Here is a 57671-nt window from a genome sequence, read left to right as displayed (position 1 = left end):
CTCGCGCAGAACCACCCCTGACAGAAGGAGACTTGCGTGCCTCGCTCCCGAACAGCCCGGTCGCTCGTACTGGCCCTGACCACGCTCGCGGCAGCGGCCCTGACGGTGCCCGCCCAGGCCCAACACCGTGCCTCTCACGGCCCGCTTCCCGTCGTCACCCCGCGTGCCGAGACGCCGGTCCTGCACGACGACGCCGAGGGCGGCAACGCCGACGCCGACGATCCGGCGATCTGGCGCAACGCCGCCGCTCCCGGCCGCAGCCTGGTCATCGCGACCGCCAAGGAGGGGGGCCTGCGCGTCTACGACATGGACGCCCGCCCGGTGCAGTCGCTGGCCGCGCCGCCCGCCGCCGGGCCGGACGACGCCCCGGGCCGGTTCAACAACGTGGACCTCGTCCAGGGCCTGCGCCTGTCCTCGGGACGGGCGGACCTGGCCGTCACCAGCGACCGAGGCCACGACCGGCTGCGCTTCTACCGCATCGACCGCGAGCGCAGCGGAGGCCCGCTCACCGACGTCACCGACCCGGCAGCCCCCGCAGTGTTCTCCCGCGACCAGGCCGAGGTCAACGACCAGCAGACCGCGTACGGTCTCGCCACCTGGACCGACCCGAAGTCCCACCGCTCGTACGCCCTGGTGAGCCGCAGGGAACGCACGAGCATCGCCCTCCTCGAACTCCTCCCGGCCACCGGCGGCAAGGTCACGTACCGCAAGATCCGCACCCTGGACCTGCCCTCCACGTTCCGGCTGCCCAACGGCACCTCGTGGACGCCCTGCGGGGAACCCGGTGAACTGCCGCAGGTCGAGGGCATGGTCGTCGACCCGGCCGACGGAACCCTCTACGCGGGCCAGGAGGACATCGGCATCTGGCGCCTGCGCGCCGACCTCACCGGCACCCCCCAACTGATCGACAAGGTCCGCGAGTACGGCGTCCCGGGCACCTACGACGAGCAGACCGAGGAGTGCACCCAGGGCACCGACCCCGGCTTCGGAGGCAGCAGGCTCACCGCGGACGTCGAGGGCCTCACGCTGGTCACCGAACGCGACGGCGACGGCTACCTCCTCGCCTCCAGCCAGGGCGACAACACCTTCGCCGCCTACGACCGCGAGCAGAAGGACGACAACGCGTACGAGGGCGGATTCCGCGTCGCGCCCGCGAGCAGCACCCTGGACGGCTCCGAGGAGTGCGACGGCGCCGCCGCACTCAACGCCCCCCTCGGCTCCAGGTACCCGCACGGCCTCCTCGTCGTACAGGACGGTCACGACGCCCCCGGCGGCGGCGACCGCCCCGCGACCAACTTCAAGTTCGTCGACCTCGGCAAGGTCCTGAACGCCCTCGACGACTGACCCGCCCCCGGCTCCGGTGACCGGCGGGCGGTTGACTCTCCCCCCGTGGGAGACCCGAGAGTGAAGCGCATGGACGACGACAACGCCGATCTCTGGAGCATCGGGGAGGTGGCGCGGAAGACCGGACTGACGGTGAAGCTCATCCGGCACTGGTCCGACACCGGAGTGGTGCCGCCCGCCGGAAGGACCCCGGCCGGTTACCGGGTCTACGACTCCGACGCCGTGGCCCGCCTGGAGCTGGCACGGACCCTGCGGGACCTCGGCCTGGGCCTGGCGGCGATGCGCGCTGTCCTGAGCCGCGAACACACCTGGACCGAGGTGGCCGAGGCTCACGTCGACGCACTGGAAGTACAGATCCGCGCGCTGCGCTCGCAGCAAGCGGTCCTGCGCTCGGCCACCCGCCGCACCACCACCCCCGAGGAACTCACCGCCATGACCCGACGGGCACGCATGTCCGCCGCCGAACGCCGCACGCTCCTCCAGGACTTCCTCACGGACCTCCTCGGAGACCTGGACGTTCCCACCTACCGCCACGGCCTGCTGGCGGCCACCCCGGACCTGCCCGCCGACCCCACGGACGAACAGGTCGACGCCTGGATCGAACTGAGCGAACTCGTCACGAACCCGGCCCTGCGCAACGGGATGCGCCGCATGGCGCGGTACGCCGCCGAGCACGCTCCCGGCGAGCACGACGAAGGCACGCTGCGGGAGGCGGAACGCGTGACCGACGGCTGGCTCAGCCGTGTCAACGCGGCGATCGACAGCGGGCTCGCCCCGGACTCACCGGCAGCCGATGCCGTCGTCGCCGCGGTCGTGGCCGCCTGGATTCCCACGCAGGCATCTCTGCCTCGCGGGCCGCGCACGGACGACGCGCACGCTCGCCGCGTGCTGTTGGAACAGCTTGAGGTCGCCTCCGACGTACACGTCGAGCGCTACTGGCACCTGCTGTGCCTCGTCAACGCCAGACCGGTACGGCCCAGCATGGCGGCAGCCGGGGAGTGGCTGACGACCGCGCTGCGGACCAACCCCGAACCCGGCGCACGCGCCGCGGAACTCGGCGCGATGTACGACACGGGCGCCGACGCGTGGGAGCCGACGGGCGTGCTGAACGCCTGCCGCGAAGTCCTGGCAGCCGTGACCGGCCTCGTGTCCGCCGTGGACCCGGGCCGCTTCGACCGGCCGACACCCTGCGCCGACTGGGACGTCCGCGCCCTGCTCGACCACCTGGTCTGGGAGAACCTGTTGTGGGCGGGCCTGGCCGACGGAGCCCCCCGTACCGACGTGGCCGCCGATCACCTCGGCGACCATCACGTCGAGGCGTTCCGGTCCGCCTCCGAAGCGGCCCTGGCGGCCTTCGAGCGGCCCGGCATGCTCGACCAGCGGTACGGTCCGGCACCGGGACGGCGGTTGGTCGAGCAACTGGTGATCGAGATGCTCGTCCACGGATGGGACCTCGCCAGGGCCACCGGGCAGCCGCACGACCTGCTGCCCGGCCTCGCCGCATCGGCCCTGCCCGTCGTACGGGAGATCTACGGCGGCCTGCCGCGCACCGCTGCGGGCTCGTTCGCCGAACCGCAGCCGCTCCCCGCCGACGCGTGTGCGCTCGACCGCCTGGCCGCCTACCTCGGCCGCACCGTCACCTGACGGACCCCCGGTCAGCGGCGACCGGCGGTCAGGACGAGGAGGAACTGGCCGCCGCCCGCCTCGATGCCGGCGGTCACCGGCAGCCCCGGCACCAGCCGGGAGAACCGGTCCACCAGCCAGTCCGCAGCTTCCCGGGCGTCCCGCTCGGTCGGGCAACGGCCCACCATCTCGCGGCCCCCCTTGCGCTCCAGCCGCCCGGCAACGGTGATCAGCGGCGCCGGTTCGACCACGTACAGATGCTCCGGCCAGGCGATGACCACCTTGACCGCACCCTTGCGGGTGTTGCACCCGCGGTGCGCGAGCCGCTCGGCGACCTTGGCCTTCCGGTCGGCGGTCCGGCTGTCGACGCTCGGCCCCCGAGGGTCGTTCACCGACTCGTCGGGGTCGACCGGCTCGTCACAGACCCAGCACCGCCAGCCGTCGCGCTCGGCCACATCATCAAGAAGACTCATCCGAGCAAACTAGCCTGCCCAGCCGCCACACCCCACACCAGGGCCCCGGCCACGTCCCCACGTCGGGGGGCACCTTCGTGGCACCTCCGGCGCAGGGCCCCGACCCGGTCGAGTACGGTGCGCCCGTACGTCTGCCGGAGTGTGGTGGGGGAGCGAGCGATGGGTGCGGTGCCGGAGCCCGCGGGCACGGGCGAGTTGAAGCGGCGGCTGGGGGTCTTCGACGCCGTGGTGATCGGCCTGGGGTCGATGATCGGGGCGGGGATCTTCGCCGCCCTGGCTCCGGCGGCCGGTGCGGCCGGGTCGGGGCTGCTGCTCGGCCTGGCACTGGCAGGGGTGGTGGCGTACTGCAACGCCACGTCCTCGGCGCGCCTGGCCGCCCGGTACCCCGCCTCTGGAGGCACCTACGTCTACGGGCGGGAGCGGCTGGGCGAGTTCTGGGGCTACCTCGCCGGGTGGGCGTTCGTGGTCGGCAAGACCGCCTCCTGCGCGGCCATGGCGCTGACCGTCGGCTCCTACGCGTGGCCCGGCCAGGCTCATGCCGTCGCGGTCGCCGCCGTGGTGGCGCTGACCGCCGTCAACTACGCCGGGGTGCAGAAGTCCGCCTGGCTCACCCGCGTCATCGTCGCCGTGGTCCTGGCCGTGCTGGCCGCGGTGGTCGTCGCGGCGGCCACCTCCGGCGACACGGACACCACCCGGCTCGGCATCGGTGACGACGCGACCTTCGGCGGGGTGCTCCAGGCGGCGGGCCTGCTGTTCTTCGCCTTCGCGGGCTACGCCCGCATCGCCACCCTCGGCGAGGAGGTCCGCGATCCCGCCCGCACCATCCCCCGGGCGATCCCGATCGCTCTCGGCATCGCCTTCGTCGTCTACGTCGCCGTCGCCCTGGCCGTCCTGGTCGTGCTGGGCCCGCAACGCCTCGCGGACTCCACCGCTCCGCTGTCGGACGCGGCCCGAGCCGCAGGGGCGGACTGGCTGGCGCCGGTCGTCCGGACGGGTGCCGCGGTGGCCGCGCTCGGCTCGCTCCTCGCGCTGATCCTCGGAGTCTCCCGTACGACCTTCGCGATGGCCCGCGACCGGCACTTCCCGTACGTCCTGGCCGCCGTCCACCCGAAGTTCCAGGTCCCGCACCGCGCCGAACTCGTGGTCGGCGCCGTCGTGGCCGTGCTCGCCGCGACCTCCGACGTGCGCGGGGCGATCGGCTTCTCCTCCTTCGGGGTGCTGGCCTACTACGCCGTGGCCAACGCCTCCGCCTGGACGCTCACACCGGACGAGGGCCGACCTGCGCGGATCGTCCCGGTCGTCGGGCTGGCCGGGTGCCTCGTTCTGGCCTTCGCCCTCCCGGTCTCCTCAGTGATCGCCGGAGCGGCGGTCCTGACGGCCGGTGCCGCCGCCTACGCGGTGCGTCGCGCGGTGACCGCCCGCAGGGCCTGACCGGCTCACCGGCCGCCACCGCCGTAATTTCAGCGGGCGACCCCGACGCCCGCGACCGACCAGTGACTCACGTCACAACTGGTTCCTGTCAGAAATCGGGCTCCTGTCCCGCTCACGTCACCGAGAGGGTCCAGCGGATCGAACCGACAGGAGCATCACATGAAGCACCGCATCGTCGTCCTCGGCGCCGGATACGCCGGGACCTACGTGGCGGGCAACCTGGCCCGCCGACTGTCCCCGGCCGACACGGAGATCACCGTGGTCAACGCCGTACCGGACTTCGTCGAGCGGCTGCGGCTCCACCAGGTCGCGGCCGGCCAGGAGATCGGAACCCAGAAGCTCGCCGACATCTTCGCGGGCACGGCGATACGGCTGTGCCTGGCCCGGGTCACCGCCGTCGACCCCGGACGCCAGGTCGTCGCCGTGGCCGGTGCCGAAGGCGACGGGGAACTCGGCTACGACACGCTTCTCTACGCGCTCGGCAGCCACGGTGACGACCGGAGCGTCCCCGGCGCGGCCGAGCACGCCTTCGACGTCGCCGCCCGGCCTTCGGCGCTGCGCCTGCGCGAACGTCTGGACGGCCTGCCGGAAGGCGGGCGCGTGGTGGCCGTCGGCGACGGGCTGACCGGCATCGAGACCGCCACCGAGATCGCCGAATCCCGTCCCGGCCTGTCGGTGACGCTGGCCGCCCGAGGCGAGCTGGGGGCCCAGCTCTCCGCCGGAGCCCAGGGCCACCTGCGTCTGTCCTGCGACCGGCTGGGGATCACCGTCCTGGAGCACACCAACGTCGAAGCCGTCGAGGCGACACGGGTCCTGTGCGCCGACGGCACCGCCCTGGCGTCCGACGCCACCGTGTGGACGGCCGGGTTCGCGGTCACCCCGATCGCCGCCGCCGCCGGGCTGGAGGTCACGGAGAACGGCCGGATCGTCGTCGACCGCACCATGCGCTCGCTCTCCCACCCGAACGTCTACGCCGCGGGCGACAGCGTCCTGGCCGTCGGCGACAACGGCCGACCGCTGCCGATGTCCTGCGCCACGGCCGGTTACACCGGCATGCAGGCCCTGAAAGCCATCGTGGGACACCTCACCGACAGCAGGATCGGACACGTCAAGCTGGACTACCTGGCCAACCACATCAGCCTCGGGCGCCAGGACGGGATCCTGCAACCGGTCGACCGCGAAGGACGGGCGAGGCCGACGTACCTGGGCGGTCGGAAGGCCGCACGGCTCAAGGCGGCCATCCTCAGGATGTCGTTGTGGACCAACGCGCACCCGACCTTCTGCATGCCCAAGCGCAAGCGCCACCTGGTCGCCGCAACGGACGCCTCCGCCGCGAAAGTACTCCCGCACGGGCCAACTGCGCCCGCCGACAAGGCAGTCGCGTAGCCACCTAGGGTGTTCCGCATGGACAGCACCGCCAGTGACCGCTTCGGCACCGGTCGGTTCGAGGCCAGCCGAAACCGGCTGGCCTCGATCGCCTACCGTCTGCTCGGCTCGGCCTCCGACGCCGAGGACGCCGTCCAGGACGCCTTCCTGCGCTGGCAGGCCGCCGACCGGGAACGGATCGAGATGCCGGAAGCGTGGCTGACCAGGGTCGTCACCAACCTGTGCCTCGACCGGCTCCGCTCGGCACGGGTGCGCCACGAGCGAGCTGCCGGTGCGTGGCTGCCCGAACCGCTCCTGGAGGGCGACCCGATGCTCGGCCCGGCCGACACCTTCGAGCAGCGGGAATCGGTTTCGCTGGCCGTACTGACCCTGATGGAACGCCTCTCGCCGGTCGAGCGAGCCGTCTACGTCCTGCGCGAGGCGTTCTCGTACAGCCACGCCGAGGTGGCCCAGATCCTCGACATCACCGAGTCCGCGAGCCAACAGCACGTCCACCGGGCCCGGATCCGGGTCGCCGCCGAACGCCGCCGGAGCGGTGGGACCGACCCCGCGTCCGCGCGGCGGATCGTGGAAGAGTTCCTCGCCGCCGCCGCGTCGGGACGCACCGAACGGCTGGTGGCCCTGCTCACCGACGACGTGGTGGCACTCTCGGACGGCGCCGGGCTGGCCAAGCGGCTGTTGCGGTTCAAGACCCCCGAACAGGTCGCCTCCCACGTGCGGGCCGGTTTCAAGCCGACGCCGGCGAAGCGGCGGCTGGCGGGCGGCTCACCCACGTTCCATTTCGCGTGGGTCAACGGCTCCCCGGCCGTCGTCGCCGTGCTCGACCACCGGGTCGTGGGCGCCGCGGCTTTCGAAGTCCGTGACGGGAAGGTCGCGTCCCTGCGCGCCATCGCCGCGGCCGGCCGGCTCGCGCGCCTCAACGAGGCGTGGCGGCAGCACGAACCCGACGCACCGGTCATCACCTCGTGGTGACCGGAGCGGCCGACCGTGGTCGTACGTACCCGTCGGCAAGGCGTGACCGCGCGGGAGCCTCCTGTCCGGCGGCGCGGCGCGGCGGGACCGTGACTGACCGCGAAGGCCCAGCAACTCCCTAGTAACGGTCCAGGATGAGCTGCGTCTTGAGGATGTCGCCCCGGTACAGCCAGCCGTTGGACTCGGCGACGGCGATCGAGTTCTTGTGCAGGTCGGCAGCCGCCGTGCGGGAGTCGGTCTTGAACGACAGCTCGACGACGTACTCCGTGCCCGTACCGTCCGCCCCGACCACCGGCAGCACCTCGACGCTCGCGTCGTCGGAGGCCCCCCACGCCCCGCTGTACACCTTCGCCGTCACCGGACCGTGCGCGCGGGACGCACCGAGCGTGGTCGCACCCCAGCCGTTCGGCTTCGCGTCCTTCAGCTTGCCCGGTACGTCGCTGACCAGCCAGCCGCGTCCGGTGTCGCTCGACGGCAGGGACGTGCCGGAGTAACCCGAGGCGCTGCGCTTCTTCTCGTTGCTGAAGCTCAGGGTCTGCTTGCCGTAACCCCAGTCCACCTCGGCCTTGTAGTTGGTGTCGCTGCTGTCGAACCCGGCCGCGTTGGCCGTGTTCAGAGCCGCGTCGAGGTTCCCGTCCGTGACCGGGAAGCGCTTCTTGTACGTCTCCTCGAACGACGAGCCGTCCTTGTGCCGCAGCCGGACGCTCCACCCCTCGGCGTCGAGGGCCCGGTTGTCGGTGTCGTAGTAGCTGTACGAACGTGCCTTCGCGGACCCGGTGATGCCGAACGCCGACCGGAGGGCCGCACTCGGCGCGCGGGACGCGTCGAGCGCCGCCACCGTGAGGTTGATCTTCACCTCGTAGGTGGGGACGGCATTGGCGGCGGCGTGCGCCGGGGAAGCGGGAGAGAGGAGCGCGGCGGACACGGCGAGCGCGAGAACGGAACCGGCTGCGGCCGGGCGCAGGGCCCGGAGAGTGGAGGTCATGCGGCAAATGATCACGGTCGTGCATGAGGAGGGGGTGACCGGCGAGGGTGGGTGTGATGAACCGGAGACGTCCGGCCGGGCGCCGCCGCGCGCTCCCGGCTGTGGCTCGGGCTCTGCCGGGCGGCACCGGCCGGGCGCCCGTTCGCCACGGCGGGCACCCCGTACGCCCCCCCCTTGCGCATCCCTTGACATCTGTGGCCCGACCGGTCAGATTGCTGAGCCTTCGTCACCTTTGCTTCCTTGCGCAGCACTTGGAGACTCCATGTCCAGACCCTCCATGCTCAGACCCTCGGTGCCCAGACCCTCCCGTCCTTCCCGGCGCGCGGTGCTCGGAGCCGCCGGACTCGCGGTCGGCGCCGGTGCGCTGAACGGCACGGGCACGTCGTACGCCGCTGACGCCCCGGTCGTCGGTGAGTACGACGTGGTGGTGGTCGGATCGGGTGCGGCCGGGCTGACCGCCGCGCTCGCCGCGAAGCAGCGGGGCCTGAGCTGTGTCGTGCTGGAGAAGGCCCCGACCTTCGGCGGGTCCGCGGCACGCTCGGGTGCGGGCATCTGGATTCCCAACAACCCGGTGATCCTGGCCGCCGGGGTACCGGACACACCGGCGAAGGCGGCCGGTTATCTGGCGGCCGTCGTCGGCGACGAGGTACCGGTGGAGCGGCAGCGGGCGTTCCTCGCGAACGGTCCGAAGATGATCGACTTCGTGCAGCGCAACAGCCCGCTGCGGTTCCGCTGGATGGAGGGGTACAGCGACTACTACCCCGAGCGGCCCGGCGGCCTGGCGATGGGCCGCTCGATCGAGCCCGACGTCTTCGACGGCAACCTGCTCGGTGCGGAGCTCGCCCGGCTCAACCCCTCGTACCTGCCCGTACCCGCAGGTCTGGTGGTCTTCAGCCAGGACTACCGGTGGCTGAACCTGACCGCCGTGCACCCCCGGGGCGTGGCCGTCGCCGCCGAGGCACTGGCACGCGGCACGGCGGCGGCGCTGCGCGGCGAGAAGCCGCTGACCATGGGGCAGGCCCTGGCAGGGGCGCTGCGCAAGGGCCTGCTGGACGCGGGCGTACCGGTGTGGCTGAACACCCCGCTCGTGGACCTCCACTCGGAGGCCGGTCGCGTCGCCGGAGTGCTGGTGGACCGGGCGGGCGCGCCGGGCCTGGTCCGAGCCCGACACGGCGTGATCGTGGGGTCGGGCGGCTTCGAGCACGACGCGGCCATGCGACGGCAGTACCAGCGAGCGCCCATCGGTACGGAGTGGACCATGGGCGCGAAGGAGAACACCGGCGACGGCATCCGGGCCGGGCAGCGCGCCGGTGCGGCGCTCGCGCTGATGGACGACGCCTGGTGGGGCCCTGCGGTACCGCTGCCGGACGGTCCGTACTTCTGCCTGGCCGAGCGCACGCTGCCGGGGGGACTGTTCGTGGACGCGGCGGGCGGCAGATTCGTCAACGAGGCCGCCCCGTACAGCGATGTGGTGCACCGGATGTACGACCGGAACCCCGCCGACCCCTGCATCCCGGCCTGGCTGGTCGTCGACCAGAACTACCGCAACCGCTACCTGTTCCGCACGGTGGCGCCCACGCTGCCCTTCCCGCACTCCTGGTACACGTCGGGCGCGGTGCACTCGGCGCTGACCCTGGACGGCCTGGCCCGTGAGATCGGGGTGCCGGGGGCGGCGCTGCGCGCCACCGTGAACCGGTTCAACCAACAGGCCCGCACCGGCAAGGACACCGACCAGGGGCGCGGTGACAGCGCGTACGACCACTACTTCGCCGATCCGTCCGTCGGCCCCAACTCCTCGCTGGGGCAGCTGTGGCTGCCGCCGTTCCACGCCCTGAAGATCGTCCCGGGAGATCTGGGGACCAAGGGCGGCATCGTCACCGACGCCTCGGCACGGGCGTTGCGCGAGGACGGTTCGGTGATCGAGGGCCTGTACGCGGCGGGCAACGCGAGCGCCGCGGTGATGGGACACAGCTACGCGGGTGCGGGCTCGACCATCGGCCCCGCGATGACCTTCGGCTACCTCGCGGCACAGCACGTCGCGGACAGCGCCGCCCGTGCCGCTCGTCCCGCTTTCTGACGGTCCGTACGGAGTCGCGGCGGGAGGTGGTGGTGAGGGGGTGTGATTGTTGCGTGCACGTCATCTCTTGTTGTCCGGGGTGTGCCAAGGTCCGCTCAGCGCCTGTTGTGCCGCCGGACCCGGCCCGGTGCCGGGCATCGTGAGAGGACCGTGTCACCATGTCCCGTCGCAGTACCCGTCTCAGCCTCGCGGCGTCAGCCGCAGCGGCCCTGTCGCTCCTGGCGTCGGCCGTCCCCTCCGCCGCCCTCCCCGCCGAGTCCGCCCGAATACCGGCGGCCGGGGGACTGGACTCCTACTACGCCGCAGCGGAGGGCAAGAGCGGCGCGGCGCTGAAGAGCGCGCTCCACTCGATCATCAGCGCGCAGACGAAGCTCTCCTACGACCAGGTGTGGGAGGCGCTGAAGAACACCGACCAGGACCCGGCGAACAGCGCGAACGTGATCGAGCTGTACACGGGGAAGTCCCTGGCCAAAACCCGTAACGGGGGCAACGTCGGCGACTGGAACCGCGAGCACGTCTGGGCCAAGTCCCACGGCGACTTCGGTACGTCCGCCGGGCCCGGCACCGACCTGCACCACCTACGCCCCGAGGACGTCACGGTGAACAGCATCCGGGGCAACAAGGACTTCGACAACGGCGGCAGCCCGGTGTCGGGGGCGAGCGGCAACTTCACCGACGGCGACAGCTTCGAGCCGCGCAGCGCCGTCAAGGGAGACGTGGCGCGGATGATCCTGTACATGGCGGTCCGTTACGACGGCGGGGACGGGTTCGCGGACCTGGAGCCCAACGACCGGGTCAACAACGGCTCCCTGCCCGCGATCGGACGTCTGGCCGTGCTGAAGCAGTGGTCGCTCCAGGACCCGCCCAGCGCCTTCGAGCAGCGCCGCAACGAGGTCATCCACAGCACCTACCAGCACAACCGGAATCCGTTCGTCGACCACCCGGAGTGGGTCGAGAGCATCTGGTGAACCGGTCGGCCCGGTTAGTCCGGTCAGCCCGTCGGACGCGGGTGCTCGCGGCGGCAGTGCAGGAAGAGGTGGGGCTCGGGAGCGGCGTCCGGGTGCGCGGGCGTGAAGAGGAGGCTTTCCACGTGGGTCACGGACAGCCCCGCCTCCCGTACGGCGGCGGTGAAGTCCTCGGCGGCGAAGCTCGTCACCCGTACGTCCTGGCCCATGAAGACGCCCTGGACGTCCTCGACGTCCAGGGGCACCGTCGCCACCACGCACGTTCCGCCGGGGCGCAGGGCGCGCGCGAGCCGGTGCAGCAGTGACGACTGCTCGGCGCGTGACATCTGGAGGAGCGAGAAGTAGACGCAGACCGCGTCGAACGAAGCGTCCGCCAGGGGCATGGCGCGGATGTCCGCCTGCCGGAAGTCCGCCTGCGGCACCCGGCGGCGCGCGAGGTCGACCATGACGGGAGAGACGTCGACGCCCACTACGTCGTGCCCGGCAGCGGTCAGCGTGGCCGCGGTGGGCCTCCCCGTGCCGCTGCCCACGTCCAGAACCCGGCTGCCCGGGGTCAGGTCCGCCAGCAGCCGCCGGAGGGAGCCGTGGTGGGCGGGGGAGGCGCCGAACGCGCTCTCGTACTCCGCCCCCAGAGCGTCGAAGACGGCCGCCGCCCGGGGGGCGCGCTCCTCGTCCATGGCGGTACGTCCTCTCGTCGTGCTTCTCGCGCGTCCGCGCATCACGTCCTGCCTTGGCATGCCCATCCCAGATGAGACGAACCTCGTGTACACAGTGCGGAAGCGCACGCGAGGAAGAAAAGAAGAGAAAGAAGAGAAGGGGACACAGTGAGAACGAAGTCACGGACGTACCGGATGTCGCTCGTGCTGGGCAGTGCCGTCGCGCTGGTCGTCACGGCGACCGGCAGTGCCCACGCCGAGCCGCCGAAGGCGTTGCCCGCGCAGGCGGACGTACAGGAACAGACCTACCAGCCGGCCTTCGACTACGACACGGACGGCTGTTATCCGACCGCCGCCATCGGCCCTGACGGGACGACGAACGGCGGCCTGAAGCCCTCCGGTGCGCTCAACGGGCAGTGCCGTGACGCGGTGGACCTCGACAACACCAACGGGTACGCCCGCCAGAAGTGCAACAACGGCTGGTGCGCCGTGATGTACGGGCTGTACTTCGAGAAGGACCAGGCCGTGCTGGGCAGCGGCCTCGGGGGACACCGCCACGACTGGGAGCACGTCGTCGTGTGGGTGCAGAACGGCGAGGCGCGCTACGTCGCCACCTCCGCGCACGGGAACTTCAACATCCATTCCCGTGACCGCATCCGCTGGGACGGGACGCACCCCAAGATCGTCTACCACAAGGACGGTGCGAGCACGCACTGCTTCCGCCCCGCGACCTCGGGGGACGAACCTCCGGAGAACCACGAGCGCACCTGGCAGTTCCCCGCACTCGTGGGCTGGAACGGCTACCCCGAGGGGATTCGCGACAAGCTCAGCCGGACCGACTTCGGCAGTGCCGTGTTCGGCCTCAAGGACGGCAACTTCGCGGCGCACCTCGCGAAGGCCAAGCCGAGCGGCATCCCCTTCGACCCGTACGCGTAGGACCCCGTACGCGTAGGACCCTGTACGCGGAGGACGCGGGCCGCCCCCTGCGGATCGTCCCGTCAGGGGCGCAGCCCCGCCGCCAGCAGCGACCGCAGTTCCTGCGGCGCCTCGATGAAGCGGTAGTGGCCTCCCTCCAGCAGGGCGAAGCTCGTGTCGCCGCAGGCGGACCAGCCGGTCATGAGGGAGGGGGCGATGCCCGTGTCCTCGGTCCAGCCGATCGCTGTGATCGGCGACGGCAGCCGGACCGGTTCGGGCACGTGGTAGCGCGTGTTCATGTCCACGTCCTTGCGCAGCACGCCCAGGTACAGGGCGAGCAGGCTCGGTTCCAGGCTGCCGCCCAGTTCCGTGACCAGTTCGCGCAGTTCGGCGGCCAGTTCCTCGTCGGTCATGTCGAGGAAGCGGCCGTACGGGCCGTCCTGCGGAGCCACCTCGGAGGAGACGAAGAGCCGGGCCGGGGCCGGGTGGCCCCGCTGGGTGAGCCGTACCACCGTCTCGTACGCCGCCAGTGCGGAGCCGCAGTGGCCGAACAGTGCGTAGGGGCGGTCCAGGTAGGGGTGCAGTGCCTCGGCCAGGTCGTCGGCCAGGGACTCGTACGTGGAGTGGGCCGGTTCGCGCATCCGGTTCTCCCGGCCCGGCAGTTGTACCGGGCAGACCTCGACGCCTTCGATCGTCGTCGGCCACTGGCGGTACATGCTCGCACCGCACCCCGAGTACGGCAGGCAGAAGAGGCGCGCCGCCGCCGTGGGCGACGGTTCGCGCAGGAACCACTTGTTGCGGGGCGGGGGAGTGGTCATCGGCGGGGGCCTTCCGTGCGGCGGGTCTTCGCGGTGATCGGCAGGTGGGCGTATCCCGCGATGATGTTCGAGCGCAGGCGGGTCGGCGGGCCCGCGAGGGTGAAGTCGGTGAACCTGGCCAGCAGTTCCGCGAAGAAGACCCGCAGGGTCACCCGGGCGACGGTGTGCCCGATGCAGTAGTGCGCGCCCACACCGAACGCGAGGTGTTTGTTGGGAGCGCGCCGGATGTCGAAGGTGTCCGGGTCGGCGAACACCCCCTCGTCGCGGTTGGCCGAACCCAGCCACACCACGACCGGTGCCCCCGCCGGGATCAGTACCCCTCGGACCTCCACGTCGCGGGTGGTGTGGCGCATGAAGTGCTGGGTGGGCGACGCCCAGCGCAGCGACTCCTCCACCCCGCTGTTCAGCAGGTCCGGGTGAGCGGCCCAGTCGTCGAAGCCCGGCGTCCCGGCCAGTGTGGCCATCGCCGCGTTCGGGGGCTGGGCCGTGGTGACCGTCGCGCCCAGCAGCAGGCTGTAGCAGTTGGACACGATCTCGCCCGGTGACAGCCTGCGTCCGTCGAGCTCCATGGTCAGCAGCACGCTGATCAGGTCGTCGCCCGGCGTACGCCGCCGCTGGGTGACGAGGTCCTGGAAGTAGGCGAAGAGTTCGCGGTGGGCGGCCCGCAGGGTGGCCTGTGCCCCCGCCGCGAGCTGGAACTCGGGGTCGTCCGCCGCGATGCACATGTGGGTGAGCCGGATCAGGCGCGGCCAGTCCGCCTCCGGCAGTGCCATCATCGCGCCGATCACCCTCATGGGCAGCGCGGCCATGGCGGTGGCGAAGTCGAAGGGGCCCCCGTCGGCGAGGGGTTGGAGGAGGTCGACGACGGTGCGGCGGATCCGTTCCCGGTCGTTCTCCACGTTCTTGATGGACAGGGCCTGTTGCAGGGGGCCGCGCAGCCGGGCGTGGGCCGGTGGGTCGGTCACCGCCATCTGCTGGCCGCCGGCCGGGTCGCCCTTGCCCAGCAGGTTGAGCAACGTGCCCTGTTCGGAGGTGAAGGTGTCGTGGTCGCGCAGGACCCGGGCGGCCTCCGCGTGAGTGACGACCGACCAGTACCCGATGTCGCGGACCGGCTGCCAGCTCACCGGAGCGGATCGGCGCAGCTGCCGCCAGGCCGCGTGCGCGCCGTCTCCCCCGTAGAGGTCGGGGTCGATCAGATCGACCTGCTGCGTCGCGGAGACCGGGCAGCGCCCGCCGGAAGGTGCCGTCGTCATCGGGTCTGTCCCTCCCACAGCTCCACGAGCGCGGCCGCGAACTCCGCCACGGTGGGGGAGAGGAACAGCGTCAGCGCCGGAACGTCCATGTCGAACTCCCTCTGCACGACCGCCAGAAGCTCGGTGGCCAGCAGCGAGTGGCCGCCCAGCTCGAAGAAGTCGTCCTCGATGCCGATCGGTTCGACCCCCAGGACGTCGCCCCACAGCTCGGTCAGCCGCAACTCCACGGTGGTGAGCGGTGTGACGAACGCGTTGGCCACGTTCCTGGGCACCCGGGTCGCCGTCGGCAGGGCCCGGCGGTCGACCTTGCCGTTGCGGTTCAGGGGAAGCTCGGGGCGGATCAGGATCGCCCAGGGAACGAGGTAAGGGGGCAGCTTCTCCCGCAGATCCAGGCGCAGTTGGCGGCCCAGACCGATCGCGTCGCCGAGGTCGGGTTCGGTGGGCACCACGTAGCCGAGGAGTCTGGTGCCCCCGGCCGGGTCCGCCTGCGGCAGCACGACCGCGTGCCGCACCCCCGCCATCTGCTCCAACTCGGCCTCGACGGCCTGCGGTTCGACGCGGTAGCCCTGCACCTTGACCTGTTCGTCCGCACGCCCGACGAACTCCAGCGTGCCGTCCGGGCTCCGGCGCACCAGGTCGCCGGTGCGGTACATCCTGGCCCCCGGCTCGGTGGCGAAGGGGTCGGGCACGAACCGTTCGGCGGTTGCGGCGGGGCGGTGCAGATAGCCGCGCGACAGTCCGGCACCGGCCGCGTACAACTCGCCGCACTCACCCGGGGGCACGGGGAGCAGGTCGTCGTCCAGTACGGCGACCCTGGTGCCGCTGATCGGGCGGCCGATCGGCACGCTCTGCCCGGCCGCGAGGGTGCTGCTGGTCCAGCAGGTGGTGTAGGTGGTGTTCTCGGTCGGTCCGTACCCGTTGGTGAAGAGCAGGTCCGGGTACGTGTCCAGCAGCCGCCCCACATGACGGGGCGATGCGACGTCACCACCCGTGAGGACGTGGCGCACACCGGCGAACGCGTCCGGCCGGGAGCCCGCCATCTGGTGGAAGAGCCCGGTGGTCAGGAGGAGAACGGTCACGCCCTCGGTGCGGACGGTGTCCGCCACCTGCTCCAGGGTGATCGCGACCGGTGGGAAGACGACCAGACGGCAGCCGTTGACCAGGGCGGCCCAGATCTCCAGCGTGGACGCGTCGAACGCGACCGGCGCGATGTGCAGGAAGACGTCGTCGGCCCTGGCTTCCATCCAGTCCGCGCCCCGGACCAGGCGGTCGACCGCCCGGTGCGGCACGGCGACGCCCTTGGGCTCTCCGGTGGACCCCGAGGTGTAGCTGACGTAGGCGAGCCGGTCGGGGTGGCAGGGGGGCGCGGGAGCGGTCGGCCCCTCGGTGGGCTCCGGCGTTCCTGGGTCTGGCGAGATCGCCTCGGGGTCCGGCGAGATCGCGGCGACGCCTTCGGGGACGCGGTCCAGGAGCGGTACGTCGACGATCACCAGCCTCACCCCGGCGTCGGTGAGCAGGGCCTCCCGTCGGCCCGGCGGGTCGTCCGGTTCGAGTCCGAGGTACGCGCCGCCCGCCATGAGCACCGCGAGGAGAGCCACGATCAGCTCGGGGGACCGCCGCATCAGCACGCCCACGACGTCCTCCGCAGCCAGGCCCTCGGCCCGGAGCCGCTCCGCGAGGTCTTGGGCCCGGGTGACGAGCTGCTGATACGTGAGGGTCTGGCCGTCGCAGGTCACGGCGGGTGCGTGCGGTGCGCGCCCGGCCTGCTCGATGACGAGTTCATGGAGGGCCCGTGCGGTGAACGCGGGCTCTCCACTGCCGATGAACCCGGGAACGCCCGTGGTGTCCGTCGTCGGGATCGTGCTGGTCAACTGATTGCCGCCTTCGTGTCCTGAGGTGATGCGGTGGGCGCCAGACGGACCCAGGTCGCCGTCGAGCGGGCCAGTTCGGTTCCGTCACGGCGCACGAGCGCCGTGGTGCAGCTGTGGACCCGGCCGTCGCCGGGCGTACCGCGCCCCACCGCGACGACGGTTTCCCCGACGCGGGGCAGTGCCGTGATCCGGGCCGTCATCCGGCCCAGCACCAGCGGGCTGCGCAGCGGGTCGAGCGTCCAGCCTCCGGGGCAGTCCAGCGCCGCCCACACCAGTTCCTCGGAGACGAGGCCGGTCCCTGTCCCGTCGTCGGTCGAGGCGTCCGGCGTCCAGAGACAGGCGACGTGGTTGCCATGGCCCGCCACCGGGCCGGGTGCCAGCCGCAGGCCGTCCGGGTGCCGGGGACCGCACACGAAGCAGGTGGGGAAGGGGTGGGCGCCGTGCCCTTCGTACCGGAACATGGCCTGCTCGGCGAGGTCGGGGGCGATGGCTTCCACGGTGTCGGTGCCGATGGCCTGGGGTGCTGCGGTCGCGACGAGGACGTCGCCGTGCCAGACGTGGACCCGCCGGCCGGCCGGGGCCAGCCGGAGGTCGGTGTCCAGCGGAGGCGGGGCGTGCAGCTGGACCACGAGGTCGCCTTCGACGTCCAGCATCCGTCGCGCGCGCGGCGCCAGGAGACCGGAGAAGTAGCCGCCGTTGGCGCTGGCGGGCGGGCCGTTGTAGCGGCGGCCGACCCGGATCGTGTCGTCGGGGGTGCCCACGGCTCAGACCGCCGGGACGAAGAAGAACGTGTCCCGGGCCGCGATGAGACCCGGGGGCGTCATGCGGAAGAAGTCCGCGAACCGCAGCTCCACCCGGTCGCCGTTGTGCAGTACGCCACGGAACAGACCGTGGACCGCGATCTCGTCGTCCGTCGCGACCAGCGTGGCCAGGGTGTGCTCGCCCTCGCGGATCACCCGTTGCTCGCGGTAGAACCGCTCCAACTCGGCGTGCCCGACCAGTGGTTCGTACCCGGGTCGGCGGTAGCACGCGTCGGGAGCGAACAGGTCGACCAGCGCGGTGACGTCCGATGCGTCGATGAGTTCGTAGTAGCGGTGTATTCGGGAGACCCCGAGCGTGGCCGTCGTGTGGTCCATTACGCAACACTTCCTGTGGTCTCTGTCTGAGTCGTGGACCGCCGGACGGGACCCGGCAGGGCGGCGCCGGGGCTGTCCTCGACGGCCTCGGCGAGGCGGGCCGGGGTACGTGCCTGGAACAGCGCGCCCAGCGTGAGTTCCCGGCCGGACCTCACCCGCACCCGGTTGACCAGCCTCGTCGCGAGCAGCGAGTTCCCGCCGAGCGCGAAGAAGCTGTCGTGGACGCCCACCTCGGGCAGTCCGAGCACCTCGGCGAACAGGGCGCACATGGCCTGCTCCGCCGGGCTGGCGGTCACCGGCCCCGACGCGCCGGACACCGGCCCCGACGAGAGCGACGGGAAGCGCGGCGCGGGCAGTGCGGACCGGTCGATCTTTCCGCGCGGCGTCAGCGGGAAGGCGTCCACGGCGATGATCTCCGTGGGCACCATGTAGTCGGGCAGCACCGCCGAGGCATGATCCCGCAGCGACGCCACGTCGAGCCCCGGGGCCCCGGCGGCCGGTACCACGTAGCCGATCAGCCGTTTCTCGCCCGAGGGGTCCAGGGCCGCGAGCACCGTCGCCCGGGCGACGCCGGGATGCCCGGCGAGCAGCGCCTCGATCTCGGCCAACTCGATCCGGAATCCGCGGAGTTTGATCTGGTCGTCGACCCGGCCGAGGAACTCCAGGTCGCCGTCGGGGCTCCAGCGGACCACGTCGCCCGTGCCGTACATCCGCTCGCCCGGCTCGCCGAACGGGCACGGCACGAAGTGGCGGGCGGTCCACCGCGGACGGTTCAGGTACCCGCGTGCCACACCCGCCCCGGCGACGTACAGCTCGCCCGCCACACCGGGCGGCACCGGCGAAAGCGACGCGTCCAACACGTACACCCGCCTGTTGTCCATGGGGCGGCCGAGCGGCACCACGTCGGGCACGGGCCGCCCCGGGCGCAGCACGGTGCGGGTGGTGAACGTGGTGCCCTCGGTCGGCCCGTACGCCGCGACGACCACGGTGTCGGGGCACCGGTCGAGCACGCGCCGGACCGCGTCGGCCGGAACGACGTCCCCGCCGGTCCACACCTGGGCGACGCCGGACAGGGCGTCGGGGGACTCGTCCGCGAGCACCCCGAACAGTCCCGCCGTCAGCCACAGCGCGCTGACCCGCTGTTCGACGATGAGCCGCCGGTACGCCGCGAGGTCCAGGTCGCCGGGAGGGGCCATGACCACCTGGCCGCCGTTGAGCAGCGGCACCCACCACTCGTAGGTCGAGGCGTCGAAGGCGTGCGGGGAGTGTGCGAGCACCCGAGGGGGGTTCTGGCCGTGCCAGCAGTGGTCCGACGTCATGCCCAGAACGTTGCGGTGGGTGAGTGCCACGCCCTTCGGCGTGCCGGTGGAACCCGAGGTGTACAGCACGCACGCCAGATGATCCGGATGCAGCGGCACACGGGGGTCGTCAGCCGGTGCGCCGGGAAGGCCAGACGCGCTGGCATCGACCACCAACTCCGTTACCCCGTCGGCGAGTTCGTGTTCCTCGGTGGCCCGATGGGTAAGCAGGACCGTGGCGCCGGTCTCGGCCATGACGTGGCGCAGCCGGGCCGCCGGGGAACGGGTGTCCAGGGGGACGTAGGCGCCCCCGGCCTTGCTGATCGCCAGGACCGACACGACCACGTCGAGGGAGCGTTCCATGAGCACGGCGACCCGGGACTCGCCGCGCACTCCCCGTGCGACGAGCCGGTGCGCCAGCTGATTGGCGCGCTCGTTCAACTCCTCGTACGACAAGGTGAGGTCGCCGAAGGTTACGGCCGACGCGCCGGGTGTGCGAGCGACTTGGGCGGCGAAGGCCCCGGGCACCGTCGTCGAGGGGAACGGGCGGGAGGTGTCGTTCCACTCCACGACCGTCCGGTGCCGTTCCTCGGGGGAGAGAACGTCGTGGCTGCCGAGCGGACGGTGGGGGTCGGCGGCGACGGTCTGAAGGAAGTGCAGGAACCGCCGCTCATGGGAGGCGAGTTCAGCAGCGGAGTAGAGCGCCGGGTTCGCGTCGAGATCGACTCTGGGCCGGGTGCCGTCGGACCGGTCGTAGACGGAGATCGAAAGGTCTTCGACGGGTCCGTTCGACAGGTTGTGCGCCGTGGCGCGGAGCCCGGCGAACTCCAGACGGTAGTAGAAGGACATGATGTTGGCGACGGGGCCGAAGGTGACCTGCTGAGGCTCGTCCTCGCCCAGATCCCTGCGGAGGTCCTCGCCCCGGTAGCGCTGGTGCGGCCGCGACGCGCCCACCTCGTCAGCCACTTGGCGAACGAGGGCGGTGAGGTTCTGCTCGGGGCGCACCTGGAGCCGCAGCGGCACCACGTTCGCCACCATGCCGGGTACGGCCAGCTCGGCGGGGTCCGTACGCCCCGTCACGGGCATGCTGAGGACGACGTCCCCCTTGCCGGTGACGCGGTGGAGATACGCGGCGACCGTGGCGATCACCGCGGTGGGCCAGGTCGTACCGGCGTGCTGGGCGGCACCGCGCAGCGCGGCCATGGTGGGCGCGGACAGGCTGCTCGTACGGCGCAGGAAGCCGCTCGATGCCTCGGCCGACCGGCCGGCGGGGCTGACCGGGGCGTCCCGCCCGGCCAGCCGGGCCGCCCAGAACTCCCGGTCCCGTGCGCGTTGTCCGGATCCGGCGTAGTCCGCGTCGTGGGCCAGGAGGGTGGTCAGCGGGCCGAAGGCGGTTCCCCGGCGGTCGGTGCCCCCGACCAGAGCGGTGTACGTCTTGGCCACCCGCCGCGCGAGGAGCGACATGCTGAAGCCGTCGACCACGATGTGATGGACCCGCTGGTACCACAGGAAGCGGTCCGGCGCGATCCTGAACAGCGCCTGGCGGAACAGCGGACCGCGCAGGAGGTCGACCGGGGTGGCCAGTTCCGCCCTCATCCACGCCACGGCCGCCGCATGCGGATCGGGCGCGGAGCTGAGGTCGGCCCTGTGCATCGACCAGGTGGGGTCCAGGGAGGGTTCGACAGTCTGCCGGGGCCCGTCGGCGCCCACGGTGAACCGCACGCGCAGCGAATCGGTCTCGTCCACCACACTGCGCACCGCGCGCTCGAACAGGTCCTCGTCGACCGGTCCGGGGATGTCGAGGTACTCGCCCGTGTTGTACGCCGCACTGCCCGCACGCAGGTGGTGGGCGAACCAGATTCCGGACTGCGCCGACGTCAGTGGCAAGTCGGCACTCATGTGGCGGCCTTCCTGGAGGGATCGAGGATCGAGGACAGGGTCTCGGTGAAGGCCGCGACGTGCGGCGGCGACAGCATGTCGAAGTGGTTGCCGGGCACGTCGAACACGCTCAGCCCGCCGTCGGTGTGCTGCTCCCACAGCGCGGTGTCCACCTGGGGGGTACGGAGCGTGGGATGGTCGTCGGCGCTCACGAAGAGGTGGATGGGCATACGCAGCCGCCGCGTCGAGCGGTAGCGCGCAACAGCGTCACCGTTCGCGGCGAAGATGCGTTCCATGCGGCGCAGGAGCGCGGTCCCTCCCTGTGCGGGGAGTTGCTCCGGGCCGGAGCCAATCCGGAACGGAGCGTTCCCGTTCTCGGGGCGTTCGCCGCGCGGTGCCCCCGGCGCCCCGACGTCGATGATGCCGAGGAACTCCGGCGCGTTGCCCTCGTCCTCAAGGAGCCGGGCCATCTCGAAGGCGACGAGCCCCCCGTAGGACCACCCCATCAGCAGGTACGGCCCTTCGGGCGCCACCTTCCGCAGCTCGCGGAGGTAGCGGTGTGCCTGCTCCTCGACCGTGGCGAGCGGCTGCTCGTCGGTGTCGTAGCCGACGGCCTCGATGCCGTACACCGGCCGGTCAGTGCCGAGGAGTCCCGTCAGCGAGAGGTACCCGGAGGCGCCACCGCTCTGCGGATGCACCAGGAACAGCGGCGCCCGCCGGGAATCGCTCTCCACCAGAGGCACCACGAGCTGCCGCAGTGCGGCCGGTGCGGCGGGGAGCTCCGCGCACAGGCCCTCGACGGTGGGGTGGCGGAACACCGTGTTGAGCGGTGCGCGCACGCTCAGCTCCCGGCGGATCTCCTCCATGAGCTGCACCGCCCTGAGCGAATGCCCGCCCAGCTCGAAGAAGTTGTCCCGCACGCCGACCTGCGGGCAGCCCAGCACACGCTGCCAGATCCTGGTCATCCTCAGTTCCAGCACGTCCCGAGGGGGCAGTACCGGGGAGTCCTGGTCCCGGCGGGCGGGGGCGGGCAGGGCCCCTCGGTCCACCTTGCCGTTCGTGGTCAGCGGCACCCTCTCCAGCGCGGTCAGGGTCGCGGGGACCATGAACTCGGGGAGGGTCTCGCACAGGGCCCGCCGCAGTGCGGGCAGGTCTCCCGTGCCGTCCTGCCACACCACGTATCCGGCCAGTTCGACGTCCGCTCCGGTGCCGCGCACCGTGACGACGGCCCTGGCGACTTCGGGCCGTGCCAGCAACGCGGCCTCGATCTCGCCGAGTTCGATGCGGTATCCCCGCACCTTCACCTGTTCGTCGGTGCGGCCGAGGAAGACGAGGGTGCCGTCCGGCAGGTACCGGGCGAGGTCCCCGGTCCGGTACAGCCGCCCGCCGCTGCCGTACGGATCGGGTACGAAGCGCTCGGCGGTCAGCGCAGGACGGTTGGCGTATCCCCGGGTGACCCCGACGCCCCCGATGTGGATCTCGCCGGGGACGCCGACCGGCACCGGGGCCCCCGCCCGGTCCAGGAGGTGGACCCGGAGGTTGCCGAGCGGGCGGCCGATCGGGACGGAGGCGCCCGGCCGGTCGAGGTCCCGCGCGGCGTCCACCCGGTGGGTGACGCAGCCGACGGATGCCTCGGTGGGCCCGTAACCGTTCCACAGGGTCGACACCACGCCGAGCAGCCGCCTCGCCAACTGGGGCTGGAGCGCCTCGCCCACGCAGATCGCCTGGAAGCGGCCGCCCCGCCAGCCGCTGTCGAGCAGCAGGAGCCAGGTGGCCGGGGTGGCCATCAGCGTGGTGACGGCGAACCGGCCCATCATCTGTGCGAGCCGTGGCCCGTCGACGGCGACCTCCGGCGGGGCGATCACCACGCTCGCGCCCCACGCCAGGGGCATGAACACCTGGGGGACGAGGACGTCGAAGGAGATCGAGGCGACCGAGGCGACGACGTCGGACCGGCCCAGGTCGAGCTGACGGCCGCGCACCACCAAATAGTTGACGACGCCCTCGTGGGGCACCAGCACGGCCTTGGGGCGGCCCGTCGAGCCGGAGGTGTAGATCGAGTACGCGAGGTTGGCTGGATCCGCGAGGGCGGGCAGCGGTCCGTCGGACCACGCCGCGATCAGGTCCGCCTCGGTGTCCGTCCACACGAGGGCGGCACCGGTCTCCGGGAGCCGGTCGGCCAGCGACCGCCGGGTGACCAGCAGCGGCACCTCGGCGTCGGCGAGCATGAACTGAAGCCGCTGCTGGGGGAGTTCGGGGTCCAGTGGCAGATAGGCGGCACCGGACTTGAGGACGGCGAGCAGGGCCACGACCAGGTCAACCGAGCGGGGCAGGCACACGCCGACGAGACGCTCCGGGCCCGCGCCCCGGTCGCGCAGATGACGCGCCAACCGGTTGGCGCGCCGGTCGAGCTCCCCGTACGTGAGCCGCTCGTCGCCGCAGTGGACCGCCGCCGCTTCGGGGTGCAGCACGGCGTGCTGTGCGATCAGCTCGTGCAGGCACAGGCCCGAGGGGGTGGACTCGGCGGTGTCGTGCGCCGATGCCAGGAGTTCTCGGCGTTCGTCCCCGGTGAGCAGCTCCAGCCGGGAGAGCGGACGTTCGGGGTTGCTCACCGCGCTGTCGAGGAGGCGCAGGTAGTGGCCGACCAGGCGCTCCACGGTCGGGCGGTCGAAGAGGTCGCGGTCGAAGGCGACCGTGCCGGTCGTGCCCGTCGGCCGTTCGGCGACCACCAGGCTGAGATCGACCTTGACGGTGCCGTTGTCGAGGTCGACCGGCTCGGCCTCCACCCCGGGCAGCCGTGGCCCGGCGGCACTGCCCGACAGGCCCGCGAACAGCACCTGGAACAGCGGGTTGCGGTCGAGACCGCGTTCCGGCCGCAGTTCCTGGACGAGTCGTTCGAACGGGATGTCCTGGTGCGCGTACCCGTCGACGGCGGTGCGGCGGACCCGGCCGAGCAGTTCGGCGAAACCGGGGTCGCCCGACAGGTCGGTCCTGACGACCAGAGTGTTGATGAACGCGCCCACCAGATTTTCGAGTTCGGGCCGGGTGCGGCCCGCGACCGGTGTGCCGACCGCCACGTCGCTCTGCCCGCTGTAGCGGGCGAGCAGCGCCTGGAATCCACCGAGCAGCGTCATGAACAATGTGGTGCCGTGCTGCTGCCCCAACAGCCGCAAGCGGTCCACCAGTTCGTCCGGGAAGGCGAAGGTGATCCGCTCGCCGAGACCCGAGCTGACCGGGCCGCGCGGCCGGTCGGTCGGCAGGTCCAGCGTGGCCACGTCCGCGAGCTGCCCCCGCCAGTAGTCGAGTTGGCCCCGCAGCCGCTCGCCGCTGAGCCGGTCCCGCTGCCAGTGGGCGAAGTCCGCGTACTGGATCGACGGCACGGGCAGCTCGTGCTTCCGGCCCTCCAGTCGGCTCCGGTACATCGCGGAGAGGTCGTCCCACAGCAGCGGCATCGACCATCCGTCCACCGCGATGTGATGGACGACGACCACCAGGAGGTGTTCGTTCTCGCCGGTCCGCAGCAGGGTCGCGCGCAGCAACGGGGCGCGAGTCAGGTCGAACGGGCGCCGGATCTCGGCGTGGGCGAGCGCGAGGGCCTGTTCGGTTCGGCTCTCCCCGGCATCATCTCGTACGTCCACGAAGGCCAGTTCAAAGGAATCGGCCGGTGCGACCGAGGGCTCGGGCCGCCCCGACCGCTCGGTGAAGACCGTACGCAACACCTCATGACGGTGTATCAGATCCGCGAAAGCGTGTCCGACGGCGGCCACATCGAGCGGGCCGCGCAGCCGGAAGACCTCGTGGACGTTGTAGCGGGCGGGTCCTTCGGAAAGCTGCTCGACCAGCCACAGGCGTTCCTGGGTGTACGAAGCCGTGTGCGTGCCCTCGGGGCGGGGTGGTACGGCGGACGGTTCGCCACCGGCAGCGGTGTTCTGCCGGGCGGCGCGGATACGTTGCTCCAGCAGCGCCCGTGCGGTGGCAGGAGCGGCTGCGGGAGGTACGTCCGGTGTGGGGCGAGCGGGGTGCTTCGTCACAGGTGTGGGTCCTCTCCGGCGGGGGTGGGCCGGGTGGGAGTTGGCGCTGTCGAGATCTGGGTGCTGTCGAGATCTGGGCGCTGTCGAGATCTACGCGTTTTCGAGGTCTGCCAGCAACGCCGCTTCGATGCCCTGGGCCAGTTCCGCGACGGTGGGGCAGTAGAAGAGCAGGGTGAGCGGCAGTTCGAAGTCGAGTGCCCGGCAGAGCCGGGACATGACCTTCGAGGCGAGCAGCGAGTGTCCGCCCAGGACGAAGAAGTCGTCGTGCACGCTGCTCGGGGCGACGTCGAGGACCTCGGACCAGACCTCCAGGACGAGCAGTTCCGTCTCGGTGGGAGGTGCGTCGTCCGGCGTGCCCCGCCCGGCCTCCGGCGGCACCACGGGAGCGGCCGGGATCGCGCGCGGGGCGAGCTGCGGCCCCCAGGCCGAGATCGGCTGCTCGGGGCTGGTGACGAGCCGGTCGAGCAGTTCCCGGTAGTCCTCGGCGAAGCGTTCCACGGTGCTGCGCTCGAAGAGATCCGCGGCGTAGCGGACCACGCCGGTGAAGCGGTCGCCCCGGTCCGTCAGGGAGACCTCGACGTCGAACTTCACCAGGTCGTACGGCATGTGGTGGGCGCTCGCCTCCAGCTCCGGCAGCCCGGACGGGAGGGCGGGCTCCGCCTCCACCTGGAACATGACCGTGAAGAGAGGGTGCCGACCGAGATCGCGTTCGGGGTGCAGCTCCTCCACCAGGCGCTCGAAGGGCACGTCCTGGTGGGAGTAGGCGTCCATCGCGCACCGGCGCGCCCGGTCGAGCGCCTCGGTGAAGGTGGGATCTCCCGTCAGGTCCGTTCGCAGGACCAGGGTGTTGACGAAGAACCCGATCAACGGTTCCACCTCGATGCGGGTCCGTCCGGAGATCGGCGTTCCCACCGGCAGGTCCGGCTCGCCCGAGTGGTGCGCGAGCAGCACCTGGAAGGCGGCCAGCAGGGTGATGAACGGCGTCACCTCATGGGCGAGCCCCAGCGCCCGGATGCGAGGGGTGAGCTCTGCGGGGAACTCCACCTCGATCTGGTCCCCGCGCCCCGACCACAGTGCGGGACGCGGGTGGTCGGTCGGGAACGACGACGGGTTCTTATGGCCCAGCCGCTCCCGCCAGTGGGCGAGCTGCTCGCGCAGTGCCGTACCGGTGAGGTGCTGGTGCTGCCAGTCGGCGAAATCCGCGTACTGGACGGGGAGTTCCGGCAGGTCGGACGGTCTGCCGCAGACCGCGGCCCGGTAGACGGCGGAGAACTCCTGCCACAGCACCGAAAGCGACCAGCCGTCGGCGGCGATGTGGTGGAACACGAGCACCAGCAGGTGATCGTCGGCGGCGGTACGGATCAGCCGGGCGCGCAGCAACGGCGCGGTACCGAGGTCGAACGGGGTGCCCGCGTCCTCGACCGCCAACGCGTGAGCCCGCTCCTCGGCCTGTGCCCAGGGGAGGGCGGCGAGGTCGTTCAGGGCCGGTACGAACGTGTCGACCGGCTCCGTGACCTGGTACGGGGTGTCGTCGATGACGACGATCCTGCTGCGTAACACCTCGTGCCTTCGCACCACTTCGGTCAGCGCCAGGACCAGCGCCCCTTGGTCCAGCGGGCCCCGCAGGCGGACCGCGACCGGCACGTTGTGGTCGGCCCGGCCCGGCCGGAGCCGGTCGAGGAACCACAGCCGCTGCTGCGCGAAGGACAACTTCGCCGGAGTTTCCACGCACCGTTCGGAGGAAGGCATGACGGATTCACCTTTCACGGCGTTCGGGAAGTCTGTGGAGAACGGGAAGGCCCCGCTGATTCGCTTCACCGCGAACCGCATCAAGGACGCTAGTCGACGTTCACCCGGCTCGGCAAGATCGTTGGGGTGGTCCGACGTCAAGAAATCTTTTCGTTGCGTCCGGATGGGTTCGATGGATAACATCACGTCGTCGAACGCCAACATGTTGATCCGGGTCACGAGGTAAATTAACGCCCGGGTTGACATCGGAAAGTCCGAGCGTTTGCACTGGTCATACCTGCTCTCATGGAGAGTGAATGCCGTGCGTGGCCGAGGGTATGGTCTCAACTCGAAGATTACCGGGCAGTATTGCGTTGCAATTTTCTGCCGCCCCGAAGGTGATTATTGGCGTCCTTTCATGTAAGGGTGCCATTCGAGTTGAACGCCTTAAGGAATTCTTATTTCGGGCACACGGGAACACCGGCACACGGGTGCGCAGACACGCAAGCGTGCAGGCATGCAGGAACGTGCAGGAGCTTCGGAGAAGTCATGATGCGACACCAGAACTTAGTGAGTTCCTTCGTCTCCCACGTCATCAACCACCCCGGCGATCCGGCGCTGGTCTGGCACGGGGAAGAGACGACCTACGCCGAACTCCACGAGCTGGCGGACCGGGAGCGCACCCGGCTCACCCGGCTCGACCCCGGTGGGGACGAGCCGATCGGCATCCTGGCGGCCAAGTCGCCCGCGGTGATCTCACTGGTGCTCGCCTGTCTGGTGGAAGGGCGCCGTTTTCTCCTGCTGTCACCCTTGTTGACGAGAAGATCACTGGATCGGTTGTTCGCGCAGGCAGGTTGCTTGCACGTGGTGTCGCCGGAGAGCCCGGCGAGTCGCGAGAGCCCCGGCACTCCATCGGCCAGGTCCGCCGCTCCGCCGGAGCCGCGCCGGGCCGAACCGGACGACGTGTCCTTCATGCTCACCACCTCCGGGTCCACCGGGGAGCCGAAGATCGTGCCGCTGAGCACCGGCGCGGTGGACCGCTTCACCGACTGGGCGGGCGAGCACTTCGGCATCCGCCGGGGAACGACCGTGCTCAACTACGCCCCGCTCAACTTCGACCTGTGCCTGCTGGACGTCTGGACCACGCTCAAGAACGGCGGCCGGGTGGTCCTGGTCGACCCGGCGCAGGCCACCGACGCCCGGCATCTCCTGGACCTCATGACCCGCCACGAGGTCCAGGTCGTCCAAGCGGTACCGATGTTCTACCAACTGCTGGCGGACGAGGCCGCGCGACGCGGCCAGCGGCTCGACACGGTCGAGCACGCCGTGTTCACCGGCGACAGCATGCCCACCCGCTGCCTCGCCCGACTTCCCGAACTGTTCGGCACGGCACGGCTCTCCAACATCTACGGCTGCACCGAGACCAACGACAGCTTCCTCCACGAGGTCGACCGCAGCGAGCCAATGGACACGCCGGTCCCCATCGGCAACCCGCTGCCCGGCGTGCACGCCGTGATCGTCGACGCCGACGGCGAGATCCTGACCGGGCCCGGAACCGGCGAACTCCATGTCGCGACCCCCTTCCAGACCGACGGCTACCTCGCCCGGGAACAGGACGTCGACCAGGCCGCTCAAGCCGAGGGGGAGGACAAGTTCGCCACCCATCTCCACGGTCACCACGAGCGGCGCTACTTCCGCAGCGGCGACCTGGTGCGCCGCGACCGGGACGGCCGGATCACCCTGGAAGGCCGCAACGACCACCAGGTCAAGGTCCGTGGCGTACGGATCAACACCCATGAGGTCGAGCAGACGCTGCTGAAGCACCCGGACGTCGTGGAGGCGGCAGTAATGGCGGTGCCCGACCCCGTGGCCGGTCACCTCCTGCACGGCGTCGTCCGACGCACCCCCGCCAGCGGGCTCAACAGCCTGCGGCTCCGCGGACACTGCGCCGGGCTGCTGCCCACCACCGCCATTCCCTCGACCGTGGTGATCGTGGACGACCCCTTGCCGAGGACCTCCACCGGCAAGATCGCCCACGCGCTCGTCGCGGAGGCACACCCCCCTCACGTACGAACGAAGGAACACTGACATGCAGCACGACACGGTGGTCAAGCAGTTCATCATCGAGGAGTTCCTGCCGGACGTCGACATCACCGAACTGGCCTCCGACTACGACCTGATGGCCGGAGGGGTCATCGACAGCCTCGGCCTGCTCAAGACGATGGCCTGGCTGGAGGACAGTTTCGACCTGCGGGCCGAGGAGATCGACCTCGTCCCCGAGAACTTCCGCACCGTCCGTGAGATCTGCACGCTGATCGAGCAGACCGAGCGGCAGCAGGCGGAGGCCAAGTAGCCATGCACGACGTGCCCTTGGCGCTGCTCACCCGGGACCGCCCCATCGAGCAGCAGGCGTGGCGGTCCTTCTGGGACCGGCTGCACGAAGGCGGTCTCCAGCGGGGTGAGACGGTGGCGCTGCTGGCCTCGCTCGCCACCCGTATGCCCGACCAGGACACACTGAGCGCGTTCCTGCGCTCACTGGACGAACGCCGCCCGCAGCCCGTCGGACTGCCGGACGGCACGGTCAACATCGTCGGCACCGGCGGCGGCCCCAGCACCTTCAACATCTCCACCGCCGCCGCACTCGTCGCCGCCGCCATGGGGGTCCGCGTAGCCAAGACGGGCTCTCGCGCCTATACGAGCACCTGCGGATCGCAGGACCTGCTGGAACTGCTCGGCATCCCCCTGACCACCTCCTACGAACAGACCGGTGCCATGCTGGAACGGCACGGCATCGCCTTCCCCGGACACTTCGTCTACCCCCGCGAGCTGATGCTGCTGGCGAAGAGCATTCTGCCGCTGGAACTGCGCACCCTCGGGCGGTTCGTCAACGCGGTCGGGCCGTTCCTGGCGGCGATGCCGGTCTCCTGCCGACTCGTCGGCGTCGCGGACCCTTCGCTGCTGCCGACCCTGCGGTACGTCGCGGACAGCACGCCCGACCGCAGGACCTGGCTCTGCAGCAACGCCCAAGGCATCGACGAGCTGGTCAGCTCCGTCGACAACGTCATCCACAGCAACGACGGCACCGGCCCCGAGCTGCTGCGCGCCGATGCCTCCGGCCCGTACTCGATCACTGATCTCCGTCCGGCCGGGCGCAAGGAAGAGGTGGTCGCGCACTTCCTCGACGTGCTGTCCGGCAAGGGAGGGCCGCTTGCCACCCGTACGGTCTGCCTGAACGCCGCCGCGCTGGCCGTCGCGAGCGGACTCGTCGAGGACTGGACCGATGCGAGAGCGGCAGCCGACGACGCCCTGCGCAGCGGCCGCGCACTCGACCTCGTCAACCGGCTGCGGACACAGCCCGGGCGTACGACTGCGGGCGGGGCGGGCCTGCGGTGAGCGAGTTCTTCGCGCGGCGAGCACCCGACCGGCCGGGCCTGGCCCTGTTCCTCAACGCCGGGGATCCGCCACTGCCCGTACTGGCCGACATCATGCGGATGCTCGACGACTGCCGGGTGGACTGCCTGGAGCTGGCCGTGCCCTTTCCCGACTCGGTCACGGACGGGGAGGTCAACCGGCGTTCCGCGCAACGGGCGTTGGGGCAGGGCGTCGGGCTCGACGAAGTGCTCGACTTCCTCGCCGCGATCCGGCCCGGTCTCCGCCACCTGAGGGTGGCGCTGCTGGCCGACTGGAGCCACACGGTCAAACCCCTGCCGCTGGCGGACTTCACCGCCCGGGTCGCAGCCTCGGGCGCCGACGGACTGCTCGTCCACGGTCTGCCCCCACGGCTGCGTACCGGCTGCCGGGACGCGGCCCGGGACGCGGGGCTGCCCCTGGTGACCACCTGCTACCCGAGTTCGGCCGAGGAGGTGAAGGCCGAGGCCGCCGAGCACGCGACCGCGTATCTGTATCTGGTCGCCCACTACGGCCGCAGCGGCGGCACACCCTCCGTCGACCGTCGCCAACTGGCCGACACCATAGCGATGTTGCGCAGGAGATCGACGGCGCCCATCGCCGTCGGATTCGGCATCCGGTCCAGGACCGACATCGCCGCGGTGCACGCCCTCGGCGCGGACGCCGCGATCGTGGGCAGCGCCGGAGTCGCCCGCATCGAGGAAGCACTCGCCCAACAGGCCGACGTGGTCGATGAGTTCCACACCTTCGTCACCACCCTTCTTCCCCCTTCCCCTACCCGGTCAGGAGTTTCACCCCATGATTGTCCGACGTCTTGACGAGGTGGCGGCCGTGGACTGGGGCAACGGCCTCAGCCGCAGATTTCTGGTCGAAGCCGATGGCATGGGCTATTCGATGACCGACACCACGGTGCGAGCGGGCACCACGTCCCCGCTGGAGTACCGACGCCACCTGGAGGCGTGCTACTGCATCAGCGGCACGGGCGAGGTGGTCGATGCTGACGGTACGTCACACACGATCGAGCCCGGCACGCTCTACGCACTCGACCAGCACGACGCCCACTTCCTCATCGCGGGACCGGACGAAGACCTCCGACTGGTCTGCGTCTTCACGCCCGCGCTGCACGGAAGCGAGCGGCACAGCCTGGACTCCTCCGAATTCTCCCACTACTGAGGGGTGCTGACGCATGATCAGATGGGACGCCGACCAGGAAGCCCTGCGCCAGGGCATCGGCCGCTGGCACCAGGCGCTCAGCTCCGGCCACACGGAGCGGGACGCCGCAGGCGTCTTCCCGTACGAGCAGTGGAAGCTGATCCAGGAGTCCGGCATCCTCGGTCTGCCCTTCGACGAACAGTGGGGCGGGCTCGGCCAGTCCCTGCTCACCACCATGTACGTACTGGAGGAACTCGGCGCCGGATGCCGTGACGGCGGACTGAACTTCTCCGTCTCCACCCACATGGTGAGCGTCGGCGTACCCGTCCAGCGCTTCGGATCGGACGCGCTCAAGCAGCGCTATCTGCCCGGAATCTGCTCCGGGGAGACGATCGGGGCGCATGCGATCACCGAGACCGAGAGTGGCTCCGACGCGCTGGCCATGCGGACGACGGCGACGCGCGAAGGTGAGACCTTCGTGCTGCGGGGGAGCAAGTGCTTCGTCAGCAACGGACCGGTGGCCGACGTGTTCGTCGTGTACGCCCGCACCCACCCGGACGGCGGCCCGCTGGGCATCAGCGCCTTCGTCGTGGAACGGGACACCCCGGGGCTCTCGGTCGGAGCTCCCGTCAGCAAGATGGGGCTGCGCACCTCACCACTGGGCGAAGTGCACTTCGACGACTGCCGACTTCCCGCGTCCTCCCTCATCGGGCGCGTCGGCTCCGGGTTCCTCGTCCTGGACCACGTGATGAAGTGGGAGATCCTCTGCTCCTTCATCATCAACACCGGCCAGATGCGCCACCGGCTCGACCGCGTGGTCGCATACGCGCGCACGCGCTCCCAGTTCGGGAAGCCGATCGGTGCGAACCAGTCGATCGCCCACCGGATCGTGGACATGAGGACCAGTCTGGAGACCGCCCGGAGGTGGCTCTACGACACGGCGGAGCGCCTGACGGCCGGCGAGAACGTCACGATGGACGTCGCCACCGGCAAACTGCTCACGAGTGAGAGCAACATCGCCTCCGCGCAGGCCGCGGTGCAGATCTTCGGAGGCCAGGGGTACCTCACCGAGTGCGGACTGGAGAAGGACCTGCGGGACGCGACGGCGGGCACCATCTACTCGGGCACCTCGGAGATCCAGCGCAATCGCATCGCGTCGATGCTGGGGCTGTGACGCCGATGCTGGTCAAGATCTGCGGCGCCACCTCCCTCGGGGACATCGAGCTGCTCGCCTCGGCGGGAGCCGACCTCGTCGGCCTGTGGCACGGCGTTCCCGGTGGCCGCGCGGACCTGCCTCCGCAGGAACTGGCGGCACTGGCCGAGGCCGCACACCGCACCCAACGCCTCCGTCCCGTCCTCGTCACCTTCCTGAACGACACCGAAGCACTGCGCACCGCCCTGACCGCCACCCGGGTCGACTGGATCCAACTGCACGGCTACCAGACACCCGGCACGGTCCGCGCGCTGAAGAGAGCGGGGGACCGCACCGTGATCAAGGTCGTGCACGTCGCGCACCGCGGCGCACAACGCGCGGGCGCCTGTCCCGAACTGCCCCTGATCCCGTCGTACGAGCGGGCGGGAACGGATCTCTTCCTGGTGGACGCCACGGCCGAGGACGGCCGCATCGGCAGCACGGGACACCAGGTGGACGGCTGCGCCGTGCTGGAGGTCGTGGAGCGGATGTCGCGCCCCTTCCTGCTCGCGGGCGGCATCTCGGCAGACAGCCGACCGGACTACCGGGCCGTGCTGGAGCACCCCCTGTTCCGGGGGATCGACGTGGACACGGCAGCAAGGGACCCCGACAGCGGACGGTTGCGGGCCGAGCGGGTCACGGCGCTGGTCCGGGGCTGGCGAGCGGGCGCCGAGAGCTCGGGGGCGGAGTCATGACGGCCGCCTTCACCGAGGCGCTGCTGGGTGCCCGCCGACCGGTGATCATGGAGCTCAAACGGCAGGACGCAGCGGGCCGCGACCTCTTCGGCGGCCGGTCCGTCGAGGACGTGGTCACCGCCTACGAGGACGCAGGCGCACCCTGCCTCTCCGTGGTGACCGGCCGCTGGTTCGGCGGCACCCGAGCCCTGCTGCACCAGGTCGCACGGTCCACCGAACTCCCGCTGCTCCAGAAGGACTTCATCACCCACCGAAGCCAGGTGGAGCAGTCCAGGGAAGACGGTGCGTCCGCCGTCCTGCTCACCGCCGCGCTCCTGCCGAAATCCACCCTCGGCAGCCTCATCGAGCACGCCGTGCAGCTCGGCCTGACCCCTTTCGTCGAGGTGACGACGGAGGCGGAGACGCTCCGTGTGCCGAGGGCGCGGGACTGTGTGATCGCGGTCAACAACAAGGACATCACGACCCGCGAACGCGGCCCGGCGCATCTCGGACGGAGCACGGATCTCCTGCCGTCGCTGCGGCGCACCGGCACCCCGTGCCCGGTCAGCGCCAGCGGCATCGAGCACCCGGACGGCGCGGCCCGGCTGCTGCGGGAGGGCTTCGCCGGAGTGCTCGTCGGCACGGGGCTCCTGCGCGCCGAAAGCCTCTCCCGCTGGATCGACGACTTCGACCGCGAACACCAAGATCTGCCCCGACCACTCGAACGACCGCAAAAATCCCAATGACCGCAACAGCCGCAACAACCTCACCAACCGGAGGACAGCACATGAGCAACACAGCAGCAGAGCAGTGGAAGGTCGTCGTCAACGACGAGGAGCAGTACTCGATCTGGAACGCCGACCGCGACACTCCGGCAGGCTGGCACGAGGTCGGCGTGCAGGGCGCGAAGGACGAGTGCCTCGCACACATCGAGAGCGTATGGACCGACATGCGCCCGCGGAGCCTCCGACTGCGTACCGCTGCCGAATCCGATGCCCAGTGAACAGGACACTCTCCCCACCGGCCCCGGCCGACCCGCCCCGGCCCCTGCTCTCCACCACCCTGCGCATGGAGCCGGACGACGCCCGGGCATGGGTCGTCGTCGACCGCACGGTCGACGGGCTGGCCATGGGCGGGACCAGGATGACCACGACGGTGACCGAGCGGGAACTGGCCCACCTCGCCAGGGCCATGACCCACAAACTGGCGTTGGTCGGCCTGCCCATCGGGGGTGCCAAGGCCGGTATAGCGCCCGCGCCCGGAGTGCCCGTCCAACGGCCCGAGGTCATGCGGGCGTTCGGCCGCGCGGCAGCCCCCCTCCTGCACGGCGGCATCTACCTCGGATGCGACCAGGGCACCACCTATGCGGACCGCCGGACAGCGTTCGAAGCCGCCGGGTACGACGTCGCCCACCGGCCCGGCGCGACCCGGCTCACCGTCGGCTGGGACGAACTGTGGACCCACATGGCCGACATCACCGGGTTCGGCGTGGCCGTCGCGGTGCTCGGAGCCCTGCGCGCCGCCGGTACGCGGACCCCGCAGCGCATCGCGATCCAGGGATACGGCACGGTCGGCCGCGCGGTGGCCCGCCACCTGTCCGACCACGGGCACCGGGTGGTGGCCGTGGCCGACGTACGGGGCACGATCGAGGACCAGAACGGGCTGCCCGTCACCGAACTCACCGCGCTCACCAGCAGCGACGGCACCATCGACCGCACACGGCTGCCCGCGACGGCCCGGGTGCACAGGTCCGCGCAGGCATGGCTGCACGTCGACGCCGACGTCCTCGTACTCGCGGCATCCGCGGCGGCGGTCCGCGAGGACACCGTGTCCCAGGTCCGGGCCGGGACGGTGGTCGAGGGCGGGAACATGAGCTGTACGGAACCGGCCCGTCGGCTGCTGCGCGAGTCCGGCCACACCGTCCTGCCGGACGTGGTCGTGAACGTGGGCGGCGCGGCGGCAACCGGCTGCGTCCTCGCCGGACTCGCCCCGTCCGACCTGCCCCTGCCACGACTGTCCGCATGGCTGCGCGCCTGGATCTCCGCCAGGATCACCAGGAACTGCGAGCTCGTCCAGGAACTGCACACCTCGGGCAGCACGGAACCGGTCGCACAACTGCTCACCGCGAAAGGGCTGCACCAAAACCCCGCCCCATAACGGCCGAACCGTTCTCACCCGACCTTCAGCACCCCGGCCCAGCCCGTGTCCGATGGCCCAGTGGTCGACGCGGTGCGGCTGCTGGACGAGTCCTTGCGCAGCGGCGAGAGCGCCCGGCCCCGGTGGCGGTGGGGCGCTGGGGCAACCCAGGCCGTTCGGCGTGCGTCCTTTCGTCTGAGCGGGATGGGTTTCCCGCCTGCCGCATACCAACGGGGACATCTGATGAGTGACAAGGCCCGCAGCCTCTTCGAGGCCCTCGATCTGAACGGCGACGGGCTGCTGACCCGTGAAGAGGTGATCGTTGCCCTGCGGACGAGGGGACCGTCGCTGGCCGCAGCAGGTGTCATCCCGTCCTGGGGGGTGCAGGACGCCGACGCGTCCTCCGCTCTGTTCGATGCCGCCGACCAGGACGGCGACGCAGCACTCACCTTCGAGGAGTTCACCGCAGTCGTGGACCGCCGGTTCGGCTGGAGCTGACCGCCGGGAAGCCGAGCGGGCCCGGTGCCAGGACTACGGGAATGCGTCCTCCGACGCATGGTGGCGGCAGGTCGAAGCCCCCGACTGGTATCGCCAGCTCTCACACCGTGTCATGCGGAAGCCTCCAGCGTGGGGCGGTTGGCGGTCAGGAACTCGCCGCCCGCGAAGAGCAGCGGTTGCTCGGCCGGGAGCAGGCTGAGGGCCAGGACCTCGCCCACGACGATCGAGTGGTCCCCGGCCGGGTGGACGTCGCGCACGGCGCAGTCGAACCAGCCGGATCCGTCGAGGAGGACCGGGTTGCCGGTGGCCGGGCCCGGTGCCCAGGGGTCGTCGGCGAAGTCGGCGGCGCCGCCGGGCCGGGCCGGGTCGGCGAACCGGCGGGCGGTGGCTTGCTGGCCCGCGCCGAGGACGGTCACCGCGAAGGTGCCCGAGGCGAGCAGGTGTTCACGGATGCGGGCCCGCTCGCCGACGCAGACCAGGACCAGCCTCGGTTCGAGGGACACGGTGGTGAAGGAGTTGGCGGTCATCCCGAACGGGCCGCTGTCCATCCGGGTGGTCACCACGGTGATGCCCGTGGTGAAGCGTCCGGCCACGCGCCGGAAGAGCTGGGCGTCGCTGTCGGCTTCGGTCATCGACGTGGGCAAGACAACCCCTTGGAAGTGGTGAAGTGGTGAAGTGGCGGGCGGACGGAGTGGCGGTCGGCCGTCAGCGGGTCAGGACCTGTCCGTCCCCCGGCCGGTGGCTGCGCGAGCGGCGCAGGTCGGCGGCGACGAAGGTGCGTTGCAGCCAGCGGTCGCGGCCGTCGTAGCGCGGTACGAACGCGGACCGCCCGTGGACCGTCACCCGGTTGTCGACGACGGCCAGGTCGCCCGGCGCGAGCCGCACCGCGCGGTACGACTCCTGGAACAGGTCCGACAGTTCGGCCAGGGCCGTCGCCGCCCGCGCGTCCAGCGGCCTCGTCGCGGCTTCGTCTATCCGCAGCACCGGGTCCTCGTCGCCGTGCGCGAGCACCGCGTGCGGCCGCCGGTCCCCGTCCGTCGCGAAGGACGGAGGCGGCGAGGTCTCGAAGTGGGGGCCGCGCAGCACGGCCAGGGACGACTCGCCGAGGCGGGGCAGCACCTGCCGGGAGGAGCACAGACGCAGTTCGGCCTCTCGCTCGTGGTCCGCCCGCAGGCACAGCAGCAGGACGTGGTCGGGGCGGTGCTCGTGGAAGGCGTTCTCCACGTGGAAGGTCAGCCGGGTCGATCCCGCGTTGCCCTGGAAGTCCTCCAGGCCGGGCACCGGCACCACGTCCTGCACGAGCGCGCCGGACTTCTCCGGGCGGTAGGAGACGGGATCGCCGAGCCCGTGCGCGACGAGCATCAGCACGGCCGCGGGCAGGGTGGCGGTGCGCTGGACCGAGCCCGGCACGGTCGGGGTGTCCGGCACGGTGCCGGGGTCGATCGGCAGGCCGCGCAGCAGCAGCGCGCCCGAAGTGCCGGAGTCACGTCGGTACTCGGTGAGGGCACGCCGCAGCGAGGCCGGTGCGTCGGCCCAGGCGTGCCGTACGGCGCCGACCCACTGCGGCGTGTCGATCCGGCCGTCGGCCACGGTCAGCAGGGTGTGCGCTAGCGCTTCGAGCTGGGAGCGGGCGGGCGCGTCCAGCACCACTTCGCTGCTCGGGGGTGGGGCGCTGTGGGGCAGTCGGGCAGCGGTCATCGGGGTCATCGGGGTCATCAGGGGGTTCCTTTCGGAGCGGCTCAGCCGCTCGGGTGCAGCTCGATCGGCAGGCTCTGCAGGAAGCGGAAGTTGATGCTGTCCAACCGCTGGAGCCGGGGGGCCGTCAGCCGCAGTTCGTCGGTCCTGCGCAGCAGGGTGGAGACGGCGATGTCCACTTCGACGAGGGACAGCGCGGCGCCGAGGCAGTAGTGGATGCCGTGCCCGAAGGAGAGGTGGTCGTTGGCCTTGCGCGTCACGTCGAGGGCGTCCGGGTCCGCGTAGCGCAGCGGGTCGCGGTTGCCGGCTCCGAGCACCAGGGTGACCGACTGCCCCTGGCCGATCCGGTGCCCGTCGGTCTCGAAGTCCTCCAGCGCGATGCGGGTGGTGAACTGGACCGAGCTGTCGTACCGCAGGAACTCGTGCGCGGCGTTGGCCGACAGCTCCGGCTCCTCGCGCAGCCGCTTCGCCTGCTCGGGATGGTCGATCAGCGCGAGGACCGCGTTGGCGATCAGGTGCGTGGTGGTGGCCTGTCCGGCGTCGATGAGCAGCAGGAAGTTGGCGAACACCTCGTCGTCGGTGAAGTCGCCCGTCGCGACCCGGTCGGCGATCACCTCGCTGAACCGGTCGACGGCGGTGCCCGCCCGGCGCTGTTCGGCGACGCGGTCGAACGCCTCGCGCAGGGCCTCCAGCCGACCGAACTCCCGGTCAGACTGGCTGAACAGCTCGTGCAGCAGGCTCTGCCAGTTCTCCAGCAGGTGGGCGGCGTCCGCCGGGACCCCGGAGAGGTCCGTGATCAGACCCCGGGTCAGCGGCTCCGCGTAGTCCTTGACGACGTCGAGCGTGCCGCCGCCCTCCTCGGCCGCCCTGGCGAGCAGCTCGTCGGCCAGTCGCTGCACCGCCGGGCGCATGGACTGGACGAACCTCGGGGTGAGACCCGGCTTGATCAGGCCGCGCAGCCGGGTGTGCCGCGGCGGCTCGTTGAACAGCATCATGTCCGAGAGGGGACGGGCCAGCGGCTCCATCTCGGCCTGTGCGGCCGGCGGGAGCTGCTGGTGGAAGTCGCGTATGCGGGCGCCGGACAGTCGGCGGTCCTTGCCGAGCCGAGTGATCGTGGCGTGGTCCAGGACCACCCAGCTGCGCATCATGTCGTCCCAGTGGACGGGCCCGCGCTCGCTCCGGATGCGTCGGTACAGGGGGTAGGGGTCGGCCGCCCACTCGGGACGGAAGCCGTCCAGCAGGCTCAGGGCTGTGTCGCCGGGCAAGAGATGTCCTCGCTTGTTGTTCGAAGGATCCGGAAGGGGGGTGTGACGGTGTGTCAGGCGAGGTGCTCGGTGAGCACGGCACCGATCCGGGCGATCGGCCCGGGCCGGGTCATCTCGCCGTGCGTGCAGTCGAGGTCGTGGCGCCGCACCGGTCCCGACGCGTACGGCTGCCAGTCCTCGGGCTCCGGCGCGCCGTCGGGGCGGCCGCGTGCGGCGGTGAAGTGGAGCAGCTCCCCCCGGTACACGCCTGCGGCGCCGAGCCGGGCCAGCCGGTCGTTGGCGGCGAACACCGCGCTCAGCGCCCGTACGCGCTCCGTGTCGAGCCCGGAGAGCGGGCTGCCGTCGGCGTGCAGGACGTCGAGGAAGCGGGCGTGGTCCAGCGGTTGGTCCGCATCGGCCGGATCGGCCGTGTGCCCGAGGGATTCGAGGAGCACCGCCAGCGTCCGAGGCGCGTCGGCGGTCAGCTCCGGGCCCGTCGGCCCCGTGCTGCCGGGATAGCTGTCGAGCAGGGCGAGCAGCTCCACCTCCTCGCCCTCGGCCTGGAGCTGTACGGCGATGGCGTGTGCGACCACGCCGCCGAAGGACCAGCCGAGCAGCCGGTACGGACCCGTGGGCCGGACGGCCCGGATCTCGGCCAGGTAGTCGGCGGCCATCTCGGCCACCGTCGCGGGCAGTTCGCCGGGCCGGGTCAGACCGCGCGCCTGGAGGCCGTAGACCGGGGAGTCGGCGGGCAGATGCCGCAGCAGGCCCGCGTACCCCCAGCTGATGCCGGCCGCCGGGTGGACGCAGAACAGTGGTGTGCCCGAGCCACGCGGCCGCAACGGCAGCAGCACTCCGAGCGAGTCGTCGGTGCCTCCGGATTCCAGCCCAGCGGCCAGCGCGGCCACCGTCGGCCGGGCGAACAGGTCCCGGACGGTGACCTCGATGCCGAGTGTGGTGCGGATGCGGCTGGTGAGGCGGGTGGCGAGGAGGGAGTGTCCGCCGTTTTCGAAGAAGTTGTCGTGGGTGGTGATGGTGGGGTGGTTGAGGACTTCGGCGAAGAGGGTGGTGAGGATTTCTTCTCGGGGGTTGCGGGGTCGGTGGGCGGGTTGAGCGGTGGTGTGGGTGTGTTGGGGGGCGGGGAGGGCTTTGCGGTTGATTTTGCCGTTGGGGGTGAGGGGGAGGGTGTCGAGGATGACGATGGTGGTGGGGATGAGGTGAGTGGGGAGGTGGTGGGTGAGGGTGTTTTTGATGTGGGTGGGTGTGGTGGTGGTGTCGTTGGTGACGGCGTAGGCGATGAGGCGGGGGTCGCCGGGGGTGTCTTCGCGGAGGGTGGCGGTGGCGGCGTTGACGGTGGGGTGGGTGAGGAGGGCTGCTTCGACTTCGCCGAGTTCGATGCGGAAGCCGCGCAGCTTGATCTGGTCGTCCACGCGCCCCACCGACTCCAGTCGGCCGTCCGCGCACCAGCGCGCCAGGTCGCCCGTGCGGTACATGCGCTCGCCGGGCTCGAACGGACTCGCCACGAAGCGGCCGGCCGTCACCCCGGGGCGGCCCAGATAGCCCCGGGCGAGAGAGACGCCCGATACGTACATCTCGCCGATCACCCCTCGGGGCACCGGCCTCAGGTGCTCGTCGAGTACGTGGATGCGGGTGTTCCAGATCGGCCGGCCCAGCGAGACCGAGTCCCCGGTCAGCGCCTGGCCGGGCTCGACGCGGAACTCCATGCAGCCGACCGTGGTCTCGGTCGGCCCGTACTCGTTGACCACCGTCACCCCGGGGTTCTCCCGTCGCCAGGACTCCAGGGCGCCGGTCAGCAGCAGTTCCCCGCCCAGCGACAGCGTGCGTGACGGCGCCACCCCCTCCGGCGGCGACAGCAACGGCAGATGACTCGGGGTCGCCTTCACGAACGACACCTCGGTCCCGCCTGCCGCCCCGGCCTCCAACTCGCCCAGGCAGACGGTCCCGCCGCTGATCAGCGGCGCGTACATCCCCGTCACGGAGAGGTCGAACGCTGGCGAGGAGTGCAGCAGCGTGCGTTCCTCCACGCCCGGGTACGCCTGCACGGCCCAGCTCAGGTAGTTCACCAACGACTCGTGGGTGACGACGACGCCTTTGGGTTGGCCGGTGGAGCCGGAGGTGTAGATGACGTAGGCGGGGTGGTGGGTGTGGGTGGGGATGTTGGGGTTGGTGTGGGGGTGGTGGGTGTGGTCTTGGGTGAGGGTGTCGGGGGTGATGGTGAGGAGGGGTTGGGCGTCGTTGAGCATGTAGGTGATGCGGGGTTGGGGGTATTGGGGGTCGATGGGGAGGTAGGCGGCTCCGGTTTTGAGGATGGCGAGTTGGGCGGTGATGAGGTCGGGGGTGCGGGGGAGGGTGAGGGCGATGAGGTGTTCGGGTCCTGCGCCTTGGGTGATGAGGTGGTGGGCGAGTTGGTTGGCTCGGGTGTTGAGTTCCGCGTATGACAGTGATTCGTTCTGGAAGACGAGTGCGGTGTGGTCGGGGGTGCGGGTGGCTTGGGCTTCGAAGAGTTCCGGCAGGGTGGTGGGGGGTTGGTGGGTGGTGGTGTTGTTCCAGTGGGTGAGTTGTTGGTGTTCGTGGGGGGTGAGGAGGTCGATGGTGTTGATGTGGGTGGTGGGGTTGGTTGCGGTGGTGGTGAGGACGTGCAGGATGCGGTTGAGGAGTTGTTGGGCGGTGGTGTGGTCGAAGAGGTCGGTGGCGTATTCGAGGGTGGCCCGCAGCCCTTCCCCCTCCCCGGCCTCGGTGAAGAACAGCGCCAGATCGAACTTGACGGACTCCCACCCGAACGGCTCGGGCACGCCGTCGACACCCGGCAGTTCCAGCCGCGTCTCGCTGGCGCCGTCCAGCTGAACCAGGACCTGGAAGAGCGGATTGCGGGCGAACGACCGTGCGGGGTTGAGGACTTCCACCAGTCGTTCGAAGGGCACGTCCTGGTTCTCGAAGGCGCCGAGGTCCACTTCCCTTACGCGGGAGAGGAGTTCGCCGAAGGTCGGGTTGCCCGACACGTCCGTACGCAGCACCAGTGTGTTGAGGAAGCAGCCGACCAGGTCCTCCAGCGCCTCGTCGGTGCGCCCGGCGACCGGTGTGCCGAGCGGGATGTCGGTGCCTGCTCCCAGCCGCGAGAGGGTGGCGGCGAACGCGGCCTGGAGGACCATGAACAGGGTGACGCCGTGGTCCCGCGCCACACCCAGCAGCGCCGCGTGGGTCTGTGCGTCCACTCCGGACCAGACCGTGCCGCCCCGGTGGGACGCCACTGCGGGGCGGGGGCGGTCGGTGGGCAGGGTGAGTTCTTCGGGGAGGTCGGCCAGTGTGTCGCGCCAGTAGGTGAGTTGGCGGGAGAGGACGCTGTCGGGGTCGTTCTCGTCGCCGAGCAGCTCGCGCTGCCACAGGGTGTAGTCGGCGTACTGGACGGGCAGCGGCTCCCAGTCGGGAGCGCCGCCCGCCTGGCGGGCGGCGTAAGCCTGGGTGAGGTCGCGGAACAGCGGGGCCATCGACCAGCCGTCGGTGGCGATGTGGTGCAGCACCAGCAGCAACACGTGCTCATCGGGACCGAGTTCCAGGAGCTCGGCGCGGAGCGGAAGCCCGGTCGCGAGGTCGAAGCCCCGGCCCGCCGCCTCCTCCAGGGTCTCGCGCAGCGCGTCCTCCGTACACGCGCTCACCCGCAGCGGGACATGCGCGTCGGCACCCTCGGCGACCCGTTGGACGGGTACGTCGCCCACTTCGGGGAATGACGTGCGCACCACCTCGTGCCGGGTGGCCACGTCGTTGATCGCGGCCTCCAGCGACGCCACGTCCAGCGGCCCGCGCAGACGCAGCGCGAGCGGACTGTTGTAACCGCCGTCGAGCTCGTCGAGCGCATGGATGAACCAGAGGCGCTGCTGTGCGAAGGAGAGCGGCGGTTCGCCGTCGCGAGGCATCGCCGTGAGCGTCGGCCGCCGGGCCTTGTGCGCGTCCAGGACGCCGTCGAGCGCGCTGACGCAGGGGTGGTCGAACAGGTCGCGGACGGTGACCTCCACGCCGAGCGCCGTGCGGATCCGGCTGATCAGACGGGTGGCGAGCAGGGAGTGCCCGCCCAGCTCGAAGAAGCCGTCGTCGATGCCGACCGCGTCGATGCCGAGGGCGTCCGCGAAGAGCGCGCAGAGGATCTGCTCGCGCGGGGTGCGCGGTCCCCGGCCGTTCGGCGCGGCGTCGAACTCCGGGGCGGGCAGGGCCCTGCGGTCCAGCTTTCCGTTCACGGACAGCGGCAGCGCCGTCAGCGCGACCACCGCCGCGGGCACGAGGTGCGCCGGAAGCCGCTGCGCGGTGAACTCCCGTACCACACCAGGCAGTTCGTCCCGGCCCGCTCCCTCGGTCGGCACCACGTAGGCCACCAGCAGGGTGTCCCCCTGGGGAGCCCTGCGCGCGACCACGGCCGCCTGCGCCACCTGCGGGTGGGCGGCCACCGCGGCCTGGACCTCGCCCGGCTCGACCCGCTGGCCGCGGATCTTCACCTGATCGTCCACCCGGCCCAGGTACTCCAGGCTGCCGTCCGTGCGCCACCGCGCGACGTCCCCGGTGCGGTAGAGCCGGGAGCCGGGCGGCCCGGACGGGTCGGCGACGAAGCGCTCGGCCGTCAGCCCTGCCCGCCCGGCGTACCCGCGCGCCAACTGGACGCCCGCCACGTACAGTTCACCGCGCACGCCGACCGGCACGGGACGCAGCGATCCGTCCAGGACGTGTGCCCTGGTGTTGGCGATCGGCGCGCCGATGGGCACCGGCCCCGCCGTCTGGTCCGGGAGACACTGCCAGGCCGTGACGTCCACCGACGCCTCGGTGGGGCCGTACAGGTTGTGCAGCTCGGTGCCCGGCAGCAGTTCGAAGAACCGCGTCTGCGTCGGCAGCGGCAGCACTTCGCCGGAGCACACCACGCGGCGCAGGCCCACGCACCGTACGGCCGTCGGCTCGGCCAGGAACGCGTCCAGCATGGACGGCACGAAGTGCGCCGTGGTCACCGCCTGTTCGCGCACCAGCGCGGCGAGGTAACCCGGGTCGCGGTGCCCGCCTGGCCGCGCCACGACCAGCGCCGCCCCGTGCAGCAGCGGCCAGAAGAACTCCCAGACCGATACGTCGAAGCCGAACGGTGTCTTCTGCAGCACCCGGTCGTCGGCCGTCAGCCCGTAGCGGGACTGCATCCAGGCCAGCCGGTTGACGATTCCCTCGTGCGGCACGACGACGCCCTTGGGGCGCCCGGTCGAGCCCGAGGTGAAGATGACGTACGCGGGATGGCCGGGCAGCAGCTCCCCGGACCCCGACCCGGACCCCGACCCCGGCCCCGACCCGGGCTCGGCCGGGTCCAGCGTCCCGGCGGGCAGACCGGCGAGTGACGCGACGGTCGCCGGGTCGTCCAGCGTGATCCGCGGCCGGTCCCGGGGCAGCGCCGCACCGAGCGCCGTCGTCGTCAGCACGGCGGCCGCGGCGGCGTCGGTGAGGGTGAGCTCGATCCGCTCGGCCGGGTACTCCGGGTCGACCGGCAGGTACGCGCCGCCCGCCTTGACCACCGCGAGCAGGGCGACCACCAGATCGACGCCCCGCTCCAGGCAGACGGCCACCACCGACTCCGGGCCGACGCCCCTCTCCCGCAGGAGCCGCGCCAGCCGGTTCGCCCGCGCGTCCAGCTCCTCGTACGACACCGTCAGGCCCTCGAACACCACGGCCGCCGCGGTCGGCGTGCGGGCCGCCTGGGCCTCGAACAGGGCAGGCAGCGTCGTCGGTACGGGCGCCCCCGACGTGTCGTTCTCCTGCGACTTGCCGTTCTCCTGCGACGCGTCGTTCTCCTGTGACGTGTCGTTCCACCGGGTGAGCTGCTCCCGTTCGCGCTCGGTCAGCAGGTCGACCGCGCCGATCCGGGCGCCGGGGTCGGCCGCCACCGACTCCAGTACCCGCACCAGACAGTCGAGGAGCCACTGCGCCGTATCCGGGTCGAACAGTTCGGCGGCGTACTGGAGCGAGGCGGTCAGGCCCCGCGCCGTCCCCGCGCCGTCGCGCACCTCGGCGAAGAACACGCCCAGGTCGAACTTGGCGGCGCCCCAGCCGAACTGCTCGGGCACGGCCTCGACCCCCGGCAGTTCGAGGCGCGCGTCACCCAGGTCCTCCAGCTGTACGAGGACCTGGAAGAGCGGGTGCCGGGCGGCGTGCCGGGCCGGGTTGACCGCCTCGACCAGCCGCTCGAAGGGCACGTCCTGGTTCTCGAAGGCGCCCAGGTCCACCTCGCGGACGCGCGCCAGTACGTCACGGAAGGCGGGGTTGCCCGACAGGTCGGTGCGCAGCACGAGGGTGTTCACGAAGAAGCCCACCAGCGGGTCCAGCGCCTCGTCGGTGCGCCCCGCCACGGGCGTCCCCACGGGGATGTCGGTGCCCGCGCCGAGCCGTGTCAGCAGCACGCAGGCTGCGGCCTGGAGCACCATGAAGAGCGTCACCCCGCACTCGCGGGCCAGCTCCACCAGCGCGCCGTGCACCTCGGGGTCGATCTCGGCCCATACGAGGCCGCCCTGGTGGGTGGCGGATTCGGGGCGGGGGCGGTCGGTGGGCAGGGTGAGTTCTTCGGGGAGGTCGGCCAGTGTGTCGCGCCAGTAGGTGAGTTGGCGGGAGAGGACGCTGTCGGGGTCGTTCTCGTCGCCGAGCAGCTCGCGCTGCCACAGGGTGTAGTCGGCGTACTGGACGGGCAGCGGCTCCCAGTCGGGTGCCTGCCCGGCGAGGCGCGCCCGGTAGGCGTGGGCGAGGTCGTGGAGCAGCGGGGCCCAGGACCAGCCGTCGGTGGCGATGTGGTGCAGTACGAGCAGCAGCACCGACTCCTCGGGGCCGGTCGCCAACAGCATTGCCCGCAAAGGGAGTTCCGTCGCCAGATCGAAGGGGACACGGGCCTCGGCGTCCAGCGCGTCCGCCAGGCCGGCCGGTCCGCAGGGCGTGACGGCCAGTTCGACCGTCGCCGTCTGCTGGGGGACAACCAGCTGGTACGCCTCTCCGTCGGCCTCGCCGAACACCGTGCGCAGCGCCTCGTGGCGGCCGACCAGGTCGTTGACCGCGGCGCCCAGCGCCGACGCGTCGGCCGACCCGTGCAGCCGGAGCGCCATCGGGGTGTTGTAGGTGCCGCTCGGGCCCTCGAAACGGTGGATGAACCAGAGCCGTTGCTGGGCGAACGACAGCGGTGTGCGCTCGGGGCGCGGCACGGCCCTCAGCGCCGGGCGTAGCTCGGCGTTCCCCGCCAGGTTCTCGGCGAGCCGTGCGGGCGTCGGACCCTCGAAGAGATCGCGAATGCTCAGCTCGATGCCGAGTGTGGTGCGGATGCGGCTGGTGAGGCGGGTGGCGAGGAGGGAGTGTCCGCCGTTTTCGAAGAAGTTGTCGTGGGTGGTGATGGTGGGGTGGTTGAGGACTTCGGCGAAGAGGGTGGTGAGGATTTCTTCTCGGGGGTTGCGGGGTCGGTGGGCGGGTTGAGCGGTGGTGTGGGTGTGTTGGGGGGCGGGGAGGGCTTTGCGGTTGATTTTGCCGTTGGGGGTGAGGGGGAGGGTGTCGAGGATGACGATGGTGGTGGGGATGAGGTGAGTGGGGAGGTGGTGGGTGAGGGTGTTTTTGATGTGGGTGGGTGTGGTGGTGGTGTCGTTGGTGACGGCGTAGGCGATGAGGCGGGGGTCGCCGGGGGTGTCTTCGCGGAGGGTGGCGGTGGCGGCGTTGACGGTGGGGTGGGTGAGGAGGGCTGCTTCGACTTCGCCGAGTTCGATGCGGAAGCCGCGCAGCTTGATCTGGTCGTCCGCGCGCCCCACGAAATCGAGCTGTCCGTCGGGGCGTCGGCGTACCAGGTCGCCCGTGCGGTACATGCGCTCGCCGGGCTCGAAGGGACTTGCCACGAAGCGCTGCGCGGTCAGGCCGGGGCGTCCCAGATAGCCCCGGGCCATGCCGGGACCTGTCACGTACAGCTCGCCGACGACGCCCACCGGCACCGGTCGCAGGTGTGCGTCCAGGACGTGGGCCCGGGCGTTCTGGATCGGCCGTCCGATCGGCGGAACGGCCGAACCCTCCAGGGGCTCGCTCATGGTGGCGCACACGGTCATCTCGGTGGGGCCGTACGCGTTGATCAGCCGTCGCCCCGGCGCCCAGCGGCCGATCAGCTCGCCGGGAGCCGCTTCACCGGCCAGCACCAGGGTCACCCCCGGGGGCAGGCTGTCGGCGGGCTGCTGTGCCAGGGCAGCCGGAGGCAGCGTGAGGTGGGTGACGCCCTGCCGGGCCACCAGGTCCGTCAGCGGCTGCCCCGGCATCAGCTCCTCGGCGGGGGCCAGCACCAGGGTGGCTCCGGTCAGCAGCGCCGTGGCCCACTCGGAGACCGAGGCGTCGAAACTGGGCGACGCGAACTGGAGCACCCGGCTGCCCGGCCCGATCCCGAACCGCTCGGCCTGCGCGCCGACCAGGCCCGCGATGCCCTGGTGGGTGACGACGACGCCTTTGGGTTGGCCGGTGGAGCCGGAGGTGTAGATGACGTAGGCGGGGTGGTGGGTGTGGGTGGGGGTTTCCGGGTTGGTGTGGGGGTGGTGGGTGTGGTCCTGGTCCATGGTGGGGGAGTCCAGGACGAGGAGGGGTTGGGCGTCGTTGAGCATGTAGGTGATGCGGGGTTGGGGGTATTGGGGGTCGATGGGGAGGTAGGCGGCTCCGGTTTTGAGGATGGCGAGTTGGGCGGTGATGAGGTCGGGGGTGCGGGGGAGGGTGAGGGCGATGAGGTGTTCGGGTCCTGCGCCTTGGGTGATGAGGTGGTGGGCGAGTTGGTTGGCTCGGGTGTTGAGTTCCGCGTATGACAGTGATTCGTTCTGGAAGACGAGTGCGGTGTGGTCGGGGGTGCGGGTGGCTTGGGCTTCGAAGAGTTCCGGCAGGGTGGTGGGGGGTTGGTGGGTGGTGGTGTTGTTCCAGTGGGTGAGTTGTTGGTGTTCGTGGGGGGTGAGGAGGTCGATCGTGTTGATGTGGGTGGTGGGGTTGGTTGCGGTGGTGGTGAGGACGTGCAGGATGCGGTTGAGGAGTTGTTGGGCGGTGGTGTGGTCGAAGAGGTCGGTGGCGTATTCGAGGGTGGCCCGCAGCCCTTCCCCCTCCTCGGCCTCCGAGAACGTCAGCCCCAGGTCGAAGACGGATCGATCCCAGCCGAGCTCCACGAACTCGGCCCTGACACCCGGCAGTTCGAGGTGCGCCTCGCCGGTGTTCTGAAGCTGGAGGTGGACCTGGAAGAGCGGATGCCGGGCGCCGTCCCGCTCCGGATTGAGCATCTCCACCAGTCGCTCGAAGGGCACGTCCTGGTTCTCGAAGGCACCGAGGTCCACTTCCCTTACGCGGGAGAGGAGTTCGCCGAAGGTCGGGTTGCCCGACACGTCCGTACGCAGCACCAGTGTGTTGAGGAAGCAGCCGACCAGGTCCTCCAGCGCCTCGTCGGTGCGCCCGGCCAGCGACATGCCGAGCGGGATGTCGGTGCCTGCCCCCAGCCGCGACAGGGTGGCGGCGAACGCTGCCTGGAGGACCATGAACAGGGTGACGCCGTGGTCCCGCGCCACATCCAGCAGTGCCGCGTGGGTCTGTGCGTCCACTCCGGACCAGACCGAGCCGCCCTGGTGGGACGCCACCTCGGGACGGGGGCGGTCGGTCGGCAGCGGCAGCTCACCCGGCAGATCGGCCAGCATGCCGCGCCAGTAGTCGAGTTGGCGGGAGAGGACGCTGTCGGGGTCGTTCTCGTCGCCGAGCAGCTCGCGCTGCCACAGGGTGTAGTCGGCGTACTGGACGGGCAGCGGCTCCCAGTCGGGTGCCTGCCCGGCGAGGCGGGCGGCGTAGGCGTCGGTGAGGTCGCGGAACAGGGGGGCCATCGACCAGCCGTCGGTGGCGATGTGATGCAGCACCAGCAGCAGCACGTGCTCGTCCGGGCCGGTCGCCAACAGCCGTGCCCGCAGCGGAAGTTCCTTCGCCAGATCGAACGGGTCGCCCGCCGCTCCGGCCAGCACACCGGCCAGGCCCGCCTCGTCGCACTCCTCGACAGGCAGCCCGAAGGCCACCTCGTCCAGTTCCCGTAGTTCCCGTACGTGCTGGTACGGCTCGCCGTCGACGTCGGGGAAGACGGTGCGCAGCGCCTCGTGGCGCTCCAGGAGATCCACCAGGGCGGCTCGCAGCGCCGCCGTGTCCAGTGGCCCGCGCAGGCGCAGGGCGATCGGGCTGTTGTAGCTGCCGTTGGGGCCCTCGAAGCGGCTGGCGAACCACAGGCGTCGCTGTACGGGTGACAGGGGAATCATGGGGACGGTGGCTCCTTCTGACGCGTGCGACTGGCGCGTGCAACCGACGGGTGCGACTGACGGGTGCGACTGATGGGTGCAACTGGCGCGAGCGCGGGAACGGCCACGATCTCCGCCGCCTTTCTCCGTTCGATCTCCAGCGCATCAACGAACGGGCCCCTGACCCGCACCGACCGGCCATCGGACGCGGATCGAAAGGAGATCGGCGGCCGGGACCCTGCGGGGGAAGCGATCCAGCCCCGTACGGAAGGCACTTTCCATGACCTCTGCTCCGACCAGATCCGGTCCGGCCGAGGAACGGTCCCTGCCGTTGCTGGTCACCCCTCCGCAGCCGGGCGCCGACCTCGTCTCCTGGGCGGCCGGGGCGCGGCGGGAGCTGCGCGCGGACCTCCAGCGGCACGGCGCACTGCTGCTGCGCGGCTGGGAGGTCCCCTCGGTCGCCGTGTTCGAGGAGTTCCTGCGCACCGCGATCGGTGAGCCCCTCGCCTACGAGCTGCGCTCCTCGCCCCGCCACGCGGTCGCCAACAACGTCTACACCTCGACCGACCACCCCGCCGACGAAGCGATCTTCCTGCACAACGAGCAGTCGTACGGGCACGTCTGGCCGCGCTGCATCGCCTTCCACTGCGTGACCGAACCGGCCACCGACGGCGCCACGCCCATCGCCGACCTGCGTGCCGTCACACGCCGGATCGACCGGGAGACCGCCGCGCACTTCGCCGACGGCTACCAGCTCGTGCGCCACTTCCACGAGGGCATGGGCCTGTCCTGGCAGACGGCGTTCGGCTGCGAGTCCCGCGAGGAGGCCGAGGAGATCTGCGCGCGGCACGACATCCGCTGCGAGTGGCTGGACGACGGGCTGCTGCGCACCCGCCAACTGCGTCCGGTCACGGCCGGGCACCCGGCGACGGGCGACGAACTGTGGTTCAACCACCTGGTGTTCTTCCACCCGACGACGCTCGCGCCGGACGTCCAGGAGGCCCTGCTCTCCGCGTTCCCCGCCGACCAGCTCCCGTACGACACGCGGCACGCCGACGGCTCGCCGATCGACCCCGCCGTCGTCGCCCGCCTGCGCGCCGCGTACGAGGCGGAGAGCGTCAGGTTCTCCTGGCGCCGGGGCGACATCCTGGTCCTCGACAACATGCTGACCTCCCACGCGCGCGAGCCGTACACCGGTGAGCGCCGGATCGTCGTCGCCATGGCCGAGGCCGTCGAGCGCGCGGGGGCCCGCTCATGAGCGAGAGCGAGAGCGAACTCGAAAGCGGGATCAGCAGCGGGAGTGGCGATCTCCGGCAGCCCACCGACGTACTGGAGCTGCTGCGCCTCGCGGTACGGAGCGATCCGCACCGGATCGCCGTGCACGGCCCCGACGGCACCTGGGACTTCGCACAACTCGACGAGCAGACCCTTCGCCTCGCGGCCGCGCTGTCCGCCCGGGGCGTGGGACGCGGTGCGCGGGTCGGCGTGTGCCTGCCCCGCGGCGGCTCCCTCGTGGTGGCGATGCTGGCCGTGTGGCGGGCCGGGGCGGCCTACGTGCCGCTGGACCCGCACCATCCGCGCCGCAGGCTGGCGGAGGTGGCCGGCCGGGCGGGGCTGCACCTGCTGATCGCCGAGGACGACGGGGGAGACGGCACGGGACCCGCCCCCCTCGGCGTACCCGTGCTGATGCCGGGCACGCTCGACGGGCACGCGCCGCACGACACTCCTCCCGTACGATCCGATCCCCTGGATCCGGCCTACGTCATCTTCACCTCCGGCTCCACCGGCACCCCCAAGGGCGTCGAGGTCACCCGGGGCGGCGTCGCCTCCCTGGCCGCGTCCCTGGAGCAGGCCGGGGTGTACGCGGAGCATCCGCGCGTGGTCGCCTGGAACGCGGGGGTCGCCTTCGACGCCTCGGTCCAGCAGTGGATCCGGGTGTGCCGGGGCGACACCCTGGTCGTGCTCGACGAGGCGGACCGGCTGCACCCCGAGCGGCTGGCCGCCGTGCTGGACCGCCACCGGGTCGACGACCTCGATCTGACGCCCTCGCACTGGGAGTTGCTGCGCGACGTGCTGCTCGCACCGCGCCCGGACGGCCGACGGCTGCGGCTGCTGATGGGCGGCGAACCGGTGCCCGGGCACACCTGGCGGGAGCTGGCCGCCGCCACCCGGCGAGGCGTCCTGGAGGCGGTCAACCTCTACGGCCCCACCGAGTGCACCGTCGACGCCACCGCCGCGTGGATCACCGGCGACGCCCCCACGATCGGCCGCGAGCTGCCCGGCGTGCGGCTGTACGTCCTGGACGACGAACTGCGCCCGGTGCCCGAAGGGGAGCCCGGGGAGATGTTCCTCGCCGGCCCCCGGCTGGCCAACGGCTATCTGCATCGTCCGGCACTGACCGCGCGGCACTTCCTCGCGGACCCGTACGGCCCGCCGGGCACCCGGATGTACGCCACGGGCGACCGGGCGCGCCACCGGCCGGACGGCGCGCTGGAGTTCCTCGGGCGCCGCGACCGCCAGGCGAAGATCCGGGGCTACCGGGTCGAACTGGGCGAGGTGGAGCGGGTCCTGGAGGGTGCGCGGGACGTGGCGACCGCGCACGTCGTGCCGCGCGGGGCGGGTGCGGCCGACGCCCGCCTGGTCGCGTACGTCACCGGGGCGGGTTCGGCCCCGCCGAGCGCCCAGGGGCTGCGGCGGTACGCGGCCGACGTGCTGCCCGACTACATGGTGCCCACCTCGTTCGTCGTGCTGACGACCATGCCGCTGACCGCCAACGGCAAGATCGACACGGCGGCCCTGCCCGAGCCGCAGGAGGACGCGCCGCCCACGGCAGGGAACGCGGGAAGTGCGGGGAACGCCGAGGACACGGCGGCGTTCACGGCCGAGCTGTGGTCCACCGTCCTGCGGCAGGAGGTGGTCGAGCCCCACGACGACTTCTTCGCGCTCGGCGGCCAGTCCCTGGCGGCCCTGCGGGTCCTGAAGAAGCTCAAGGACGGCCTGGGCCTGCCCCTGTCGATCAAGGACATCTACCGGTACCCCGTCCTCGCCGACCTGGTCGCGCACCTCGAATCGCTGCGCGCGCAACCGGCCGACAACTGATCACCCCATCCGCACCCCATCCGAGAGGGACGTCCGCGTGAACGACACCGTCCTGGTCCGCCCGAACCGCTCCCCGCAGGCACGGCAGGAGCTGATCTGCCTCGCCTTCTGCGGCGGCGGCGTCGGCGCCTATCTGCCCTGGGCCGAGCGGCTGCCGTCCGACACCGGTCTGGGTGCCGTCTGCTATCCGGGGCGCGAGGGCCGCTTCGGCGAGGAGTTCGCCGAAGACTGGGACGAGCTCGCCGAGGACGTGGTCGAGGCGCTGGAGACGCAGACGGACCGCCCCTACGTGCTGTTCGGGCACAGCCTGGGCGGACTGCTGGCCTTCGACGTGGCCGTACGGCTGGAGCGGCGCGGCGGCGCGCTGCCCAGCTCGCTGGTCATCTCCTCCGCCGCCGCGCCCCGCCCGGGTCAGTCACCGCAGGACATGTGGCCGACCACGCCCTGGGCGGGCTGCACCGACGAGGAGATCGTCACCTGGATGCGGGCCTTCGGCATCCTGCCGCAGTACGCGCTCGACGACCCCGACCTCCTGGACATGGCCGTCGAGCTGATGCGCGCGGACATCCGGGTCAGGGACTCGTACGCGTACGAGGAAGGGGTCACCACCGGCGTCCCCGTACAGCTGCTGACCGGTGAGACGGACGAGGTGATCCCGCGCTCCGCGGGCGAGCGGTGGAGCGAGCTCGCCCGCGGCGGGTTCCGCCACGACGTACTGCCGGGCGCGCACTTCTACACCCCCGAGGTCTGGGAGACCCTCCCCGGGAGACTGACGGCCATCGGCTGCTGAGCCCGCGCCGCCTCCCCCTCCGAGAGGGCCGCCAACTGCTGCTGGGCCTCGGCCAGTTCGGCCAGTCCCAGGCGGCGGAACGCGGCCAGGGCCTCCTCGGTGCGCTGCGCCGCCTCGGCCGGGCGGCCCAGCGCGCTCAGTACCCGGCCCAGGATCAGCAGGGCCTGGGCCCCGTCGCGGTCGGTGCCGCGCTCGCGGCACTGCTCGACGCTCCGCTGCGCGAGCGACAGCGCCCGGTCGAACTGCCCGAGCGCCCGCAGCGCGTCGGCGAGCCCGGACCGGCAGACGGCCTCGCGCCGCCGCAACCCGGCCTCCGTACAGATCGCCAGGCACTCCTCGAACGAGGAGACCGCTTCGACGTGATGGCCCATCTCGTACAGCGCGAGACCGTGCACATACAGTCCGAAGCCGAGCCCGGGGACGTTGCCGAGCGCACGCAGCGGCCCGATCGTGGCCGCCGCGGCCCGCCGGGCCTCCTCGGCGTGGCCGTCCTTGAGGCGGGCCTGCGCGGCGTTCAGGCTCGTCACCAGCTCACTGGCACGGTGCCCCGCGGCGCGCGCCACATCGGCCGCCTCCTCGTAACGGCGGGCGGCGTCCGCGTAGTGCCGGCGCAACTGGGCGATCAGCCCCAGGTCGTTGAGGACCTGGTGCAGCAGCGCCGAGTCACCGGTCCGGCGCAGCGCCGCCTCGGCGGCCAGCGCGTGCGTCTCGGCGGCGTCCAGGTGCAGCTGCTGCAGCGCGGCGTTGCCGCAGACGAAACGCGCCCGGCCCGCGGTGCGGTCGGCATCGGTCCGCTCGCTACCGGTCCGCTCGGCGCTGATCCGCTCGGCGGCCTCGGCGACCGCCTCGGCGGCGACGGCCAGCCGGCTGTACGGGATCTCCTGGCCGAACGGGCTGAACAGGACCAGCGTGTCGGCGGCCGCGGAGAGGTGCCGGTCCGTGCCCATCGGGTCGCGGGCGGCGGTCCTGGCCGCGTCCACGGCGGTCTCCACCTCGGCCTGCACCCAGGCGCGGGCGGCCGGCAGGTCCCTGAAGGCCGGGCCCGGCCGGCAGCCGGGCGCGAGCAGGTCGACGACCGGGTCACCGGGGACCATGGCCTGGAAGGCCCGGTACGCGCCGCCCCGCAAGCCCTCCAGCAGCCGCTCCAGCGCCGCCACGCGCTCGTCGTCCCGCTCGGCGGGCAACTGCTCCGCGAACTCCCGCACCAGGTCGTGGAACCGGTAGGAGCCGGGCTGCGGGGACTCCAGCAGAGCGGCGTCCACCAGCGATTCCAGCAGGTCCTCGGTGTCGGGCTCGGGCAGCGCGAGCAGGGTGGCGGCCGAGGCCAGGGTGGTCGCGGCCCGGGTCACACAGGCGACCAGGCGGAACGCCCTGGCCTGCGGAGAGGTCAGCATCCGGTGGCTGAGCTCGAAGGTGTTGGCGACGGCCAGCTCGCCGATCCGCAGCTCGGCCAGCCGCCGGTCACTGTCGCTCAGCCGGTCGGCCAGCCGGTCGACCGACCACTGCGGGCGGGCCGCGAGGCGGGCCGCCGCGATCCGTACCGCCAGCGGCAGCCGGCTGCACGCGCTCAGCAGCCGCTCCGCGCCGGAGTCCGCCACACCGACCCGCTCCGTCCCGGCCACCCGGCCCAGGAGCTTCCAAGCCTCCTCCGGAGTGAACAGGTCGAGGTCCAGCTGGGTGCTGATGGGCAGACCGATCAGCTTCGCCCGGCTGGTGATCACCACGGCGGACCCGGCCGAACCCGGCAGCAGCGGCCTGACCTGCGCCGCGTCCCGGGCGTCGTCGAGCACCACGAGCACCCTGCGGTCCGCCAGGACGGTGCGCAGCAGCCGTGCCGCGTCGGCGGTCCCCGAGGGCAGTGCGCGACGCGGCACGCCCAGCGCGGTGAGGAAGGCGTCCAGCGCGGTCTTCGGGTGCTCCGGGTCCTCTGCCGTGCCGTACAGATCGGCGTAGAGCTGCCCGTCGGGGAACCGCTCCTTGATCTGGTGGGCGAACCGGGTGGCGAGCACCGACTTGCCGACGCCGCCCATACCGGCGATGGCGGTGATCACGGGGGTGTCGCCACCGTCGTCCAGGGCCCGCCTGAGCACCGCGAGGGCTTCCTCGCGCCCGATGAAGTCCGGTATCCCGGAAGGCAGTTGAGCGGGAACCGGCTGGAACTCCACGACCGGGGCGGGCACCGAGGCGGGGGCGGAGACCGGGGCAGGGGCCGGGGCGGCCGCTTCGACGGCGGCGGGAGTGACGGCAGCGGGCTCCGCCTGGGCCGGGGCGCCGGGCGCCGGGCCCTCCGCCAGCATGCGTGCCTGTAGTTCACGCAGTTCCTCGCTGGGCTCGATGCCCAGCTCCTCGCGCAGCACCGTACGGGCCTGCTGGTACACCGACAGCGCGTCGGCCCGCCGGCCCACGTCGCTAAGCGCCCGCATCAGCAGAGCGTACGGCCGCTCGCGCAGCGGGCTCTCCTGGCTGAGCGAGGCCAGCCCTGCGGCGGCCGACGCGGAGTCGCCCGAGGACAGATCGGCCTCGAAGCGCTGCTCCTCCAAGGTGAAGCGCAGCTCCTCAAGGCGGTCGTGCTGCTGACGCGCGAAGGGGCCCGGGACCCCGGCCAGCGGTGTCCCCTGCCACAGGGCCAGCGCGTCGCGCAGCAGTTGCCGGTTCTCCGCGTGCAGCCCCTGTCTGCGCGCCTGTTCCGCCTTGGCCGCGAGCATCTCGGCGCGCAGCGCGTCGACCGAGTCCGGCGGGACGTCGAGCCGGTAACCGTCGCCCACCGATGCCAACAGGCCCTCGCCGGTACGCCCCTTGTCCAGCCGCTGCCGCAGCCGCCACACATTGGTGCGCAGTACGGCGATCACGCTCGACGGAGGGTCGTCGCCCCACACGGCGTCCACCAGCCTGTCGGCGGTGACCATGCGGCCCGCCCGCAGCAGCAGCACGGCGAGCACCGCCTGCTGCTGCGGGGACCCCGCGCGCTGCCAGCGGTCGTTCTGGCAGAGCTGCACGGTCCCCAACACCCGGAAGGAAATGTCATTTTCCATCGCGCTTTTCCTCCACGTAACGCCAAGGGCATGTCCAGCGACTGCCCCCATCCCCCTGCGTTCGATGATCACGTCGAACGCTTTCGCGGATCTTCTCATGCGCTCGCGCGACCCCTCACAGAGCTCACCCGGCGCGTCCCGGGGCCGTGCGGAGCGGTTGAAGATCCGGCGTTGATCGGGTTCCACGACATTGATCCCCAGCCGGTACCGATCGGCGGCGGCCGCAGCGCGCACGACTGCGGAGATCGAGCTGAGAGACGTACATCATGGTGTTCGCGATTCTCTTCCCCGGTCAGGGGGCGCAGTTCCGAGGCATGGGGGCGGACCTCTTCGGCCGCTATCCGGGGCTCACGCAGTTCGCCTGCGACATGCTGGGTTACGACCTCGTGGCGCTCTGCCGCGACGACCCCGACGGCCTGCTGGCCAGCACCCGCTACACGCAGCCCGCCCTCTACACGGTGCAGGCGCTCCAGCTGTTCGAGCGCACCCGCCGCGAGGAACGGCCCGCTGACCACTACCTGGGCCACAGCATCGGCGAGTACAACGCACTGCTGGCGGCCGAGGTCTTCGACTTCGCCACGGGGCTGCGCCTGGTCAAGAAGCGCGCCGAACTGATGGCACAGGCATCCGGCGGCGGGATGACCGCGGTCAGGGATACCCCGGCCGAACGCCTCGCGGAGATCTTCGCGGCGGACGGCGTCGAAGGCATCGACATCGCGGGCTTCAACACCGACGCCCAGATCGTCATCGCCGGGCCGCTCGACGTACTGCCCGCCGCCCACGCCGCCCTGGAACGGCACCAGATCCGCTTCGCGCCGCTGCGCGTCAGCGGACCCTTCCACTCCCGCCACATGGCCCCCGCCCGCGCCGAGTTCGAGGCGTTCCTGGCGGACGTCGACTTCCGTGCGCCCACGACCCCGGTGATCGCCAACGTCACCGGACGCCCCTACCGGCCGGAGGAGACCGTGCGGCTGCTGTGCGACCAACTCGTCGAGCCGGTGCGGTGGACGGACAGCGTCCGTCACCTGCTGGCCATCGACCCCCGAACAGAGTGCGAGGAGCTGGGCGGAAAAGCCCTGCTGCGCATGGTGGAGCACATCCGTGCCGCCACCGCCCCCACCCGGCCCGACGCAACCCGGCCCGACGAAGCGAGGCACCAGGCATGAACAGGACGGAGCTCATCACCCGGTTCGTCGAGGACCGGTTCCTCGTGGAATTCGGCACCGAGGTGACACCACAGAGCAACCTCTTCGACGAGGGGGTCATCGACTCGTTCGGCTACGTCCAGTTGGTGACCTTCCTGAAGGAGGAGTTCGCCATCGACCTCTCCGAGGAGGACGTGCTGATGAACGTCCTCGTCACGCTCGACGCCATCGACGCGTTCGTGGCGCGGAAGCTCGCCGGCCAGGGGGGCGCACCGTGTGCGGGCTAGCCGGATTCCTCGCCGCCACGGCGGCCCCCGGCGACACGCCGGGCGTCATCACCTCGATGCTCTCGCTGATCGGCCACCGAGGGCCGGACGAGGCGGGCTACTACCTCGACGACGGCCTCGCGATGGGCACGGTCCGCCTGGCGATCGTCGACCTCGAAGCGGGCGCGCAGCCGATGCCGGACGCGTCCGAGCGCTACTG

At 71.5% G+C, this 57671-nt stretch carries 41 protein-coding genes (1 of these 41 only partly in view); 25 read left to right on the top strand and 16 right to left on the bottom strand.

Features of this window, described 5'->3' with window-relative positions:
* The first annotated feature begins 36 nt into the window (after window positions 1–36).
* The gene (locus OG897_RS14925; RefSeq protein WP_266656991.1) at window positions 37–1344 is read left to right on the top strand and encodes a phytase; all 1308 of its coding nucleotides are present in this window, start codon (window positions 37–39) and stop codon (window positions 1342–1344) included.
* Between the two features lie 69 nt (window positions 1345–1413).
* Window positions 1414–2988 carry a TIGR03086 family metal-binding protein gene (locus OG897_RS14920; protein ID WP_266656989.1) on the top strand — a complete coding sequence of 525 codons (1575 nt, stop codon included), beginning with the start codon at window positions 1414–1416 and terminating at the stop codon, window positions 2986–2988.
* 11 nt (window positions 2989–2999) lie between these two features.
* On the opposite strand, the gene OG897_RS14915 is transcribed toward OG897_RS14920, so the two are convergent.
* Window positions 3000–3440: a hypothetical protein gene (locus OG897_RS14915; RefSeq protein ID WP_266656987.1), complete on the bottom strand. Its 441-nt coding sequence runs from the start codon at window positions 3438–3440 to the stop codon at window positions 3000–3002.
* Between the two features lie 159 nt (window positions 3441–3599).
* Between OG897_RS14915 and OG897_RS14910 the strand changes: the two genes are divergently transcribed.
* From OG897_RS14910 to OG897_RS14900, 3 genes are all read left to right on the top strand, one after another.
* The gene (locus OG897_RS14910) at window positions 3600–4871 is read left to right on the top strand and encodes an APC family permease (protein WP_266656985.1); all 1272 of its coding nucleotides are present in this window, start codon (window positions 3600–3602) and stop codon (window positions 4869–4871) included.
* 159 nt (window positions 4872–5030) lie between these two features.
* On the top strand, window positions 5031–6257 hold the full coding sequence (locus tag OG897_RS14905; protein WP_266656983.1) for an NAD(P)/FAD-dependent oxidoreductase: 1227 nt from the start codon (window positions 5031–5033) through the stop codon (window positions 6255–6257).
* 18 nt (window positions 6258–6275) lie between these two features.
* Entirely contained in the window at window positions 6276–7229 is a 954-nt protein-coding gene (locus OG897_RS14900; RefSeq protein WP_266656981.1) for a sigma-70 family RNA polymerase sigma factor, read from the top strand.
* Window positions 7230–7347: 118 nt separating this feature from the next.
* Here OG897_RS14900 and OG897_RS14895 read toward each other — a convergent pair whose 3' ends face one another.
* Window positions 7348–8214, bottom strand: a complete 867-nt coding sequence (locus OG897_RS14895; RefSeq protein ID WP_266656979.1) for a hypothetical protein — start codon at window positions 8212–8214, stop codon at window positions 7348–7350.
* Window positions 8215–8491: 277 nt separating this feature from the next.
* Between OG897_RS14895 and kstD the strand changes: the two genes are divergently transcribed.
* The gene (gene kstD / locus OG897_RS14890) at window positions 8492–10291 is read left to right on the top strand and encodes a 3-oxosteroid 1-dehydrogenase (protein WP_266660187.1); all 1800 of its coding nucleotides are present in this window, start codon (window positions 8492–8494) and stop codon (window positions 10289–10291) included.
* Between the two features lie 158 nt (window positions 10292–10449).
* Complete coding sequence (locus tag OG897_RS14885; RefSeq protein ID WP_266656977.1) at window positions 10450–11259, top strand: endonuclease I family protein; 810 nt, start codon at window positions 10450–10452, stop codon at window positions 11257–11259.
* A 23-nt stretch (window positions 11260–11282) separates the two neighbouring features.
* On the opposite strand, the gene OG897_RS14880 is transcribed toward OG897_RS14885, so the two are convergent.
* Entirely contained in the window at window positions 11283–11933 is a 651-nt protein-coding gene (locus OG897_RS14880; protein ID WP_266656975.1) for a class I SAM-dependent methyltransferase, read from the bottom strand.
* A gap of 147 nt (window positions 11934–12080) precedes the next feature.
* Here OG897_RS14880 and OG897_RS14875 point away from each other — a divergent pair, with 147 nt between their 5' ends.
* Window positions 12081–12848, top strand: a complete 768-nt coding sequence (locus OG897_RS14875; RefSeq protein WP_266656973.1) for an NPP1 family protein — start codon at window positions 12081–12083, stop codon at window positions 12846–12848.
* 62 nt (window positions 12849–12910) lie between these two features.
* Here the strand turns inward: OG897_RS14875 and OG897_RS14870 are convergent, their stop codons facing one another.
* The 8 genes from OG897_RS14870 to OG897_RS14835 all read right to left on the bottom strand — a co-directional run bounded on the left by OG897_RS14870 (window position 12911) and on the right by OG897_RS14835 (window position 26861).
* Window positions 12911–13645, bottom strand: a complete 735-nt coding sequence (locus OG897_RS14870) for a thioesterase II family protein (protein WP_266656971.1) — start codon at window positions 13643–13645, stop codon at window positions 12911–12913.
* Window positions 13642–14898, bottom strand: coding sequence for a cytochrome P450 (locus tag OG897_RS14865; RefSeq protein ID WP_266656969.1), 1257 nt, complete (start codon window positions 14896–14898; stop codon window positions 13642–13644). The genes OG897_RS14870 and OG897_RS14865 overlap by 4 nt, the downstream gene beginning before the upstream one ends.
* Window positions 14895–16769: a non-ribosomal peptide synthetase gene (locus OG897_RS14860; protein WP_266656967.1), complete on the bottom strand. Its 1875-nt coding sequence runs from the start codon at window positions 16767–16769 to the stop codon at window positions 14895–14897. The genes OG897_RS14865 and OG897_RS14860 overlap by 4 nt, the downstream gene beginning before the upstream one ends.
* Window positions 16766–17530, bottom strand: a complete 765-nt coding sequence (locus OG897_RS14855) for a hypothetical protein (protein ID WP_266656965.1) — start codon at window positions 17528–17530, stop codon at window positions 16766–16768. The genes OG897_RS14860 and OG897_RS14855 overlap by 4 nt, the downstream gene beginning before the upstream one ends.
* A 3-nt stretch (window positions 17531–17533) precedes the next feature.
* Window positions 17534–17905, bottom strand: a complete 372-nt coding sequence (locus OG897_RS14850; RefSeq protein ID WP_266656963.1) for a nuclear transport factor 2 family protein — start codon at window positions 17903–17905, stop codon at window positions 17534–17536.
* Window positions 17905–21102: an amino acid adenylation domain-containing protein gene (locus OG897_RS14845; protein WP_266656961.1), complete on the bottom strand. Its 3198-nt coding sequence runs from the start codon at window positions 21100–21102 to the stop codon at window positions 17905–17907. Before OG897_RS14845 ends, OG897_RS14850 begins: the two co-directional genes overlap by 1 nt.
* Entirely contained in the window at window positions 21099–25112 is a 4014-nt protein-coding gene (locus tag OG897_RS14840) for an amino acid adenylation domain-containing protein (RefSeq protein ID WP_266656959.1), read from the bottom strand. The genes OG897_RS14845 and OG897_RS14840 overlap by 4 nt, the downstream gene beginning before the upstream one ends.
* 90 nt (window positions 25113–25202) lie before the next feature.
* On the bottom strand, window positions 25203–26861 hold the full coding sequence (locus OG897_RS14835) for a condensation domain-containing protein (protein WP_266656957.1): 1659 nt from the start codon (window positions 26859–26861) through the stop codon (window positions 25203–25205).
* A 528-nt stretch (window positions 26862–27389) separates the two neighbouring features.
* Here OG897_RS14835 and OG897_RS14830 point away from each other — a divergent pair.
* The 11 genes from OG897_RS14830 to OG897_RS14780 all read left to right on the top strand — a co-directional run bounded on the left by OG897_RS14830 (window position 27390) and on the right by OG897_RS14780 (window position 35900).
* Complete coding sequence (locus OG897_RS14830; protein WP_266656955.1) at window positions 27390–28928, top strand: AMP-binding protein; 1539 nt, start codon at window positions 27390–27392, stop codon at window positions 28926–28928.
* Between the two features lies 1 nt (window position 28929).
* Complete coding sequence (locus tag OG897_RS14825; protein WP_266656953.1) at window positions 28930–29193, top strand: acyl carrier protein; 264 nt, start codon at window positions 28930–28932, stop codon at window positions 29191–29193.
* Between the two features lie 2 nt (window positions 29194–29195).
* The gene (locus tag OG897_RS14820; protein ID WP_266656951.1) at window positions 29196–30233 is read left to right on the top strand and encodes an anthranilate phosphoribosyltransferase; all 1038 of its coding nucleotides are present in this window, start codon (window positions 29196–29198) and stop codon (window positions 30231–30233) included.
* The gene (gene trpA / locus OG897_RS14815; RefSeq protein WP_266656949.1) at window positions 30230–31066 is read left to right on the top strand and encodes a tryptophan synthase subunit alpha; all 837 of its coding nucleotides are present in this window, start codon (window positions 30230–30232) and stop codon (window positions 31064–31066) included. Before OG897_RS14820 ends, trpA begins: the two co-directional genes overlap by 4 nt.
* Window positions 31047–31421 (top strand): ectoine synthase, encoded by a 375-nt coding sequence (locus OG897_RS14810; RefSeq protein ID WP_266656947.1) that lies wholly within the window; start codon window positions 31047–31049, stop codon window positions 31419–31421. Before trpA ends, OG897_RS14810 begins: the two co-directional genes overlap by 20 nt.
* Before the next feature lie 13 nt (window positions 31422–31434).
* On the top strand, window positions 31435–32574 hold the full coding sequence (locus OG897_RS14805; RefSeq protein WP_266656945.1) for an acyl-CoA dehydrogenase family protein: 1140 nt from the start codon (window positions 31435–31437) through the stop codon (window positions 32572–32574).
* 5 nt (window positions 32575–32579) lie between these two features.
* Complete coding sequence (locus OG897_RS14800; RefSeq protein WP_266660185.1) at window positions 32580–33287, top strand: N-(5'-phosphoribosyl)anthranilate isomerase; 708 nt, start codon at window positions 32580–32582, stop codon at window positions 33285–33287.
* Entirely contained in the window at window positions 33284–34012 is a 729-nt protein-coding gene (locus tag OG897_RS14795) for an indole-3-glycerol-phosphate synthase (RefSeq protein WP_266656943.1), read from the top strand. Before OG897_RS14800 ends, OG897_RS14795 begins: the two co-directional genes overlap by 4 nt.
* A gap of 41 nt (window positions 34013–34053) precedes the next feature.
* Entirely contained in the window at window positions 34054–34269 is a 216-nt protein-coding gene (locus tag OG897_RS14790; RefSeq protein ID WP_266656941.1) for an MbtH family NRPS accessory protein, read from the top strand.
* The gene (locus OG897_RS14785; RefSeq protein WP_266656939.1) at window positions 34266–35423 is read left to right on the top strand and encodes a Glu/Leu/Phe/Val dehydrogenase dimerization domain-containing protein; all 1158 of its coding nucleotides are present in this window, start codon (window positions 34266–34268) and stop codon (window positions 35421–35423) included. Before OG897_RS14790 ends, OG897_RS14785 begins: the two co-directional genes overlap by 4 nt.
* A gap of 222 nt (window positions 35424–35645) precedes the next feature.
* Window positions 35646–35900, top strand: a complete 255-nt coding sequence (locus OG897_RS14780; RefSeq protein ID WP_266656937.1) for an EF-hand domain-containing protein — start codon at window positions 35646–35648, stop codon at window positions 35898–35900.
* 110 nt (window positions 35901–36010) lie between these two features.
* On the opposite strand, the gene OG897_RS14775 is transcribed toward OG897_RS14780, so the two are convergent.
* From OG897_RS14775 to OG897_RS14760, 4 genes are all read right to left on the bottom strand, one after another.
* Window positions 36011–36544 carry a flavin reductase family protein gene (locus tag OG897_RS14775; protein WP_266656935.1) on the bottom strand — a complete coding sequence of 178 codons (534 nt, stop codon included), beginning with the start codon at window positions 36542–36544 and terminating at the stop codon, window positions 36011–36013.
* Window positions 36545–36605: 61 nt separating this feature from the next.
* A complete protein-coding gene (locus OG897_RS14770; RefSeq protein ID WP_266656934.1) occupies window positions 36606–37616 on the bottom strand; it encodes a TauD/TfdA family dioxygenase in 1011 nt (336 codons plus the stop codon).
* Window positions 37617–37639: 23 nt separating this feature from the next.
* Window positions 37640–38860: a cytochrome P450 gene (locus OG897_RS14765; RefSeq protein ID WP_266656932.1), complete on the bottom strand. Its 1221-nt coding sequence runs from the start codon at window positions 38858–38860 to the stop codon at window positions 37640–37642.
* Between the two features lie 53 nt (window positions 38861–38913).
* Complete coding sequence (locus OG897_RS14760; protein ID WP_266656930.1) at window positions 38914–49140, bottom strand: non-ribosomal peptide synthetase; 10227 nt, start codon at window positions 49138–49140, stop codon at window positions 38914–38916.
* 259 nt (window positions 49141–49399) lie between these two features.
* Here OG897_RS14760 and OG897_RS14755 point away from each other — a divergent pair, with 259 nt between their 5' ends.
* From OG897_RS14755 to OG897_RS14745, 3 genes are read left to right on the top strand one after another with little or no spacing between them, the layout of a single operon-like run.
* Window positions 49400–50377: a TauD/TfdA family dioxygenase gene (locus OG897_RS14755; protein ID WP_266656928.1), complete on the top strand. Its 978-nt coding sequence runs from the start codon at window positions 49400–49402 to the stop codon at window positions 50375–50377.
* On the top strand, window positions 50374–52218 hold the full coding sequence (locus OG897_RS14750) for a non-ribosomal peptide synthetase (protein ID WP_266656926.1): 1845 nt from the start codon (window positions 50374–50376) through the stop codon (window positions 52216–52218). The genes OG897_RS14755 and OG897_RS14750 overlap by 4 nt, the downstream gene beginning before the upstream one ends.
* 37 nt (window positions 52219–52255) lie before the next feature.
* On the top strand, window positions 52256–53008 hold the full coding sequence (locus OG897_RS14745) for a thioesterase II family protein (protein WP_266656924.1): 753 nt from the start codon (window positions 52256–52258) through the stop codon (window positions 53006–53008).
* Here OG897_RS14745 and OG897_RS14740 read toward each other — a convergent pair.
* A complete protein-coding gene (locus tag OG897_RS14740) occupies window positions 52951–56040 on the bottom strand; it encodes a BTAD domain-containing putative transcriptional regulator (RefSeq protein ID WP_266656922.1) in 3090 nt (1029 codons plus the stop codon). The two genes, OG897_RS14745 and OG897_RS14740, sit on opposite strands and share 58 nt — an antisense overlap.
* A gap of 266 nt (window positions 56041–56306) precedes the next feature.
* Here OG897_RS14740 and OG897_RS14735 point away from each other — a divergent pair, with 266 nt between their 5' ends.
* The 3 genes in view from OG897_RS14735 to asnB are tightly spaced (each overlapping or abutting the next) and all read left to right on the top strand, a layout consistent with a single transcriptional unit that may run on beyond the window.
* Window positions 56307–57206 carry an ACP S-malonyltransferase gene (locus OG897_RS14735; RefSeq protein WP_266656920.1) on the top strand — a complete coding sequence of 300 codons (900 nt, stop codon included), beginning with the start codon at window positions 56307–56309 and terminating at the stop codon, window positions 57204–57206.
* Window positions 57203–57472, top strand: a complete 270-nt coding sequence (locus OG897_RS14730; RefSeq protein ID WP_266656918.1) for an acyl carrier protein — start codon at window positions 57203–57205, stop codon at window positions 57470–57472. The genes OG897_RS14735 and OG897_RS14730 overlap by 4 nt, the downstream gene beginning before the upstream one ends.
* A protein-coding gene (gene asnB / locus OG897_RS14725; RefSeq protein ID WP_266656916.1) for an asparagine synthase (glutamine-hydrolyzing) crosses the window boundary here: on the top strand, window positions 57460–57671 show its 5' end (the start). The gene runs 1810 nt beyond the window's last position; 212 of the gene's 2022 nt are visible here — the first part of the coding sequence; its start codon is at window positions 57460–57462; the stop codon falls past the right edge of the window. The genes OG897_RS14730 and asnB overlap by 13 nt, the downstream gene beginning before the upstream one ends.

It is taken from the genome of Streptomyces sp. NBC_00237, assembly GCF_026342435.1.
Classification (GTDB): Bacteria; Actinomycetota; Actinomycetes; order Streptomycetales; family Streptomycetaceae; genus Streptomyces.
Note: the sequence above shows the minus strand (reverse complement) of the source record. Positions and strands in the feature narration are given on the sequence as shown.

Bases quoted from the DNA above. Each gene is read 5' to 3' on its own strand.
- OG897_RS14885 (WP_266656977.1), top strand. From the start codon at position 10,450: ATGTCCCGTCGCAGTACCCGTCTCAGCCTCGCGGCGTCAGCCGCAGCG.
- OG897_RS14800 (WP_266660185.1), top strand. From the start codon at position 32,580: ATGCTGGTCAAGATCTGCGGCGCCACCTCCCTCGGGGACATCGAGCTG.
- OG897_RS14850 (WP_266656963.1), bottom strand. From the start codon at position 17,905: ATGGACCACACGACGGCCACGCTCGGGGTCTCCCGAATACACCGCTAC.
- OG897_RS14910 (WP_266656985.1), top strand. From the start codon at position 3,600: ATGGGTGCGGTGCCGGAGCCCGCGGGCACGGGCGAGTTGAAGCGGCGG.
- OG897_RS14805 (WP_266656945.1), top strand. From the start codon at position 31,435: ATGATCAGATGGGACGCCGACCAGGAAGCCCTGCGCCAGGGCATCGGC.
- OG897_RS14770 (WP_266656934.1), bottom strand. From the start codon at position 37,616: ATGACCCCGATGACCCCGATGACCGCTGCCCGACTGCCCCACAGCGCC.
- kstD (WP_266660187.1), top strand. From the start codon at position 8,492: ATGCTCAGACCCTCGGTGCCCAGACCCTCCCGTCCTTCCCGGCGCGCG.
- OG897_RS14830 (WP_266656955.1), top strand. From the start codon at position 27,390: ATGATGCGACACCAGAACTTAGTGAGTTCCTTCGTCTCCCACGTCATC.
- OG897_RS14750 (WP_266656926.1), top strand. From the start codon at position 50,374: ATGAGCGAGAGCGAGAGCGAACTCGAAAGCGGGATCAGCAGCGGGAGT.
- OG897_RS14915 (WP_266656987.1), bottom strand. From the start codon at position 3,440: ATGAGTCTTCTTGATGATGTGGCCGAGCGCGACGGCTGGCGGTGCTGG.
- OG897_RS14835 (WP_266656957.1), bottom strand. From the start codon at position 26,861: ATGCCTTCCTCCGAACGGTGCGTGGAAACTCCGGCGAAGTTGTCCTTC.
- OG897_RS14755 (WP_266656928.1), top strand. From the start codon at position 49,400: ATGACCTCTGCTCCGACCAGATCCGGTCCGGCCGAGGAACGGTCCCTG.
- OG897_RS14825 (WP_266656953.1), top strand. From the start codon at position 28,930: ATGCAGCACGACACGGTGGTCAAGCAGTTCATCATCGAGGAGTTCCTG.
- OG897_RS14880 (WP_266656975.1), bottom strand. From the start codon at position 11,933: ATGGACGAGGAGCGCGCCCCCCGGGCGGCGGCCGTCTTCGACGCTCTG.
- OG897_RS14895 (WP_266656979.1), bottom strand. From the start codon at position 8,214: ATGACCTCCACTCTCCGGGCCCTGCGCCCGGCCGCAGCCGGTTCCGTT.
- OG897_RS14900 (WP_266656981.1), top strand. From the start codon at position 6,276: ATGGACAGCACCGCCAGTGACCGCTTCGGCACCGGTCGGTTCGAGGCC.
- OG897_RS14760 (WP_266656930.1), bottom strand. From the start codon at position 49,140: ATGATTCCCCTGTCACCCGTACAGCGACGCCTGTGGTTCGCCAGCCGC.
- OG897_RS14920 (WP_266656989.1), top strand. From the start codon at position 1,414: ATGGACGACGACAACGCCGATCTCTGGAGCATCGGGGAGGTGGCGCGG.
- OG897_RS14905 (WP_266656983.1), top strand. From the start codon at position 5,031: ATGAAGCACCGCATCGTCGTCCTCGGCGCCGGATACGCCGGGACCTAC.
- OG897_RS14870 (WP_266656971.1), bottom strand. From the start codon at position 13,645: ATGACCACTCCCCCGCCCCGCAACAAGTGGTTCCTGCGCGAACCGTCG.
- OG897_RS14790 (WP_266656941.1), top strand. From the start codon at position 34,054: ATGAGCAACACAGCAGCAGAGCAGTGGAAGGTCGTCGTCAACGACGAG.
- OG897_RS14735 (WP_266656920.1), top strand. From the start codon at position 56,307: ATGGTGTTCGCGATTCTCTTCCCCGGTCAGGGGGCGCAGTTCCGAGGC.
- OG897_RS14820 (WP_266656951.1), top strand. From the start codon at position 29,196: ATGCACGACGTGCCCTTGGCGCTGCTCACCCGGGACCGCCCCATCGAG.
- OG897_RS14845 (WP_266656961.1), bottom strand. From the start codon at position 21,102: ATGAGTGCCGACTTGCCACTGACGTCGGCGCAGTCCGGAATCTGGTTC.
- OG897_RS14740 (WP_266656922.1), bottom strand. From the start codon at position 56,040: ATGGAAAATGACATTTCCTTCCGGGTGTTGGGGACCGTGCAGCTCTGC.
- OG897_RS14780 (WP_266656937.1), top strand. From the start codon at position 35,646: ATGAGTGACAAGGCCCGCAGCCTCTTCGAGGCCCTCGATCTGAACGGC.
- OG897_RS14810 (WP_266656947.1), top strand. From the start codon at position 31,047: ATGATTGTCCGACGTCTTGACGAGGTGGCGGCCGTGGACTGGGGCAAC.
- OG897_RS14795 (WP_266656943.1), top strand. From the start codon at position 33,284: ATGACGGCCGCCTTCACCGAGGCGCTGCTGGGTGCCCGCCGACCGGTG.
- OG897_RS14865 (WP_266656969.1), bottom strand. From the start codon at position 14,898: ATGACGACGGCACCTTCCGGCGGGCGCTGCCCGGTCTCCGCGACGCAG.
- OG897_RS14730 (WP_266656918.1), top strand. From the start codon at position 57,203: ATGAACAGGACGGAGCTCATCACCCGGTTCGTCGAGGACCGGTTCCTC.